The sequence below is a fragment of the Sphingobium wenxiniae genome (assembly GCF_007830065.1).
Classification (GTDB): Bacteria; Pseudomonadota; Alphaproteobacteria; order Sphingomonadales; family Sphingomonadaceae; genus Sphingobium; species Sphingobium wenxiniae.
Map to the genome: position 1 here is coordinate 165,970 of NZ_VLKK01000003.1, position 56,765 is coordinate 222,734.

Annotated in this window: 56 protein-coding genes and 1 riboswitch (1 of these 57 running past the window's edge); of the genes, 16 read left to right on the forward strand and 40 right to left on the reverse strand. The window is 62.5% G+C overall.

The features are described 5' to 3' along the window. Positions 1-80: 80 nt before the first annotated feature. The 15 genes from IQ35_RS21400 to IQ35_RS05205 all read right to left on the reverse strand — a co-directional run bounded on the left by IQ35_RS21400 (position 81) and on the right by IQ35_RS05205 (position 12,727). Positions 81-308 carry a hypothetical protein gene (locus tag IQ35_RS21400; protein WP_221442035.1) on the reverse strand — a complete coding sequence of 76 codons (228 nt, stop codon included), beginning with the start codon at positions 306-308 and terminating at the stop codon, positions 81-83. Positions 309-404: 96 nt separating this feature from the next. After that, a complete protein-coding gene (locus tag IQ35_RS05140) occupies positions 405-1,073 on the reverse strand; it encodes a tetratricopeptide repeat protein (protein WP_221442034.1) in 669 nt (222 codons plus the stop codon). A gap of 170 nt (positions 1,074-1,243) precedes the next feature. Then, positions 1,244-1,861, reverse strand: coding sequence for an NAD(P)H-dependent flavin oxidoreductase (locus tag IQ35_RS05145; RefSeq protein WP_145072164.1), 618 nt, complete (start codon positions 1,859-1,861; stop codon positions 1,244-1,246). Then, entirely contained in the window at positions 1,854-2,885 is a 1,032-nt protein-coding gene (gene dmpG / locus IQ35_RS05150) for a 4-hydroxy-2-oxovalerate aldolase (RefSeq protein WP_021246921.1), read from the reverse strand. Before dmpG ends, IQ35_RS05145 begins: the two co-directional genes overlap by 8 nt. Then, the gene (locus tag IQ35_RS05155; protein ID WP_145072165.1) at positions 2,885-3,823 is read right to left on the reverse strand and encodes an acetaldehyde dehydrogenase (acetylating); all 939 of its coding nucleotides are present in this window, start codon (positions 3,821-3,823) and stop codon (positions 2,885-2,887) included. Before IQ35_RS05155 ends, dmpG begins: the two co-directional genes overlap by 1 nt. Then, positions 3,823-4,605 carry a 2-keto-4-pentenoate hydratase gene (locus IQ35_RS05160; RefSeq protein ID WP_145072166.1) on the reverse strand — a complete coding sequence of 261 codons (783 nt, stop codon included), beginning with the start codon at positions 4,603-4,605 and terminating at the stop codon, positions 3,823-3,825. Before IQ35_RS05160 ends, IQ35_RS05155 begins: the two co-directional genes overlap by 1 nt. A gap of 1 nt (position 4,606) precedes the next feature. Then, the gene (locus IQ35_RS05165) at positions 4,607-5,512 is read right to left on the reverse strand and encodes a VOC family protein (RefSeq protein WP_145072167.1); all 906 of its coding nucleotides are present in this window, start codon (positions 5,510-5,512) and stop codon (positions 4,607-4,609) included. After that, entirely contained in the window at positions 5,509-6,348 is an 840-nt protein-coding gene (locus tag IQ35_RS05170) for an alpha/beta fold hydrolase (RefSeq protein ID WP_021246925.1), read from the reverse strand. Before IQ35_RS05170 ends, IQ35_RS05165 begins: the two co-directional genes overlap by 4 nt. Positions 6,349-6,834: 486 nt before the next feature. Continuing rightward, on the reverse strand, positions 6,835-7,581 hold the full coding sequence (locus tag IQ35_RS05175; RefSeq protein ID WP_236614829.1) for an SDR family oxidoreductase: 747 nt from the start codon (positions 7,579-7,581) through the stop codon (positions 6,835-6,837). Positions 7,582-7,610: 29 nt separating this feature from the next. Then, the gene (locus tag IQ35_RS05180) at positions 7,611-8,228 is read right to left on the reverse strand and encodes a 3-phenylpropionate/cinnamic acid dioxygenase subunit beta (RefSeq protein WP_021246928.1); all 618 of its coding nucleotides are present in this window, start codon (positions 8,226-8,228) and stop codon (positions 7,611-7,613) included. Next, positions 8,225-9,457, reverse strand: coding sequence for an aromatic ring-hydroxylating dioxygenase subunit alpha (locus IQ35_RS05185; protein ID WP_236614830.1), 1,233 nt, complete (start codon positions 9,455-9,457; stop codon positions 8,225-8,227). The genes IQ35_RS05180 and IQ35_RS05185 overlap by 4 nt, the downstream gene beginning before the upstream one ends. Positions 9,458-9,815: 358 nt before the next feature. After that, positions 9,816-10,103: a 2Fe-2S iron-sulfur cluster-binding family protein gene (locus IQ35_RS21405; RefSeq protein ID WP_051187263.1), complete on the reverse strand. Its 288-nt coding sequence runs from the start codon at positions 10,101-10,103 to the stop codon at positions 9,816-9,818. Next, positions 10,096-10,941 (reverse strand): S-formylglutathione hydrolase, encoded by an 846-nt coding sequence (gene fghA / locus IQ35_RS05195; RefSeq protein ID WP_145072295.1) that lies wholly within the window; start codon positions 10,939-10,941, stop codon positions 10,096-10,098. Before fghA ends, IQ35_RS21405 begins: the two co-directional genes overlap by 8 nt. 5 nt (positions 10,942-10,946) lie before the next feature. After that, complete coding sequence (gfa, locus tag IQ35_RS05200) at positions 10,947-11,513, reverse strand: S-(hydroxymethyl)glutathione synthase (protein WP_145072169.1); 567 nt, start codon at positions 11,511-11,513, stop codon at positions 10,947-10,949. A 101-nt stretch (positions 11,514-11,614) separates the two neighbouring features. Further along, positions 11,615-12,727 carry an S-(hydroxymethyl)glutathione dehydrogenase/class III alcohol dehydrogenase gene (locus tag IQ35_RS05205; RefSeq protein ID WP_145072170.1) on the reverse strand — a complete coding sequence of 371 codons (1,113 nt, stop codon included), beginning with the start codon at positions 12,725-12,727 and terminating at the stop codon, positions 11,615-11,617. A 99-nt stretch (positions 12,728-12,826) separates the two neighbouring features. Between IQ35_RS05205 and IQ35_RS05210 the strand changes: the two genes are divergently transcribed. After that, complete coding sequence (locus IQ35_RS05210) at positions 12,827-13,714, forward strand: LysR family transcriptional regulator (protein ID WP_145072171.1); 888 nt, start codon at positions 12,827-12,829, stop codon at positions 13,712-13,714. 78 nt (positions 13,715-13,792) lie between these two features. Here the strand turns inward: IQ35_RS05210 and IQ35_RS05215 are convergent, their stop codons facing one another. The 7 genes from IQ35_RS05215 to IQ35_RS05245 form a co-directional block, all read right to left on the reverse strand. Then, positions 13,793-14,824: an MDR family NADP-dependent oxidoreductase gene (locus IQ35_RS05215; RefSeq protein ID WP_021246935.1), complete on the reverse strand. Its 1,032-nt coding sequence runs from the start codon at positions 14,822-14,824 to the stop codon at positions 13,793-13,795. Next, positions 14,821-15,861, reverse strand: coding sequence for an aromatic ring-hydroxylating oxygenase subunit alpha (locus IQ35_RS05220; protein WP_158636588.1), 1,041 nt, complete (start codon positions 15,859-15,861; stop codon positions 14,821-14,823). The genes IQ35_RS05215 and IQ35_RS05220 overlap by 4 nt, the downstream gene beginning before the upstream one ends. 39 nt (positions 15,862-15,900) lie before the next feature. After that, positions 15,901-16,869 (reverse strand): MBL fold metallo-hydrolase, encoded by a 969-nt coding sequence (locus IQ35_RS05225; protein WP_158636589.1) that lies wholly within the window; start codon positions 16,867-16,869, stop codon positions 15,901-15,903. Between the two features lie 197 nt (positions 16,870-17,066). After that, entirely contained in the window at positions 17,067-19,301 is a 2,235-nt protein-coding gene (locus IQ35_RS05230) for a TonB-dependent receptor (protein ID WP_277872623.1), read from the reverse strand. A 124-nt stretch (positions 19,302-19,425) separates the two neighbouring features. Then, positions 19,426-20,901 (reverse strand): bifunctional 3-(3-hydroxy-phenyl)propionate/3-hydroxycinnamic acid hydroxylase, encoded by a 1,476-nt coding sequence (locus IQ35_RS05235; RefSeq protein WP_158636590.1) that lies wholly within the window; start codon positions 20,899-20,901, stop codon positions 19,426-19,428. Further along, positions 20,898-21,854 (reverse strand): VOC family protein, encoded by a 957-nt coding sequence (locus IQ35_RS05240; RefSeq protein ID WP_145072176.1) that lies wholly within the window; start codon positions 21,852-21,854, stop codon positions 20,898-20,900. The genes IQ35_RS05235 and IQ35_RS05240 overlap by 4 nt, the downstream gene beginning before the upstream one ends. After that, complete coding sequence (locus IQ35_RS05245; protein WP_145072177.1) at positions 21,851-22,501, reverse strand: TetR/AcrR family transcriptional regulator; 651 nt, start codon at positions 22,499-22,501, stop codon at positions 21,851-21,853. The genes IQ35_RS05240 and IQ35_RS05245 overlap by 4 nt, the downstream gene beginning before the upstream one ends. Positions 22,502-22,598: 97 nt before the next feature. On the opposite strand from IQ35_RS05245, the gene kce reads away from it, so the two are divergent. The 4 genes from kce to IQ35_RS05265 all read left to right on the forward strand — a co-directional run bounded on the left by kce (position 22,599) and on the right by IQ35_RS05265 (position 26,424). After that, a complete protein-coding gene (gene kce, locus IQ35_RS05250) occupies positions 22,599-23,528 on the forward strand; it encodes a 3,5-dioxohexanoate:acetyl-CoA acetone transferase (RefSeq protein ID WP_021246942.1) in 930 nt (309 codons plus the stop codon). Between the two features lie 45 nt (positions 23,529-23,573). Continuing rightward, positions 23,574-24,752 carry a cytochrome P450 gene (locus IQ35_RS05255; protein WP_145072178.1) on the forward strand — a complete coding sequence of 393 codons (1,179 nt, stop codon included), beginning with the start codon at positions 23,574-23,576 and terminating at the stop codon, positions 24,750-24,752. A gap of 26 nt (positions 24,753-24,778) precedes the next feature. Next, entirely contained in the window at positions 24,779-25,627 is an 849-nt protein-coding gene (locus tag IQ35_RS05260) for a fumarylacetoacetate hydrolase family protein (protein WP_021246944.1), read from the forward strand. 74 nt (positions 25,628-25,701) lie between these two features. After that, positions 25,702-26,424 carry a GntR family transcriptional regulator gene (locus IQ35_RS05265; RefSeq protein WP_021246945.1) on the forward strand — a complete coding sequence of 241 codons (723 nt, stop codon included), beginning with the start codon at positions 25,702-25,704 and terminating at the stop codon, positions 26,422-26,424. A 15-nt stretch (positions 26,425-26,439) separates the two neighbouring features. Here IQ35_RS05265 and IQ35_RS05270 read toward each other — a convergent pair whose 3' ends face one another. The 4 genes from IQ35_RS05270 to IQ35_RS05285 all read right to left on the reverse strand — a co-directional run bounded on the left by IQ35_RS05270 (position 26,440) and on the right by IQ35_RS05285 (position 29,951). Then, positions 26,440-27,381: an alpha/beta fold hydrolase gene (locus tag IQ35_RS05270; protein ID WP_021246946.1), complete on the reverse strand. Its 942-nt coding sequence runs from the start codon at positions 27,379-27,381 to the stop codon at positions 26,440-26,442. 17 nt (positions 27,382-27,398) lie between these two features. After that, positions 27,399-28,058 (reverse strand): glutathione S-transferase family protein, encoded by a 660-nt coding sequence (locus IQ35_RS05275; RefSeq protein WP_148648529.1) that lies wholly within the window; start codon positions 28,056-28,058, stop codon positions 27,399-27,401. Positions 28,059-28,342: 284 nt separating this feature from the next. After that, positions 28,343-28,933, reverse strand: a complete 591-nt coding sequence (locus IQ35_RS05280; protein WP_145072179.1) for a TetR/AcrR family transcriptional regulator — start codon at positions 28,931-28,933, stop codon at positions 28,343-28,345. Positions 28,934-29,024: 91 nt separating this feature from the next. Then, positions 29,025-29,951 (reverse strand): helix-turn-helix domain-containing protein, encoded by a 927-nt coding sequence (locus tag IQ35_RS05285; RefSeq protein ID WP_145072180.1) that lies wholly within the window; start codon positions 29,949-29,951, stop codon positions 29,025-29,027. A 78-nt stretch (positions 29,952-30,029) separates the two neighbouring features. Between IQ35_RS05285 and IQ35_RS05290 the strand changes: the two genes are divergently transcribed. After that, complete coding sequence (locus tag IQ35_RS05290; RefSeq protein ID WP_145072181.1) at positions 30,030-31,844, forward strand: FAD-dependent monooxygenase; 1,815 nt, start codon at positions 30,030-30,032, stop codon at positions 31,842-31,844. Between the two features lie 112 nt (positions 31,845-31,956). Here IQ35_RS05290 and IQ35_RS05295 read toward each other — a convergent pair whose 3' ends face one another. From IQ35_RS05295 to IQ35_RS05315, 5 genes are all read right to left on the reverse strand, one after another. Next, a complete protein-coding gene (locus IQ35_RS05295) occupies positions 31,957-32,640 on the reverse strand; it encodes a hypothetical protein (protein WP_145072182.1) in 684 nt (227 codons plus the stop codon). Between the two features lie 158 nt (positions 32,641-32,798). Continuing rightward, positions 32,799-34,427, reverse strand: a complete 1,629-nt coding sequence (locus tag IQ35_RS05300; protein ID WP_145072183.1) for a Na+/H+ antiporter — start codon at positions 34,425-34,427, stop codon at positions 32,799-32,801. Between the two features lie 182 nt (positions 34,428-34,609). Next, positions 34,610-35,023 (reverse strand): (R)-mandelonitrile lyase, encoded by a 414-nt coding sequence (locus IQ35_RS05305; RefSeq protein WP_145072184.1) that lies wholly within the window; start codon positions 35,021-35,023, stop codon positions 34,610-34,612. Positions 35,024-35,033: 10 nt separating this feature from the next. Continuing rightward, complete coding sequence (locus IQ35_RS21420; protein WP_021246954.1) at positions 35,034-35,174, reverse strand: hypothetical protein; 141 nt, start codon at positions 35,172-35,174, stop codon at positions 35,034-35,036. Between the two features lie 57 nt (positions 35,175-35,231). Beyond that, positions 35,232-36,305 carry an NAD(P)-dependent alcohol dehydrogenase gene (locus tag IQ35_RS05315; protein WP_021246955.1) on the reverse strand — a complete coding sequence of 358 codons (1,074 nt, stop codon included), beginning with the start codon at positions 36,303-36,305 and terminating at the stop codon, positions 35,232-35,234. A gap of 200 nt (positions 36,306-36,505) precedes the next feature. Here IQ35_RS05315 and IQ35_RS05320 point away from each other — a divergent pair, with 200 nt between their 5' ends. Further along, positions 36,506-36,949, forward strand: coding sequence for a DUF2721 domain-containing protein (locus IQ35_RS05320; protein ID WP_021246956.1), 444 nt, complete (start codon positions 36,506-36,508; stop codon positions 36,947-36,949). A gap of 49 nt (positions 36,950-36,998) precedes the next feature. After that, positions 36,999-37,421 carry a GNAT family N-acetyltransferase gene (locus IQ35_RS05325; RefSeq protein WP_145072185.1) on the forward strand — a complete coding sequence of 141 codons (423 nt, stop codon included), beginning with the start codon at positions 36,999-37,001 and terminating at the stop codon, positions 37,419-37,421. Between the two features lie 294 nt (positions 37,422-37,715). Here IQ35_RS05325 and IQ35_RS05330 read toward each other — a convergent pair whose 3' ends face one another. Continuing rightward, a complete protein-coding gene (locus tag IQ35_RS05330; RefSeq protein WP_021246959.1) occupies positions 37,716-38,204 on the reverse strand; it encodes a GFA family protein in 489 nt (162 codons plus the stop codon). Positions 38,205-38,350: 146 nt separating this feature from the next. Here IQ35_RS05330 and IQ35_RS05335 point away from each other — a divergent pair, with 146 nt between their 5' ends. Beyond that, a complete protein-coding gene (locus tag IQ35_RS05335; RefSeq protein ID WP_021246960.1) occupies positions 38,351-38,899 on the forward strand; it encodes a sugar O-acetyltransferase in 549 nt (182 codons plus the stop codon). 586 nt (positions 38,900-39,485) lie between these two features. After that, a complete protein-coding gene (locus IQ35_RS05340; RefSeq protein WP_021246961.1) occupies positions 39,486-39,941 on the forward strand; it encodes a YaiI/YqxD family protein in 456 nt (151 codons plus the stop codon). 103 nt (positions 39,942-40,044) lie between these two features. Here the strand turns inward: IQ35_RS05340 and metE are convergent, their stop codons facing one another. From metE to IQ35_RS05365, 5 genes are all read right to left on the reverse strand, one after another. Continuing rightward, a complete protein-coding gene (metE, locus tag IQ35_RS05345; RefSeq protein ID WP_021246962.1) occupies positions 40,045-42,369 on the reverse strand; it encodes a 5-methyltetrahydropteroyltriglutamate--homocysteine S-methyltransferase in 2,325 nt (774 codons plus the stop codon). 249 nt (positions 42,370-42,618) lie between these two features. Then, positions 42,619-42,838, reverse strand: a riboswitch (cobalamin riboswitch). A 125-nt stretch (positions 42,839-42,963) separates the two neighbouring features. Beyond that, the gene (gene prpB, locus IQ35_RS05350; RefSeq protein WP_145072186.1) at positions 42,964-43,884 is read right to left on the reverse strand and encodes a methylisocitrate lyase; all 921 of its coding nucleotides are present in this window, start codon (positions 43,882-43,884) and stop codon (positions 42,964-42,966) included. Then, positions 43,872-45,053 (reverse strand): bifunctional 2-methylcitrate synthase/citrate synthase, encoded by a 1,182-nt coding sequence (gene prpC / locus IQ35_RS05355; RefSeq protein ID WP_031292284.1) that lies wholly within the window; start codon positions 45,051-45,053, stop codon positions 43,872-43,874. The genes prpB and prpC overlap by 13 nt, the downstream gene beginning before the upstream one ends. A gap of 13 nt (positions 45,054-45,066) precedes the next feature. Next, the gene (locus IQ35_RS05360; RefSeq protein WP_145072187.1) at positions 45,067-46,581 is read right to left on the reverse strand and encodes an MmgE/PrpD family protein; all 1,515 of its coding nucleotides are present in this window, start codon (positions 46,579-46,581) and stop codon (positions 45,067-45,069) included. Further along, positions 46,578-46,883 carry a hypothetical protein gene (locus IQ35_RS05365; protein WP_021246966.1) on the reverse strand — a complete coding sequence of 102 codons (306 nt, stop codon included), beginning with the start codon at positions 46,881-46,883 and terminating at the stop codon, positions 46,578-46,580. The genes IQ35_RS05360 and IQ35_RS05365 overlap by 4 nt, the downstream gene beginning before the upstream one ends. A 201-nt stretch (positions 46,884-47,084) precedes the next feature. On the opposite strand from IQ35_RS05365, the gene IQ35_RS05370 reads away from it, so the two are divergent. The 4 genes from IQ35_RS05370 to IQ35_RS05385 all read left to right on the forward strand — a co-directional run bounded on the left by IQ35_RS05370 (position 47,085) and on the right by IQ35_RS05385 (position 50,570). Further along, complete coding sequence (locus IQ35_RS05370; protein ID WP_031292287.1) at positions 47,085-48,491, forward strand: short-chain fatty acyl-CoA regulator family protein; 1,407 nt, start codon at positions 47,085-47,087, stop codon at positions 48,489-48,491. 143 nt (positions 48,492-48,634) lie between these two features. After that, complete coding sequence (locus IQ35_RS05375) at positions 48,635-48,931, forward strand: hypothetical protein (RefSeq protein WP_021246968.1); 297 nt, start codon at positions 48,635-48,637, stop codon at positions 48,929-48,931. A gap of 40 nt (positions 48,932-48,971) precedes the next feature. Then, on the forward strand, positions 48,972-49,343 hold the full coding sequence (locus IQ35_RS05380; protein ID WP_021246969.1) for a hypothetical protein: 372 nt from the start codon (positions 48,972-48,974) through the stop codon (positions 49,341-49,343). A gap of 51 nt (positions 49,344-49,394) precedes the next feature. Beyond that, on the forward strand, positions 49,395-50,570 hold the full coding sequence (locus tag IQ35_RS05385) for a vWA domain-containing protein (protein ID WP_021246970.1): 1,176 nt from the start codon (positions 49,395-49,397) through the stop codon (positions 50,568-50,570). A gap of 216 nt (positions 50,571-50,786) precedes the next feature. On the opposite strand, the gene IQ35_RS05390 is transcribed toward IQ35_RS05385, so the two are convergent. Further along, a complete protein-coding gene (locus IQ35_RS05390) occupies positions 50,787-51,875 on the reverse strand; it encodes an anhydro-N-acetylmuramic acid kinase (protein WP_145072188.1) in 1,089 nt (362 codons plus the stop codon). A 75-nt stretch (positions 51,876-51,950) separates the two neighbouring features. On the opposite strand from IQ35_RS05390, the gene tyrS reads away from it, so the two are divergent. Continuing rightward, positions 51,951-53,168 carry a tyrosine--tRNA ligase gene (gene tyrS / locus IQ35_RS05395; protein ID WP_021246972.1) on the forward strand — a complete coding sequence of 406 codons (1,218 nt, stop codon included), beginning with the start codon at positions 51,951-51,953 and terminating at the stop codon, positions 53,166-53,168. On the opposite strand, the gene IQ35_RS05400 is transcribed toward tyrS, so the two are convergent. Together IQ35_RS05400 and recG are read right to left on the reverse strand one after the other, a co-directional pair. Then, positions 53,165-54,244: a mechanosensitive ion channel family protein gene (locus IQ35_RS05400; RefSeq protein ID WP_145072189.1), complete on the reverse strand. Its 1,080-nt coding sequence runs from the start codon at positions 54,242-54,244 to the stop codon at positions 53,165-53,167. The genes tyrS and IQ35_RS05400 overlap by 4 nt on opposite strands. Before the next feature lie 61 nt (positions 54,245-54,305). Continuing rightward, positions 54,306-56,369, reverse strand: a complete 2,064-nt coding sequence (recG, locus tag IQ35_RS05405) for an ATP-dependent DNA helicase RecG (protein ID WP_145072190.1) — start codon at positions 56,367-56,369, stop codon at positions 54,306-54,308. A 143-nt stretch (positions 56,370-56,512) separates the two neighbouring features. On the opposite strand from recG, the gene IQ35_RS05410 reads away from it, so the two are divergent. Next, on the forward strand, positions 56,513-56,765 hold the 5' portion of the coding sequence (locus IQ35_RS05410) for an FAD assembly factor SdhE (protein WP_021246975.1). 11 nt of this gene lie beyond the right edge of the window; 253 of the gene's 264 nt are visible here — the first part of the coding sequence; its start codon is at positions 56,513-56,515; its stop codon lies off the right edge, out of view.

Below are 56,765 nucleotides of genomic sequence, written 5' to 3' on the forward strand. Positions count from 1 at the left end.
CCTCGATCCCGTCCGACACCGGCCACCCCGCTCAAAGAGCGGCAATCAACCCGTCGGACCCTGAATGCGCAAGGCGGCCGTCAGACCTCGCTTACAAAACGCGCGCTGAAGGCGCGATCGAGGCTGGCGCTTACCGTGAAGGTGTCTGCCGTTTGCAGGCTGTTACGTTTGTTGGTGACGTGCGCAGCGCTGCCTTCCAGAGACATCTGGCTTCTTTTGCCCGTGGGATGTTGCCAGTTCGCCGTGCCGCTCAGGCCGACACTATAGGGCTGCTGGCCATACCAGCGCCAGACGGGGCCTGTGGACAACGTGATGCGGTCTTTGCCCGATGTGTATTGCGGTCCCACTTGCAGGCTCGCGGAGATGTCGTTGAAACTGGTGTCGCCATAAAAGCTGCCGCCAACTCATCCGCGCACCAGCAAGTCGGCGTCATGCTCCAGCCTGTTGCGCCAGTAGGCCTGACCACGCAGTTCAAGTCCAATCCCGGACTTCGCTTTGGCGTTTTTGTCGAGTGTGAAGTCCCCAATCACTGTGCCGAGCGTGTCCGAGCGCGTTGCACGGTTGATATTGCTATCCGGCGCGAGCGCCACTTCGACCGACCCGCCGAAGGTTTTTCGCGCGTTCAGAGCATTGGCGAAGAAGCGGACCATGCGCTCGACTTCAGGAGGCAGGCCAGCGGCCTCGGCTGCGCGAAACTCGCGTTCCGCGCTACCAAGATGGCCCATCAGGGCCAGTACGCGCGCCAGTTCCAGCCGTACCCGTGCTGCTTTGGGTTGGTCGTCAAGGATGTGACGAAACTCGATTGCCGCGTCGCTATAACGGCGCAGATCGTCAGCCAGCATCATCCCGAGACGGAAACGCGCCTCTGTTCGAATCTCAAGATCAGGGTCGGACTGGAGCGCGCGATAGGCCGTCTCGGCTGCCGCGAAATCGCCACCGGCGCGCGCGGCATCCGCCAACGTGAATACTTGCGCGGCCGATAGCCGCATAGGCACGTCCGTGGGTACTCGTTCCTGTTTAGATTTAGGGGCAACGTCACCAGCCAACGTCATGACGGCCAGAACCCCAATCATAAAACGCCTCCCCCCGAGGTCAGTTTTATAGAGAGAAATTTATCATGAAAAGAGACAAATATGCAAATTGCAGAACGCGATTCCGGCGGTATCCGCCGGCGGCTACATAGGGCATACGGGCCGGACTGTGCCGGTCTCGCACGCAGTTCGTTGCAGCTCATTTTCCCTTGCTATATTTGACTTATAGACATGAATGGCAATGGTTTGGCTGCCAAAATACATGCTTCCTCGGCCAGTTCGTCAACTATATCGGCGACGCACTGGATTCTACGCGTCGAACCGACGCCATGCCCCGCTCCCCATATGGTCTTCCACGCTTTGGTGTCTCCGTGAAGGTTCGAAAAATCGATCTTCTTCTTCACCTCGATCATCTCGGGCGTGAAGCCGGCAGCATCAAGGCTCTCGCGTATCCAGTTGGATGGCACGCCCGTTACCGCGGCGGTCGTGACGATATCCTCCATCCGGGCGCGAACGAGCATTGACCGGTTATCATCAGAAACCATGCTCTCGGGCGTCGAAATGAATCGCGTGCCCATGTAGGCGAAATCCGCCATGTTGATCGCCCACATGCCATCGCCGCCCATGGCGGCGGTTTCCGACGCAATTCGCGGCAGCCAGAGCGCGAGTTCTTCGATCGTGCGGGCATTAGGCGCCGGAATGGCGCCCATGATGCCGGCCCTGGCTGCGGCGATCACGAGTTCTGGACTCGAGATCAGGAACATCGGGGCGACGATAACGGGAATTTTGAACCGCCCGTAAAGCTCATCGACTAGCTGGCGGTCAGCCATTATGAGCTTGCGCCAGGTCGAGGGCGACATCCACGATCATATCCTCCTGACCGCCGACCATATGGCGACGTCCGAGTTCGACGAGAATCTCCCGGGTATCGATTCCATAGTCGGCCGATGCCTTCTCGGCATGGCGCAGGAATGAGGAGTAAACACCCGCATAACCTAGGCTGAGCGTCTCGCGGTCGACGCGCACGGGACGGTCCTGGAGCGGGCGTACCAGTTCCTCGGCCGCATCCATCAGTTTGTAGAGGTCCGTGCCGTGGTTCCATCCCTTTCGTTCGGCCGCGGCGATGAACACCTCAAGCGGCGCGTTGCCCGCGCCGGCTCCCATACCGGCAAGGCTCGCGTCGACACGGATTGCGCCGGCCTGCACGCCCACGATCGAATTGGCCACGCCCAGCGAGAGATTATGATGCGCGTGGATGCCGCGCTGCGTCTCGGGCTTGAGCACGCGGTCATATGCCTCGCAGCGCGCCCGATAATCGTCCATATCCATCGCGCCCCCGCTATCGGTGACATATACGCAGGTCGCGCCATAGCTCTCCATGAGCTTCGCTTGCTGCGCGAGCGCCTCAGGCTCGGCCATGTGGCTCATCATCAGGAAGCCGATCGTGTCCATGCCAAGGTCGCGCGCCGCGGCGATATGCTGCTTGGAGATATCCGCCTCGGTGCAATGCGTCGCGATCCGCACCGAACGCACGCCCAGCTTATAGGCGTGCCTCAGTTCCTCAATCGTGCCGATGCCGGGGAGGAGCAGGGTCGTCAGCACCGAATGCTCGACCACATCGGCCACCGCCTCGATCCATTCCCAGTCGGTGTGCCGGCCGAAGCCATAGTTGAAAGACGAGCCGTTCAGTCCGTCGCCATGGGCGACCTCGATCGCATCGACTCTGGCCTCGTCCAGCGCGCGGGCGATCTTCTGCACATGCTCGATGCCATATTGGTGACGGATCGCGTGCATTCCGTCGCGCAGCGTCACGTCCTGAATGTAAAGCTTGGTCTGGGTGGGATCGAACGCCATCACGCGGTCTCCTGCTGCAACCGCCGCGCGGCGATCTTTTCGGCTGTCCTGAGACCCGCCGATGTCATGATATCGAGATTGCCGGCATAAGCCGGAAGATAGTGCGCGGCGCCTTCAACCTCGAGGAATATGCTGGTCTTGATTCCCTCGAAGCTGCCGAGTCCGGGTATCTTCACCGGGTTGTTCGAACCGAAGCGTTCGAACTGCACCTTCTGCTTGAGGCGATAACCGGGAACATAAGCGTTTACCTTCGCCACCATCGCCTCGATCGATGCCTCGATCTCCGCCTCGCTCGCGCCCGACGACAGTGTGAACACGGTGTCGCGCATCAGCATTGGCGGTTCGGCGGGGTTGAGGATGATGATCGCCTTGCCCTTGGCGGCACCTCCGACCTCCTCGATGCCACGGCTGGTCGTCTCGGTGAACTCGTCGATATTGGCCCGCGTGCCTGGTCCCGCCGACTTGGACGCAATCGACGCGACAATCTCGGCATAATGGACGGTCGCGACCTGGCTCACAGCCGCGACGATCGGGATCGTCGCTTGACCACCGCAGGTCACCATGTTGACGTTCGGCGCATCGAGGTGCGCGTCGCCATTTACGACCGGTATTACATAAGGCCCGATCGCGGCTGGTGTAAGGTCGATCATCACCTTGCCGGCACCGGTCACAATCGCACTGTGCTTTTGATGGGCGCCCGCCGATGTCGCGTCGAACACCACGCCAATTTCGGGCCAGACGTCGAGTCTTTGCAGGCCCTCGACCCCTTCATGCGTTGTCGCCACGCCCAGACGCTGCGCACGCTTCAGGCCGTCGGACTCCGGATCGATGCCGACGAACGCACCCATTTCGAGCACGTCGGAGTGGCGCATGATCTTGATCATGAGATCGGTGCCGATATTGCCCGAACCGATGATCGCGGCCTTCACCTTGGCCATTATTTCTTCTCCTCGAAACGGAAACCGACCGAACCCAGCCCGCCAACGATCGCCTTCACCTCGTCGCCGGGATTGAGCGCGACCATGGGACCGAGCGCGCCGGTCAGAACCACATCGCCGGCGCGCAGCGGCTCGCCGAGGGCCGCCAATGTTCGGGCGAGCCAGGCGGCGGCGTTGAGCGGATGGCCAAGACAGGCCGCCCCCGCACCAAGCGAAGCCACTTGGCCGTTCACCTCCAGCACCATCCCGCAGCTGTAGAGATCGAGGCCGTTGAGCGGCTTCGCGTCACCCAGCACATAGAAGGCGGATGAGCCATTGTCCGCTACCGTGTCGGCAAAGCTGATCTTCCAGTCCGCGATCCGGCTGTCGACGATCTCGATCGCTGCAAAGGCGCGGTCGGTTGCCGCGGCGATCGTCTCTGCGGTCGCGCCTGGGTCCATCACATCGTTGCCGAGAATCAGCGCGATCTCTGCTTCGGCCTTGGGCTGCAGCACCTTGCCGAACGGGAGAACCCCGCCATTGGCAATCTCCATGTCCGCGAACAGCACGCCGAAATCGGGCTGATCGACCCCGAGCTGCGTCTGCACCGCCTGGGCGGTCAGGCCGATCTTGCGCCCCACGATGCGGCGCCCCTCGCTCTGCCATACCTGCGTGTTGATTGCCTGCACGGCATAGGCCCCGGACGCGTCCGTCGGCTCAAGACCATCGCGGAGAGGCGCGACCGCGCCAGCGTCATAAGCGGCGCGCAGCCGGTCGGCGAGTTCCCGGTGAGAAACGGGCATGTCAGTCTCCGATCTTCGCTGGCCGGGGTGGACGCTGGAAGACGTGCCCCCAGGCAGAATTGCTGTCGTGCGTGAGGACGTGCCAGGTGTCGTCGTCAACCTCGAGGCCGCCCCAACCATATTCGATGTCGAAGCCTGAAGGACTCAGCGGGTAAAAGGACAACATGTCGTCATTGGAATGTCGTCCGAGCGTGAAGGAGAGATGCACGCCTTCCGCGAGACAGCGATGCATCGCCCTGCCGACGTCATCGACCGACAGCACCTCGAACATCAGATGCACGATCTTCTTCTTGATCGGCACAGGCGCAAGCGCCAGCGAATGGTGCCGCCCATTGCAGCGCAGGAAGCTGATCGCCAGAGGCCGGCCCGGCACTACCTCCGTATGGATGTGATCCGATAGCCGGAAGCCGAGCAGATCGATGAAGAATGTCATCATCGCGGGCTTGTCGCCGCAACTCAGGACGAGATGGCCCAGCCCCTGTCGTCCGGTCTTGAAGCGGACCCCTCGGGGACTGACGAACGGCTCGTTCGTCTTCTGCAAGGGACCATAGAAAGCTTCGTGGCCATTACCTTCCGGGTCCGTAAACCGGACGAGTGCTGCGACCCGGCGTTCCGCGGCTAGTGCAGCGTCGCCACGGCTGACGCTTACGCCGGCGGCTTCAAGCTTCACCGCCAAGCTTTCGAGCGCCGCTTCATCGCGCACTTCCCATCCGGCGTAGAGCAGATCGTCGCGAGGGCCTTCCGTGACTCGAATGCGCGAAGCATAATTGTCCATGCGCAGGTCGAAACCGCCATGCGCATTGTCGAACGCCTGCAACCCCAATGTATCGCAGGCAAAATGGCGCCAGCGCTCCGGATCGGAGACTTCTATGCCGATATAGCCCAGCGCTTCGATCTCGGCGCTCACGCCCGCCTCTCCAGATGACGCCGCGTGAGCGCGATGAAGTCGTCAAAGCGCTCCGCCTGCACCCAGTGGCCGCATTTGCCGAACATATGGAACTGCGCGTTGGGCATTGCGCGGCCCAGTCGCAGTCCCATCTCGACCGGGATGACCCTGTCCTCCCGGCCGTGAAGCACCAGGGTCGGATGCCCGATGCTCGCGACGACGCTCTCCGGCATTCCCGAAAGCGGGGTATCGCCCTCTTCATTGGGCTGGATAAGCAGTTTGCGCAGCCCTTCCTGCGCTCCTGGAATGAGACTCGCCCGATAGCGGTCTTCCACCAGCTCGTCCGTGATGAACGAGGGATCGTAGGGAAAATGCGCCATGGTCTCGCGCATCGTTTCGGGACTGGGCGTATAATACCAGCCAGCGCGCAGACCCGGCGTCATCACGAACTTGTCGCACGGCGTCCCCATCAGCACCAACCGCTCGAACCGGTCGCCGAAACGCGCGGCGGCGGCGAGCGCCAGCGAACCACCGAAGCTGTTCCCGACCAGACTCACCTTGTCGAGCCCCAGGGCATCGAGGATGCCGATAAGGTGCTTCACCCAGAGCTTGATATCATAATGCAGGTCGGGATTGCGCTCGGTGTAGCCGAACCCGGCCATGTCGGGAGCGATGACCCGGAAATCCGTAGCGAGCGCCGGCATGACCCGCTTCCAGTTGGTCCAGGCCGAGACGCCCGGCCCCGAACCGTGCAGCAGCAGCACCGGCGGACCGTCTCCGCCGGTATCATGGTAATTGGTATCGAGCTCGAAGGCTTTGACGCTTTTACCGCGCCCTGGCTGAAGATCCTGTTGCACTGAAATCCTCTTGAACAGTTTGTGGCCATCTGGGCGAGACCAACGGCAAATGTCAATACGCTACCGTATGTTTTGAGGCTTCGCCATCCTCGTCGACCAACGACTTGAGCGATATGTCGGCATCGGTTCGACCAGAACCAGGGCACGGCAGCATACGCCTCCGCATCACCTGGATGGCCTTGATCAAAGTGACCTGAAGGCCGCGCTTCCTGAGGTCCATCACGATATATGGTCCTCTCGGTGAGCGCGCGGGGGCGGGATCGCTCCATCATCGAGCGCGCTGCTTGATCGATAACTCATCGCCCTCTGCGAGATGGCGCACCTCGCCTGCCCGCGAATGCGAGTGAGAAGCCAAGCTTGCGGGGTTCCGAACCGAGCACCAGGCACCGTCGTCGCGCGAGGAAAGCTCGGCCACTGGAATCCATCGGCGCAGGCCGCCGGGGCATTTCGCAACTGTCGATGTCTCGGTCCGGTCCCATCCGGACGTCACACGGAAATAGTCAATCCGCCATCGGACAACAGCATGGCGCCAGTGACGTAGGGCGCCTCGTCGCGCGCGGCGAGAAGGACGTAGAGCGAGGTGTGATCCTCGGGACGGGAGACACGGCCAAGCAGCATATGCTGCGCCATCACCTCCATCCGCGAAGGATCCGCGTTCATTTCGCGCTCGCGTTGCCCAAAGGCGGCCGGTCCCGAAATTCCGGTATCGGTCGCACCGGGCGCGACGCCGTTGACGCGGACGTCCGGCGCAAATTCCTTGGCGAGCTGCATGACAAGGCCGCGCAGTGCGAATTTCGAGCTGGTGTACAATGCGCCGCCCCCGCCGGCGAGGAAACAGGCATTGGATCCGGTAACGATCAAACTACCAAGGCTCTCGCGGAGCGCCGCGATCGATGCCCGGGCGCCATAGGCCGCGCCAAGAAAATTGACGCCGAATATCTCGTTGAAGGCCGCCTCGATCTCTTGCGGCGTCTGCTTTTCGAGACGCTTATGAAAATCCCACAGCCCGGCATTGGCGATATAGCAGTCGAGACCGCCAAAACGCGCAGTAGCTTCGGCGACCGCTCGTTCCGCCGTTTCATAACGGCTGACGTCGCCCACGACGACCGCCGCCCCATCGGCCTCGAGCGCAGGCACATCGGCATCCTTGCGCACGACCGCAACGACCTTTGCCCCTTCCGAGACGAAGCGCCGGACGATAGCGCGACCGATCCCCGAACCGGCACCGGTCACGACTGCCCGCCTTCCATCGAGCCGCGCCATCAGAAGAACACCGACAGGTTTTTCGTCAACAGCACGGATTGCGGCAGCAGGATGAGGCGGCGGACGATCTGAAAGCCATCGTCTACGGCGCGGATCAGATCGCGACGCCGGCCGAACAAAGTCGCCTCGTCATGCTCGGACCGATTGCGGTATTGGGTGAAGACATGATGCGTCTCGAACTCACCATCGACCCCGGTTTCGAAGGCCTCGACATTCGAAACGATGTAGACGTGACGCGTGGGAGGATCTTCGGTCCAGACCAGGTTGGATTTGAGCCGTCCGATCCGCACCGCGATGTCGGCCTTGGACTCGTCGAAGAAAGCCATCGAGTCCGGGTCCAGCTCGCTCCGCGAGTCACGCCTGAACCGATTTTCCCGCAGCGGCATCCAGTAAAAAAGGTCGTCCGCGAGAAGATCATACCAGTCCTCGTAACGCTCTTCGTCCAGAATTCGGGCTTCCTGACGATAGAAGCGCTCGATCCGGCCAAGCATCTGTCCTTCGACGGGCGCTCCTGCGCCTTTCATCGCCAACAGATCGGCCGCGGCCGCCCTCGCCTCCTCCAGGCTGAGGCGCGGGAAGGCCGAATAATCGGGCTTGCGATCAAGAGCCGTGCTCATTCCGCGGCCTCGCTATACCGTGCGTCAGAACCGGCGGTGGGGATATCCGCCCAGCTTTCAGCGTCCATCATCTCGGCCCAGCGCTTGTAGAAGAGGCGCTGATTGGCGTCGGAAAGCTGCCCGGCCGTAACCTCGCCGGGAAGATCGTCGCGTTCGACTTCACCGGCCGGCGCCATGGCGTAACACAGCTTCTGGTTCCGGGTGACCCAGCCCGCATTGGCGCTGGTTGAATGTTCCCAGTTCTCGCCGTCATCCATTTCAAGGATGCCGCTCGGGGAAAAGGTGCGCATCGATCCGCGCCGGAAGCGATCCTTTATATCATCCGGCATGTTCTTGGGCACGAGCGTCCAGGCATGGATCTCCGTCGTTGTCGGTCCTTTGGGCTGGAAGGTCCGAAACGTGAAATACCCTGGCAGGAAGGAGAAGTTCGGGAAGATCGTGGCGGAGGCGACTGATCCCCACATTTTCGAGCGGAAATCACCGAGACGGGCCGTGATTGCCTCCTGTCTCGAGCGCATATAACGGAGAAGCTCGCGATCGCCCATCGTCGCGGCGTTCCCGAAGAAACTGTCATTGAATTCCCAGCCATGCCCGTTCACGGACACCTGGTAGCTTCCTTCATTCTCGACGATGACACCGCCGTGCCGGCCGAGCGTCGGCTCTGCGCCGCCCAGATGGGTCCACAGAGCATGATAGATATCCCCCACGAAGTTGTCTGCGGGAAATTTCCAGTTGCAGCGCATCACCGACCGGGTCGCCCCGCCTGGAAGGAACTCCGTTCCGCCGTCTTCGACGTCAAGGACAGCATCAAGATACCAGCGGAAGTCGCCCAGCCATTGCTCAAGCGACGGTGCCTCCTCGCAGAAGGTCGCGAAGACCAAACCCTTGTAAGACGCGACGCGTGCGCGCCTCAGCCCCCAGTCCTCCATTCGAAAGCCCGGCGTGGATTTATAAAGACCCATTTTCGGCATTTTCTTGAGCGCGCCATCCAGGCCGAACGCCCAGCCATGATAATTGCAGGTGAAGGCGCGACCCTTGCCGCTATCAGCAAAGCAGACGCGATTCCCGCGATGGGGACAACTGTTGAGGAAGACGTTGATCGCGCCGTCGTCAGCCCGTGCGACAATCACCGAATCCTGCGCCATATAGGTCGTAACGAACGCGCCGGGTTCCTCGATCTGGCTTTCATGCGCCACGAACAGCCAGGAGCGGGCAAATACGCGCTCCAACTCGAGTTCATAGATTGCCGGATCCCAAAAGATACGGCGGCCAATGGTCCCAAAGGACGAGTCAACCAAGTCTGCGGCCTTCATTTGAACGATTCCCAAGCATTGAACATACTGCACCGTATGTTATTCTACATGAGAATGGAAGCCTCAATCTCCGGCGTGATCGCAAGGCGGGTTCCGGCCGGATGATAGGTGGAACGGTGCCTCGCACAAAACGGTAGCGCTCGTCCCGTGCGGCAAGGAATGTTGTGCTGGCAAGCTATGCCGCGGCCCACCACGCGTTCCCGCGCCATCCGCATCGCGATGCGCTGACGGGAGACGCCCGCCCGCCTGCCCTCGCGCCGCCGGATACCGGCCGTCAGTCCTCCGGAGCAATCGTTACGCGCAGTCCATCCAATCCGGCATTCAGGCCGATCTGGCAGGCCAGGCGCGAACGGTCGTTGCGATGGTCGCTGCTATCGAGCAGATCGTTCTCATCCTCGCCCGGCGCGGGAAGGCTCTCGATGAATTCGGGATCAATAAAAACATGACAGGTCGCGCAGGAACAGCAGCCGCCGCACAAGGCGAGCAATTCGTCAAAGCCGTTGTCGCGGCCTGTCGCTCTTCGCCAGATCGGTCGGTCACGGTTATCCTGATCATCAACAATATTCCTCCAGGCGAGCCGCGTGCCATAGCAAATGCTCGTCCATGAACGTCGAAATGAAATAATAGCTATGGTCATAGCCCGCGCGAAGACGCAGCGTTAGCGGTTGACCCGCTGCTCTGCACGCGGCTTCGAAAAGATCGGGGCGCAATTGCTCGGCAAGAAACGCATCGGCATCACCCTGGTCGATGAGGAGATCGGCCGCGCGCGCACCGTCCTCGATCAAGGCGACCGCGTCATGGCGGCGCCAGAGCGCCCGATCGTCACCCAGATAACCAGCGAGCGCCTTGCGGCCCCAGGGGACCTGCGACGGTGCGACGATCGGTGAGAAGGCGGATATGGCCTTGAACCGCCCTGGAAAAGTCAGGCCGATGGTGAGCGCGCCGTGGCCGCCCATGGAATGGCCCATGATCGATTGCCGGCTCATGTCCGCTGGAAAGTTGGCTCCGACAATATCGGGCAATTCCATCGTGACATAGCTCCACATCCGGTAATGCCGCGCAAAAGGTTCCTGCGTCGCGTCGACATAAAACCCCGCCCCGCTGCCGAAATCATAGGCGCCCGCCGGGTCGTCCGGCACCCCGTCGCCGCGCGGCGAGGTATCGGGCGCGACGAAAATCAGCCCCCGTTCGGCGCAGACCCGCCGAAACTCCCCCTTCTCGGTAACATTTACGTGCGTGCAGGTAAGCCCCGACAGATACCACACAACAGGCAATCTGGCGCCATCGTCAAACGGAGGAACAAAGACGGAAAAGGTCATCTCCATCCCTGTCTCCTTCGATTTGTGCCTGTAGACGCCCTGGATCCCTCCGTAGCTCTTGTTGCTCGACACAGTTTCGATGGTCATCAGGCCACATGCTTCTGCTTGTAAGCGTGCGCGGCGATTGCATCCATCAGCGGCGGGTTCAGGCAGTCATAGGGTTCGAGCCCAAGTTCCTTCAGGCGGGCGCGTACGCCTTCCATTTCCGCAGGATCGACGCCGCTCTCGATAATCGAGGACACGAAGGCAGCGAATCCAGGCGCGGCCGCGCCATCTTCCTCAAACAGCTCCGTGTGGATGAAATCGAGGCCATGGAAGGGATGACCCTCATTTTCGATCCGGCCATAGAGACGGACCCCGCATTCCTTGCAGGCGTGGCGCTGGATAGCCGCATTCACGTCCACGACCGCCAGCTTGTCGTTCTGCTCGCTGACCGACAGGCTCGCGCGCGGAACGACACCTACAACGGAAAAGGTCGCCCCATCAGGCTTCCAGCATTTGGTGCAACCGCACGCATGGTTGTGCGCGACGTCTCCCGTCACAGAGACCTTCACCGGCCGGTCAGCGCAGTGGCAGACCAGCGTGCCGCCGGCGAAGTTGCCCGAGCCCGGCGTCACGCCAGCATTTATCGAGGGATGAAGAGAGATTGTCATAAGCCTCCGGTTCTGGTGAGGATCGTTAATACAAGCCACCGCCGCTCCGCCTGGTGAATGCGCACAGCATCGATGGTCCCTGTTTGCACCTCGCGCTTCCCTCAGTAGACCACGACGGAGCGGATGCTTTCGCCAGCGTGCATCAGATCGAAGCCCTTGTTGATTTCCTCAAGGGTCAGAACATGGGTGATCATAGGATCGATCGCGATCTTGCCATTCATGTACCAGTCGACGATCTTGGGGACGTCGGTGCGGCCTTTTGCGCCGCCAAAGGCGGTGCCGCGCCAGTTGCGGCCGGTAACGAGCTGGAACGGGCGGGTCGCGATCTCCCTGCCCGCCTCGGCCACGCCGATGATAATCGAGGTGCCCCAGCCGCGGTGGCAGGCCTCGAGCGCGGTGCGCATCACCTCGGTGTTGCCGGTTGCATCGAAAGTATAATCGGCGCCGCCATCGGTCATCTCGAGAATCTTCGCGATCGTCTCCTCGCGCGACAACCCGCGCGAGTTGAGGAAATCGGTCATGCCGAACCTGCGGCCCCATTCCTCGCGATCCGGGTTGATGTCCACGCCGATGATCTTGCCGGCGCCCGCCAGCCGCGCGCCCTGCAGCACGTTGAGGCCGATGCCGCCGAGACCGAACACCACGACATTGTCGCCGACCTGTACCTTGGCAGTGTTCACCACCGCGCCAACGCCGGTGGTCACGCCGCAGCCGATGTAGCAGCTGGTCTGGAAAGGTGCGTCCTCGCGGATCTTCGCCACCGCGATCTCCGGCAGCACGGTGAAATTGGAGAAGGTCGAGCAGCCCATATAATGGAAGATCGGCTGCCCCTTATAGCTGAACCGCGTGGTGCCGTCAGGCATCAGGCCCTTGCCCTGCGTGGCGCGAATCGCGGTGCACAGGTTGGTCTTGCCTGACAGGCAGGACTTACACTGGCGACATTCGGGTGTGTAGAGCGGGATGACGTGGTCGCCCGGCGCGACCGACGTTACGCCCGCGCCCACCTCACGCACGATCCCCGCTCCTTCGTGGCCGAGAATCGACGGGAAGATCCCTTCGCTGTCGAGCCCGTCGAGCGTGTAGGCGTCGGTATGGCAGATGCCCGTCGCCATGATCTCGACCAGCACCTCGCCCGCCTTGGGGCCTTCCAGATCGAGCTCAACGAGCTCCAGCGGCTTCTTCGCCTCGAACGCAACGGCGGCGCGTGTCTTCATGAACGACCTCAGCTTTCTGTACCGGGTCCAGCATAGTATTATTCCGCCAATGCGTTAATACGTCATTTTGTAAATAGACTATGCCAGATAAGGGATAATATGTCCAAATGGGACGGGATCGACGAATTCATCGCGGTAGCCTCCGCCGGTTCATTCACGCGGGGCGCCAAGGCAATGGGCATGTCTCCCACCCATGTCAGTCGGTCGATCATGGCGCTGGAGCAGCGCATCCAGGCACAGCTTTTTCATCGCACGACCAGGACGGTTCGCCTGACCGACACCGGCAAGGTCTTTCTTGAGCGTTGCGAAAGAATCGCGCAGGAGACGGACGAAGCCATTGCGCTGATCGGCGAGCAAGGCGAGCCCCAGGGCGAACTGCGGGTGACATGTTCAACCGCGATGGGTGAGCGTTTCATTGCCCCGATCATCCGCGGATTTGCGATGCAACATCCGCGATTGAGCGTGACGATCGACTTGACCAATCGGGTCGTCGACCTGGTCGGCGAAGGCTTCGATCTCGCCATCCGGACAGGCAGCGTTTCCGATCCGCGCCTGATAGCGACCAAAGTCGCCTCCCGGACGCTCTACACCTGCGCCGCCCCGATCTATCTGGAGCGCGCCGGAACGCCTGTCACGCTGGAAGACCTTGAAGCTCATGAACGTCTTGTCGGCACAAGCTCGATCTGGCGCTTCGAACGCAACGGGCAGGAAATGATCCATCGTCCGAAAGGTCGTTTCCGCTGCAACAGCGGTCATGCCGTGATGGATGCCTGCATGGCCGGACTGGGCATATGCCAATTGCCGGATTTCTACATCCTGCCGCATCTCAAGCGGGGCGTCGCCATCTCTCTGCTCGAAGATATCCGTGCAAGCGACGAACCGATCTGGGCGGTCTATCCCCAGCGTCGTCACCTCCTGCCCAAGGTGAGTGCCGTCATCGACTGCCTCCAGAATGAGCTTGGTCCGGCAATGGGCAGATCGGATTGAAGCGCACTGGCCAACGCTCTGCGGAACCAGGAAAAGGCGAGTTCTGCTTGCCTGGGCCAGGTCAGCCACATCCACGCCTTACAGGCCAACGTCGATCATCAGTCGTCCATTATTAGTTCCGTCGTACAAACGACCGAGCGCGCCCGGCGCCATGTCCAGGCCGCGCAAAACATCATGGCGTGCCGTCAGCACACCGCTCCGGTAGAGATCCTTCAGATCGGCGAACGCTTCCTCGAACCGCGCCATATGATCGAAGACCACGAGGCCGTGCCATGACAGCCGCTTCACGAGGATATCGCGTTCGCGGCGCGGACCTGTCGGCAGCGTGGTCCAGTCCGGCACCGCGACCGTTCCACATTGAACGATGCGCGCGCCACCGTTGAGCACCGGAAAGACAGCGTCGGCTATAGGGCCCGCGGTATTGTCGAAGAAGATGTCAACGCCATCGGGAAGCAGGCGCGTCAGTTCCCGTCCCAGATCGCCCGCCGCCGCTTTGTAGTCGACCGCCACGTGAAACCCCAATCGGGTCCTGGCGAGCTCCGTCTTGGAAGCGCCCCCTGCAATCCCCACGGCCCGCAGGCCGCGATGTGCCGCAAGTTGCCCTACCAGCCCGCCGACCCCGCCCGCAGCCGCGCTCACGACTATCGTTTCGCCTCGCACCGGACGACCCAGCAGATTCAGTCCTATCCATGCCGTCAATCCGTTGAGACCGAGGACACTGAGCCACACCGGCGCCGGTGCGACCGTTTCGTCAACAGGCCATAAGAGCGCCGATGACGCGACGGCTGCATAGCGTTGCCAACCAAGCCAACCATAGGCCAGATCTCCGGGGACCCAGCGCTCGTCCTGGCTTTCCAACACGCGTCCCACGCCGTGCGCGCGCATCACTTCGCCGTCCGAAACGGTCATGTAGTTGCGTTCCTCGCTCAACCAGCCCCGCATGGCCGGATCGACGGCCGCGCAAAGCGTCTCAAGCAGGACGCCGCCTGCGGGACATTGCGGAACCGGGCTGTCGACGATCTGGAAGCAATCCGGCGTCGGCACGCCCTTGGCGCGGCGAACGACCATCACCTGCCGGTTCACCCCAGCCTTGCTGCCTGGTCCCGTCATGCGACCACGGTTTCCGCCTTCATCAATTTCCCGAGCACGCGGCGTGCCTGGACTCCCGCAACATCCGTCCTGAGAATTGCCGGCCGCAGGCTCATGAGATCCGATGTCCCCATCAAGTCCTGACAAGCGCGGATCATCGGTTCGTCCTCTTCCTCGAAGGCGATCCGCGCGAAATGCGCCATCAGCCGTGTCTGTTCGTCGTCGTCGATCATGACGTTGCGACCGATAGCAAAGAAATAATGCGTCGCGCCATCTCCCGTCGGAGTAAGATAGTGCAGTGTGGGGACGTGGACGCCGGCTTTCTTGTCCTCGCCCGGTTCGGTCATGAAGATATCGAGTTCCATCGAGGATGCTGGCTGCCAGCGCATTTCGGCATAGAAGTCGCCCGGACGTTCTCCCCAAAGCGGCAGGAGTTGTGGCGTCGGGCGCGGCATGTTGCGGACCCGGTAATTGGAGTGAATGACGTTGCCGTCCGTCGTTTCGAATGAATGTTCCATCACCTGGCCGATACTGTCCTCCGGCCGCCCGCCGACGGTTCCGGGATGAAGATATGGCGCATGCGTGAGATCGAGCAGGTTGTCCGTGACCAGCTGATAGTCCGCGTTTACGAGGAGATAGCCGGTCGCGGTCGCGTAGGCATCGCTCACCAGCCAGTCGGTGCTCGGCAACAGATCGACGTCCGCCTTCTCCGGATCGCCCGGCCACACCCAAAGGGCACCGGCTCGCTCTTGGACAGGATAGCTCTCGACGCGGGCGTTGGGTGGGATCATACCATCGCCATGGGGATTATGCACGCAGGCGCCGGTTCGGTCGAATAGCAAGCCATGATAGGGACATTGCAAGCGGTCGCCGACCACCACACCTTTGGCGAGCGGCGCAAAGCGATGCGGACACCGGCCGTCCAGCGCGACGACGCTTCCCGCCGGATCACGGTAAATGGCCAGGGTCTTCCCGCATATCGTGATACCCGAGGGCTTATCCATCAGATCTTTCGACCATCCGGCACAATACCAGGAATTAAGATAATAGGGCGCCATCAATCCACTCCTCATATGGTGACACGTTCCACAGCACTCTCAAAAGGTATCGAGATCGCGGGCGAAACGGATTGTTCCTTGATATTCTCTTGCAATGCCGGGCCGCATCAGTTCTTCAGTCCTGTCAGGTGAGATCGGGTTATGGGTTAGCACCAGCTCGCCGACACCTGCGCGCGCTGCAAGCTCCCCCACCTGTTCGGCTGTCAAATGTTCGCGCTCGAAATGAACCCGCACCTCTGCCAAAACAGAAGGTTCAAGTTCGGGCCTAGCCTTCTTCACCGCAGCAAGTGCTACATCCGGATCGAAAATTTCGCTGACCAACAGATCGGCGCGGTGAGCAAGTTTCTCCACTTTGGCGCTCGGTCCGGTATCGCCAGTGTATGCGATAGATCGCCCGGGTGCATCAAATCTATAAGACAGGGACACATGGGCGGCCCCACCCGGAGTCGCATCATAATGCGAGTTGGCGGCCGCCGTAACCCTGACAGCACCGACGTCGAATGTATCGCCGTCCCTGACTTCGATGACCCTGACCGTTTGGGCCGGATTCCCCTGTCCGCGCGGCCCGGACGGAGGCGACGAGGTCATGCCCGCGATCAAACCGTCGACCGTGGCCCTGGTCCCGGCTGGGCCGTAGATTGTCAAGACGCCCGGCGCGAGCATCTGAAGCCGTTCTCCAAGGATGGCAAACAGTCCGCCGGTGTGGTCGAAATGCAGATGGCTGATGATGATCGTATGCAGTGCGGTGAGCGGCACGCCAGCTCGAACCAACTGCACCGATGCGCCATCGCCGGCATCAACCAGAATGGATTGGTCCCCTGCGCGAAGGAGGTTGGCGGGTTCGAAACGATCCGAGCTGGGAATTGGTCCCGAATTCGTGCCCAGGGTCGTCCATGTTGCTTGCACAGGTGAGTTGGCACGCACGATCCCTGGAACTGACAACGCGAGCGCCGCAGTCCCGATCATAATTGAGAAGATGCGGGCCTCGCGGGGCGTCACTGCTGTCATGGACCTCATCACCGTTCCTCTCCTTCGATGCGGGCGCCGGGCGAATTGATACCGACCCTCCGGTCTGGCGAGGCGCTCCGGATCAATCCTCAAATGCCCGCGGCGTCGCTTGCACCGCAATCTTCGTTCTAGTGTCGTAACGATCAGGATCGGTCACGCGCCGCGATAGCCGATCCTGACCATACACCTCCCAGTTATCAAAAGTTGAACGTCACCCGGCCGCCAAAGGTGCGCGGCGCCTTCAATATGACAACCGGCATTCCGAGGACCGGCTGCACGAATGCGAACGCCTTCACCGTACTATCCTCAATATTGTCGATGTACGCACTGATCGTGAACCGGCTTCCGTCCGGTCGATAGGTCAGGCTCGCATTGGACACAGTCGACGCCTTTTGCCGCTCGCCAGGGAGATATTCGATCCCGGTCCAGTAACCGCTCTGTATCTGGGTTCCGACCTGAGCCTCCAGTTCCGATCCATTGGCAAGCGGGAACCGGTGCGAATAGGACAGATTGGCCGTCCATTTGGGCGACAACATAACCGGGTTGCCGCTGCAATTCACCACGACTTCCGGCTGTCCGGCCACAGGTGTCGTAGGACAGACAGTCGCCGGCGGACCGGCAAGGGTCGTCTGCGTATAGTGAAGGTCGGTATATTTGGTATTCAGATACTGCACGTTGGCATGAAACATATCCCGCGCCGACGGACTCCAGATGAGGTCGGCCTCCGCGCCATAGAGTCGTGACTTGCCGGCATTCTCGGTGATGACCGTAAACCCTATCGGCTGAACCGGTCCCACATGGGTGATCTGTTGATCCTTATAATCCCAATAGAAAACCTCGAGATTGAACTGCAGCTTATTGTCGAAAAATCTATTCTTGGCGCCAAACGTATAGGCGGTCAGCTTCTCCGGCCGGAAAGTGTTGGGCGCTTGCGAGCCGTAAAACCCTCCCGCCTTGAAACCCGTCGAGACGTTGGCGTAGAGCAGCGAGTTCGGGCCCGCGTCGTACTCCAGGCCCGCCTTGTAGGTTAGTCTTGACGCATTCAGCTCCCCATTGAGGGGAAAAGTGCAGAACGATGTCGCACTATCGAATGCCCCGCATGCTCCGGCCCCCTCCGGCGGTATGACGAAGCCAAATGAACCTCCCTGCGACTTTTCCTCGCGGGTAAAGCGCAGGCCGCCCGTGGCCCGCAAATTGCTGGTAAGGGAATAGGTGAGTTGCCCGAACGCCGCATAGCTCTTCGTGACGAGGTCTGGCGAGGTGTTGGAGACGGAAACGCCATTGTTCGCGTCCAGGTCGAAATCGACATGCTCCCGGAAGAAATAGCCTCCCAGAAGCCAGGTCAAAGGTCCTGATCCGTTGGAGGCGAGGCGGGCTTCAACCGACGTCGCCTTGGACCGTTCATTCGAGCTGACGGGGAACCCGGCATTGTACATGAGGTATTTGTTCTTGCTATCGCGATAGGCTGGAATGATCGTCAGCTTGGCAGGCCCGAGATCGTAATCGATCGTGGCGCTGACACCCCAATTCCTCTGATTGACATGCCCGTCATCGAGAATCGGCGGAATGAAATTCGGATTCGTACCGCCAGTCAAAGCGAGCGAAACCGCCTGAAACAGTTCATTCGTGCCATCGCGCGAAGCGCCCCGGAACGGATGGCTCGGATCCAGATAGGGCGAAAGCACGCCATTGGGCCCCTTCCCGCCAGTATGGGCATAGTCGGCACTCAGCAGGATTTCGAGCCTACTGGTCGGTTCCAGCTTCAACTGGAGCCGTCCGCCCTCCGTCTTGTCATCGGAATAGCCGTCATCAAAATAGCCATCGCGACGCGAGATGGTCCCGGAGGCACGCATCGCCGCCCCTTCCCCCAGCGGGACATTGACTGCCAGCACACCGCGGTAGAAGTTGTAATTGCCGCCCTCGATCGAACCCTCGACCCCGAAGCTGTCTGTCGGCTTTTTCGCGATAATATTGATCGCGCCCGCCGTGGCGTTACGGCCATAGAGCGTTCCCTGCGGTCCCTTGAGCACCTCGACACGCTCGAGATCGTAGAAGAGGCCGTTCGGGCCCCCGGATCGGGCGAGATAGACGCCATCGAGATTCACCGCCACACCAGGTTCGGCATAAGGATTGCCCGGAAAAGTGCCGACACCGCGAATGGTGACGACCGTCCCCGACCCCCCGATGGCTGCCAGCTTCAGCGCCGGCACGACCTTGGTCAGATCCTGCGGCTGCACGACACCGGCGCGAAGGAGCGCGTCTCCGCTGACGGCCGACACGGCCAGGGCGGTGCGCTGCAGATTCTCGGATCGGCGCTGCGCTGTGACGACGATATCCGCGACGCCAGCGTCGGCGGTCGGCGCAGCGGGCTGCGTTGAGCGTGCCTGGGCGTCCCCTTGAGCCGGGTCGCTCGACTGCGCGAACGCCGGCAAAGAACCGGCGCACACTGATATACACGCGACACCACACAAATAGCGTTTCGACAATTTTGCCATATCGGCTCCCCTCCTTGGGCTATGATGTTATCGACTTCTTGTTTTTGGACTCCCGATGGAGTCAGGCGGCCACCGGCGTCTTGAGAGCATGTTCCCAGTCGGCCAAAAGCTGCTCGGCTTCGCCAACGCCGAAGACATGGCGATCCGGACGGACCATCACGCTCGATGCGCCCTGTTCGCGGAGCCATGCCCGCAAGGCATCAGCGTAAGGCGCGAGCCGATCGTCGCCGAGATCCAGGCGAATGATCGGTGCGGGAACGTCGCCTGGCAGATCGTCACCGATCAATGCGGGCGAATTTCCCAGCAAAATATCGAAGCGGCGCCCATTCACGACCGGCTGCGGGAAGAGGCTTCCGGCCGCAGCGCTATTCGAGAAGAGAGCACCGGAAAGGTCAGGATAGGCGATGGACACGTCCTGGGCGCCAGTTGCCCTTCGTGCCAGCATCTCGGCATCGCGCGCCGCCGCCGCCTTGGCGTCCAACACACAGACCACGCGTCCCATCGCGATGGCTGTCTCGATCACGACCCGCGCATGCGGCTCGCGCTCCTCCTGATAACTGTCCAGAATCTGACCTTCGGCCTCGCCCCGAACGACCGCTGCGATCTTCCAGGCGAGATTGACGGCATCCCTGATGCCCGCGCACATACCTTGCCCGGCAAAGGGCGGTGTCTGGTGCGCGGCATCGCCGGCAAGGAACACGCGCCCGACCCGCCAACGATCGGCAACCAGCCCATGGAAGCGGTAGACGGCCTTGCGATCGATCCGCATGTGCTCGACCGCGCCCCAAGGCGCCAGCAACTCCCGGATCCGGTCGTCGCGGCTGATTTCGTCAGGCGCTTCTCCTGGAAGGATCATGAACTCCCAGCGGAAACGATCGCCGGCCATCGCCAGATGGGTGATCGGCCGTGCGGCATCGCAGATTTGCTGTGCAACGACCGGCGGCGCATGCTTGGACGGAATTTCCGCGTCGATGACCAGCCACGGCTCGTCGAAGTCATAATCCGAAAGCCCCACGCCTAGCGTCGACCGGATCAGACTGGACGCACCGTCGCACCCTGTCACATAGCGCGCCCGGACGGTTTGCGCGCCATCCGCCCCCTCAAGCGTGACTTCAACGCCATCGTCGGTTTGGCGCAGGCCCGTCGCGGCGACTCCGAGACGGACGTCGACGCCAAGCGCCCCGATCCGCTTACGCAGGATCGATTCCAGCGCCGGTTGGTGAAACGCATAGGAGTCGGCCCAGCCATAGGGACCAGTCTGCGCCAGCGGGAAGTCGAGGAGGATTTCGCGGTTTGCGGTAAGAAACTGATATCGGTCTCCTATCCGCGTATACGGACCCAGCTCGTCCTCGATGCCGAGCATCTGAAAGACGCGCATGATCTCGCCGTCGAAAACCGCCGCGCGTGGCAGGGGATAAATGGCCTGCGACTTGTCAATCGCTATTACTGAGAGGCCCTGCAGCCGAGCCAGGCCGGCCACCACATCGCCCACCGGTCCAAGTCCGACGACGAGCAGGTCACAATCGAAGTGGCTCATCGAGCGTCCTCCAGCTTCGTCACGGGCTGGGGTAGCGGCGGCATCTCCATGCCCCATTGGACGCCGAGCAGGTCAGGCAGCGTGGCTACGCCGCTGCCGTCCCGCGTGACCAGCTGGTCGCCATCGGTCCAATGCTCGACCTCGTTCCCGTAGGGATCGCGCCAATAGTCGAATACTTGGCTTCCCAGCTTGTGGCGCCCGATTCCCCATTGGTGATCCCAGCCCTTTCCGACGAGAAAGTCGTGGCCCGCCATCAGATCGTCCAGGTCGCGCACCTCGAAAGCAGCATGCATGAAGCCCGGCGGGATCGGACGCTCAAGCAGGAAGAGCGTGTGATGGTCGCAAGGTTCTTCTCCACGATCGCAACGCATGAATGCGCCGATGGCGGTTTCCGGAGCAGGCCGGATCTCGTCAGACGTGACGAAGCCGAACCGCTCCTTGTACCATTTTTCCGAGCGGGCGAAGTTCGTCACGCCGAGCACGACATGGCCTAGCCTGCGCACGTGCGACGGTCCTTTTTCCACGCGCCGCCAGACACCCTGACGCGGATAGGTCCCGCCCTGGTTCCACGGCTCCGAAGGCGGCGCCGGAAGAGGTTGCGCGGGTTGTTGGCCGGCAATCGCCTCCACCACGAAGCCATCGGGGTCGCACAGCCGCGCGACCAAACCGCCGCCCGGTCCCTCGAGCGTCTCCACCGTCACGCCTTCAGATGCGGCAAGGCGGCGCAGGTCATCTTCGCTGCGCAGCCAGATGCCAAAACCCAGAAAAGCCGGCTCGGACGCCTGCTCCGAGACATGGGCGAAGGGCGTGCCTTCATAGCCGCGCATGAACAGCCGTCCGTCCTGCCTTTCAGCGACGGCAAAACCGAAATCGAGAAGAAACCGCTCCATCGTATCCATGTCCGGCACGGCGAACCGTACGAACGCGACGTCATAGGCTTTCACGACACTCATTCAGACAACTCCTCAAGGATCGAACGCGCCGCCTCCTTTCCAATCTCGTGAACCTGGTCGAGAGGCGCCCCAAGCGCTCGCAAAATGGCCGCGGAGACATCCGTGGCGAAGGCCACGATGGATCCTTCGAACTCCTCGGACATCGCGTTGACGACAGCCGCCCGGGTCAGCCCAATGACAATCAGGACGCCGGTCGCCACGTCGATATCGCTGAAGCGCGCCTGCTCGATGCCGTGCCTGATGTCGGAGGAAAGACCGGCGTTAAGCGGATGCGCGATCGTCGTCAGACGTGCCGACAGGGTCAGGAGCGACTGAAGCCGGTCAGGGTGCTCCTTCGCATAGCGCAGCACCGAGCAAAACCCGCGGACGGCGCGCATCGCTGGATCGGCGATATCCTGGTTCGCGCGATAGATGTGAAATTCGACATCGCCTTGAACCAGCTCCCAAACCGCATCGGCGAGAGCCTGCTTGTCGGAAAAATGGTTGTAAAAACTGCCTTTTGCGACATCCGCCTGCTCGACGATATCATCGATCGTCACGGCATCGACGGAGCGGGTGGCGAACAGCCGCTGGCCGGCGTCGAGGAGCGCATGGCGCGTTCTCTGCCTCTGTCGGTTCCCCCGCATTGGGGCCTCTCTTGCAGTCATCCCAACCCTCTCCAGTCGGCTCGCATCGTTCTTTGCACTAGACAGTCATCTTTGAACGGTTTAGTCAACAAAAAAATGGATTTTTCTGGAGAGGCCCATGTCCAAGTCAGTGATTATCACCTGCGCCGTGACCGGTTCGCTGCACACGCCCACGATGTCGGACTATCTGCCGATCACGCCCGAGCAGATCGTGACGGAAGCGCTGGGCGCGGCGGAAGCGGGCGCCGCGATCCTTCACCTTCATGCGCGCGATCCGGACGACGGACGACCCACGGCCGATCCAGAGGTGTTCAAGCGCTTCCTCCCGCAGATCAAGCAGGCGACCGACTCCGTCGTGAACATCACCACCGGGGGAGCGCCCGGCATGACTCTCGATCAGCGACTCGCCGCCGCCGAACAGGCAAGCCCCGAGATGACCTCGCTCAACATGGGGACGATCAATATCGGAATTTTTCAGGCCGCGACCCGAATCAAGGAATTCAAATATGATTGGGAAAGACCATTCCTGGAATCGACCAGGGACGGAACCTTCAAAAATACTTTCGCGGACATCCAGGGTATCGTCGAACGGCTAGGCAAGGGTCATGGATGCCGCTTCGAATTCGAATGTTATGACGTCGGCCATCTTTATAACCTCGCCTGGGTTCTCGACCAGAAGCTCTACGATCCACCGCTTTTCATTCAGTTCTGCCTCGGAATCCTGGGCGGGATCGGCGCCGAGGTCGACAATCTGCTGCACATGGTGCGAACCGCGCAGCGGCTGTTCGGCGATGCCTTCGAATTCTCCGTCCTGGCCGCCGGGCGCCACCAGATGCCCATGGCGACGCAGAACGCCCTTCTTGGCGGCAATGTCAGAGTCGGGCTGGAAGACAGCCTGTTTCTTGAGCGCGGGACAATGGCGCAATCCAATGCGCAGCAGGTCGCGAAGATCGTGCGGATTCTCAAGGAACTCGGCCTTGATCCGGCAACGGCCGCCGAAGCGCGCGAGCGCCTGAAGCTCAAAGGGGCCGATCGGACGAATTTCTAGAATGGACGTTCCCGGCGTGGCGCGGCGGCGGAGAGGAAAACCGAAATGACGACGATTCCGCAGTATGAAGCTGACATCTACAGCGACGAGGCGATCCTGGATCCTTATCCGCACTATGCGGCTATGCGAAACCTTGGCGCCCTCCTCTATCTTCCGGCGCATGATATCTACGCCATTCCGCGATATGCTGAAGTCAAGGCGGCGCTGCTCGATCATCGCCATTTCCTTTCGGGCAAGGGCGTCGCCGGGTTCGAATGGCCCGAAGTGTTTCGCGTGGCAAACACCCTTGCGGCCGATGAGCCGGTCCATTCCCGCTTCCGATCCATCATCGGGGCGCCGCTTGCACCGCCGTCTCTCGAACGTTTGAGTGCTGATATCGAATTGGCTGCCGATGATCTCATCGCGCGCCTGATCGAACGGGGATCGTTCGATGGAATGACCGACCTCGCTCAGTTCATTCCTCTCTCGATCGTTTCCTCGCTTGTCGGTCTTCCTGAACACGGAAGACAGCGCATGCTGGAATGGGCGGCAGCCTCTTTCGACCTGCTTGGTGTGGGAAACAAGCGCGCGGCTGGCGCGGCGCAGGTCATCGGTGAGATGATCGCTTATGTGCAGAACGAGTGCCGGCCGGACACCGTGAGGCCAGAAGGCTGGGCGGCTCAGATCTGGCAGGCAGTGGAGCAAGGCAAGATCACACCTGCCGAGGCAGGCACGCTGCACATCGACATCGTCGCTCCGGCGCTCGACACGACCATCTTCGCAACCGGTCATCTGCTTTATCAGCTCGCCAGCAATCCGGGGGAATGGAACAAGCTGAAGGATTATCCCCGCCTCATCCCCGCCGCGATCGACGAAGCCGTCCGCCTCGATTCGCCGATTCGCGCCTTTGGGCGGGTCGTCGAGGGCGATCAGACTATCGACGGAGCGGCAATTCCCAGCGGGTTCCGGGTGTTGATGATGTATGCATCGGCCAACCGAGACGAACGCCGATGGGAGGATCCGGAACGATACTGGATCGAACGCCCGGGCCTGTCGGGGCATCTCGGCTTCGGCCAGGGGCGACATACCTGTGCCGGCATGCATCTGGCCAAATTGGAAATGCGTTCGCTTCTCAAATCGCTGCTCAAACGTGCCCGCCATATCGAGGTCGGCACGCCGAAGTTCCAGATGAACAATGTGCTGCGGGGTTTCGCATCGCTGCCGACGCGGCTCATCCCAGCCTGATCGCAATATTGAAGAAAGGAAGAAGCATGAAGTTATGCAGATTTACGGAAGGTGGCACGACGCGTCTCGGAAAGGTCGGGGATGATCGCGTTATCGACCTTTCGGCCCTTGAAGTTCCGGGCAACTCGATGCGCGTCCTGCTTGACAGCTGGGCCGAACGCAAGACGCAGGCCGAGGAAATTTTCTCTCCGTCCTTTCCCCTCACGGACGTTCGTCTCGAAGCCCCGATCGACGATCCGCGCAAATTCCTGGCGATCGGAATGAACTATCAAAAGCATGCCGATGAAGCGGCGGCCGCCGGTATCCCGGTGCCCACGAGCCAGCTTTGGTTCAACAAGCAGGTGACCTGTATCAATGGCCCGTTTGCCCCGGTAGATCTTCCCACGGTCTCCGACAAGCTCGACTATGAGGCCGAACTGGCCTTCGTGGTCGGTAAGCGCGCCCGTCATGTGTCCGAAGCCGATGCGCTCGGAATCGTCGCCGGCTATCTGGTCTGCAACGATGTGAGCGTGCGAGACTGGCAGGCGCGATCGCCCACTTTCACCCTGGGCAAAAGCTTCGATACCCATGGCCCTATCGGCCCCTGGATCACCACAGCGGACGAAATTGCCGATCCTCATGCGCTCGATATGCGTCTCTATGTCAATGGCGAGTTGCGCCAGGCAAGCTCGACCGGCGACATGATATACAGCATTCCGCAGCAGATCGCCTATCTCTCCACCGTCATGACGCTTGAGCCCGGCGATGTCATCGCCACGGGAACGCCTGCCGGCGTCGGCATCGCGAGCAATCGCTTTCTCCAGGTCGGCGATGTGATGAAGGTGGAGATCGACGGCCTGGGCCATATAGAAAACACCGTCGTGGCCGAAGCCTGATTGACGATGCCTCGGAATGGCGCGGCCAGTCTGCGCCATTCCATCATCGGTCGGTTTTTCCTATGGAAAGAAGCATGTCCACAAAGCCGCCAATTGAAATCCCGGTCGCTGAAAGCAGCCACTCGCTCATTCCCAAGGTTCGTAGCCGATCGCGACAGATATATCTCCGCCTGCGGCAAATGATCATCCTGGGCGAGCTCGTTCCGCTCCAGAAGCTGAAGATCGCGGAACTGGCCGAGGAGCTGGGAGCGAACTCGAGCGCCGTGCGCGAAGCCCTGTCGCGGCTGACAGCGGAACATCTGGTTGAGGCGCGGGACCAGCAGGGCTTCCGCGTCGCTCCCATCTCGATCGCGGAACTGGACGATCTCACGCGCACGCGGTGCGACATCGAAACCCTGGCTCTCAAACGCTCGATCGAACGGGGATCCAAGGCGTGGGCCCAGGCCTTGAAGCTGGCCCATCGCGAAATCAGCAACTATTCCGGCGATCCCCAGGCACCCGAAGGCATGGCGCTGCACGCCCAGTTCCACAAGGCCGTTCTTGCCGGCTGCGAAAGCCCCGCCCTGCTCAGGATCTGGCAGTCGCTTTACGAGATGGCGGAGCGCTATCGCGCGATCGCTGTTCGCCAGGCCGGCCCTTCGCGCCCGGTCGTTGACGAGCATGACCGTATCGCAAAGGCGGCGCTCGACCGGGATGTGGATGCCGCCGCTACTCTGCTGACCAATCATATCGAACGCACCGCGGCGCTGGTGCGGGACGCGATTCTGAAGGCATCGGCGGACGGAGGAAACTGTTAAATAGGAGTTTGGAACTCACACCGGACAGGTGGCAAGAAAGCGCAACAGCGCTTCGTTCACCAGATCGGGCCTTTCCGCCTGAATCCAGTGCCCGGCGCCATCGACGAAGGTTGCGTCGCCCATTTGCTCGGCGGCCGCCCGGAAGCCTGGAAATCCAAGGACGGTGTCCGCATTGCCGCCGATATAGGCTGCGGGAACCGGAAGCCGGGCGCCGCGCCAGGGCGCCGTGATCTCCCAATTCCTTTCGAACACGCGGTAGCCGTTCAGGCCACCCCGAAATCCGGTCCGCCCATATTGCTCGGCATAAGCGTCCAGTTCCTGGTCGCTCATGAACTCCATCGCGCCCGCCGGCGCGGGCAGCGTCTCGACCAGACCGCCGCCCGGCGCGGCCATCATCATGATGGGCGCACCTTCGTATGCGCCGGAGTTTGCGAAAAAGAGCCTGCGAAGCGCTTCGCGCGGATCTGCCTCCAGATCAGCCTCGGCAATGCCAGGCTCCTGAAAATAGATCATGTAGAATGCAGGAGGGACGGCGCCCCGCAACGCCCGGATCAAGCTCATCTCTCCTCGGGGAATATACGGCACCGAAAGGCCGAAAACCCCGCGGATACGATCCGGACGCATCAACGCGGCGTGATAGGCCGTCGTGGTGCCCGCATCGTGACCAACGATCACGGCCCGCTCGATCGCGAGCGCATCCATCGTTGCGATCACGTCGCCCACGGTATGGGCGACGCTATAGTCCTCCACGCTGCCTGGCGCATCGGATTGGCCGTGGCCTCTCATATCGAAGGCAAGCACCCTGTATCCCGCCCCGACGAGTATCGGGATCTGCTTACGCCAGCTTCGCCAATATTCCGGAAAGCCGTGACAAAGAAGGACGGCCGGGCCTGTTCCTTCATCCACCACGTGGATACGGCAACCGTCGACGTCAATGAAATGATGCTGCCTTGGCATGCTGATCTCCGATCGGCTCAGAGAGAGAAGCCAGGGGGCAACTGGATACCCGCATCGGCCAGCGCGGCCCGCTCGCGGGAGCGCGCGCGCCTCGCGCTTTCGCGGCGACCCGCCCTTTCCAGATAGGACTGCACCTCCGGGAAGGAGGCCAGATCGAAGCCTCCCAGGACGGCCAGTCCCAGACACCAGGCCACATAGGCATCGGTGATCGACCAGTCCCTGCCATTCCACCATTCAGGAAAACGGCCGGACGAGGATGCGAGGATATCGCGGAGCTGCTCTATCGCGACGGCTCGCGCGCTTTCGGGGGCGCCCGGCGCGATGCGGTCCGGCATCATGATGGACCGTGCCAGCGGATGGAGCGTATTCGAACACCATATCAGATCGGACCGGTACTGGGCCTTCTGCGCTGCATTGCCGGATGGCAGCAGCCTGGCCTCCGGATATTGCTCATCGATGAAGATCAGGATGCCGGCGCCTTCCGTGATGAGGCACCCATCGAACCGCAAGGCCGGCACCTTCCCCTTCGGGTTGACGGAAAGATAAGACGCAGAGCGTTGCTCGCCGGCAAAGATATTGATCACACGATCCTCATAATCGAGGCCGGCTTCCTCCAGCGCGATCATGGCGACACCGGAGCAGGCGCCGGGCATATGAAAAAGACAGATATCAGGCAATTCGGGTCACTCCGACGTGGCATAGCGCGACAAACATACGGCATCGTATGCATTTGGCAATATGATACGCCAGTAGCATGGCAAATTCCGGCGGCGGATGTGCAACCCGGCACCGATCGAACGCAACCGCCTGAATTGTCGTAATGAACGACAAACCGAAGGCTCTTGCGACTGTCCGGACGAAAGTCTCCTCGCAAGACATACGGCTCCGGCCAATTCATACCTGACATCCGGAATCGGATGTGATCCGCCGCAGCGGCTCTCACCCCGCCTGGCAATACCCGTCAGGCGAGGAGAATATCCTCGCATTGCTGGATCAGATCGGTGGCGTCGCTGGATATCAGCGTTCCCGCAACCCGCTGATAGGAATAGGCGAGAATTGCGCGAGCATGCGCTATCTCCTCGGTCACACCAGCCTGCACAAGCAGCTTCTCAATATATTGGAGACGTAGCTCGTCGACCTCCTCCAGCGCGATGCGAGCCCGTTCATCTCCCCTACCCCACAGGCGTATGGCCAGTTCCGTATCGGCCGCGAGCGCCGCGGTCTGTCCCTTCAGCGGAAGGCGAAGCAACTGCCGCAGCCGTTCCTCCGGCGACGCAACGCCGCTGTCGAGGCGCTCGATCAGCGCCAGCGTCGCGCGTCGTCGCCATCGGGTCAGCATCGTCTCGAGCAAGGCGTCTCTATCCCTGAAATGATAGTAGAAGCTGCCCTTGGTGACGTTCAGACGCTTGGCCAGTACCTCAATCCGGACGCCATCGATCCCATGCGCGCCCAATTCCGCCAGGGCTGCATCCGTCCAGGCATCGGCATCCAGACGCCCGGTGTCGGCCTTTGTCGGCTTGTTAGAGTTCCGGACGGTTCGCTGGTCCAACATCTGCCCTCGTGATAACTGACGATTTGCCTCCACTTACCCATGCCGGGCGCTGACTGGCAAGTAACGCAATCGGAGCGTCGTCGCTGTCGCTTCATCGGGTCTGCAGAGGCGCATTCTCCAGCCGGCAAGAACGGCGCCAGCAACCCGGCGTTTGTCCGAATTGTCTCTTGAACGCCCGGACCAGGGCGGCGGACGAGCCGAAGCCGATTTGCTCGGCGATGACCGATATGGACGCGCTGCTGTCGGCAAGGATTTCCGATGCCTGCAACAGACGAAACCGATTGATCGTAGCCATTGGAGGCGCGCCGAACGCGCATCGGAACCGCTGGGCAAATGCGGCGCGGCTAAGACCCGCTGAAGCCGCCAAATCCGCCACCGTCCATCTTTTCCCCGGCGTCGCCAGGAACGTGGTCATCGCACGCAGCAGATATTCGTCGTGCTGAATCGATCCGAAGGCGAGATTCGCCTTCAACAATCGCTCGCGAGCATATCCGACGATTTGCAGCATGATGATTTCGGCAAGCCGGCGCGCAACTCCGCGCTCGCTGCTACTTCCCTCGTCCAAGCACTCGAGCATTTCCACTGCCTTGGCAATAAGAGACGCATAGGGTTCGGCCCGCGCCGGTATGACTATCGATCCCCACGGCAGTCGCTGAAGCACCGCAACGCTGCGGTCGATGCTGCCTGTAAATATCTCTACGGGCAAAGCCCCGGCGAAATCGGCGTTGCCATGGCGTGCACCTCTTTCAGCAGGATGAAGTTGCGAGGAATCGAGCCATTCGTGGCTCCGGCCCTCGACGCCGACGACACTGCCCGTCGGCAAGAAGATCGCCTTCCCTCCCTGCGCCCGAAACCAGGCCCCGCCCTTTCTGACGAGATAGAAGTTTGCACGGCTTGGATCCGGCTTCGCAAGGCGAAAGGGACGATCGAACCGCAATCGCCCGAATTCGACCCCGACCAACCGCAGGTCGGGCGTGCGTAGCAATGCGGTCCAGTCACCGGACGTTAGATCAATCATTCGAGTTTCTCAATCAATGCGCAACTCCTTCTCACGCCTGAAAAGGGCTTCGGCAAGAACAAAGGAGAGGAATTAACCATGGAAACAACCGACGTGCTCGTTGTCGGCGGCGGCGGATGCGGCCTGTCGCTCGCGATCTTTCTGAGTGACCTCGATGTCGATTTCCTGATGATAGAGCGGCGGGAAGCCACCTCTCATCTTCCCAAGGCCCATTATCTCAACGCACGGACGATGGAGATTTTCCGCCAGTACGATGTCGCTGACGACATTCAGGCAGTCGGCACGCCGCCATATTACCGCTCGCGGACAAAATGGTTCACAAGCTTCGCAGGCGACAGCCCGTTGGACGGCAAGTGCATTTTCGAAACGGGCGGATTGGGCGGCCATGGCTCGGCGCGTGAACCCGACTACCGTGCGGCCAGCCCGGCGGATTCAGCAAATCTCCCGCAAATCCGGCTAGAACCGATTCTGCGCCGTCATGCGGAGAAGCGCGCGGGACAGCGGATACGCTTTCGCCAAGAACTGCTTTCCTACGAGCAGGATATCGATGGCGTGACCGCCCATGTCCGCGACCACTCCGACGGTTCCGAATATGAGGTGCGCGCCAGATATATCGTCGGGGCGGATCGTGGCCGTACCGTCGGGCCGGTAGCCGGGATCGAACTGGAAGGCGAAACGGACCTGATCACCCAGGTGAGCGTGCATTTCCAAGCCGATCTATCGCGCTGGTATCCCGATGATCGGGTGCTGCTCAATTGGCTTCGCAGTCCCTATCGTCCTGGCGTTTCCGTGATCGTGCCGATGGGGCCGGGCAATTGGGGCCGCCATTCCCCGGAATGGTCGATCAGCTTTCCGAAAATGCCTGATGATCCGGAATGGACCGAGGAAAATGTCGTTCCAATGGTCCGGAAGATTCTCGGCATCCCCAAACTGGAGCTTTCCGTGCTTTGCAAGACCGAATGGACGGTCGAGGGCGTACTTGCGAACGCCTATCGCCGCGGACGGGTATTCGTCGCGGGAGACGCGGCGCATCGGCATCCACCGACGACTGGTCTTGGCCTTAATACCGGCATCCAGGATGCCCATAATCTGGCCTGGAAACTGGCGTTGGTTACCAGATACGGTGCCGCCGACAGGCTCCTGGACTCCTATGAAGCGGAGCGACGCCCTGTGGGGGCCTTCAATGTCGAATGGGCGCTCAATGCCTTCTTCAATCATTTGCTGCTCGAGGCGGCGATCGTGGACACGCACCCCAACCATCGTTCGCAAATTCAAAGTTCCGGACATGTTATCGCCGCCTATTCCGCGCTGCTGGCGGATACAGCCAATGGCCGGATGCGCCGCGCTCGGCTGAATCAGATTTTCGATACGCAACACATCGAATTCTACGCGAGAGACGTTGAGCTAGGGTTTGTATATGAACGGGGTGCAATCGTACTTGACGGACTTCCCGCGTCGCCTCGCGATCCGCTAGGACAAGATTATGGTCCGTTTGCCAGACCCGGCCATCGTCTTCCACATATTTGGCTCGACAGGTGTGGAGAGCAGATCTCCAGCCATGACCTTGTCAGCGGCACAAACGGTTTTGTCTTGCTCGCCGGAGCATATTCCAACGAGTGGGAAGCGGCGGTCGATCAAGCCGTCGCAGAAACAGGTATTCCGCTGCAAATGGTCGCCATGGGCCACGATGTGGACGATTCCGAAGGCCAGTGGGAGACTATTACTGGCCTGTCGGAACAAGGCGTCCTATTGATCCGGCCGGACAATATCATAGCGTGGAAAACGGAGAGAACTGACACGCTGATCTTTGCAGAATTTATCGATATTCTCAAAAATATCTGCCAGACAGAAGGTGGAAGGCGCAGTCGTTCGGATGAGTCCGTCAGGCCGTGATGGCTACCGCACATCGGTCGATTTTCGAATGAAACCGGCTCGATCCAATGGTCTGGCCCGGAACACCGCTGGTCGGCTTCCGAGCCTTCCGTCCCCGTCCCCCGGAACAAACTCAGCGTTTGAAGGCGCGCTCGTGAATCCAGCCGTCATTGGTGAGCAGGATGGTGGCGTTGGCGTCGATGGACGATTGGGTGTCGCGTTTGAGCTGCGGAAATGCCGCGAGCATGGCGGGCTGCTTGGCCCATTCGGGCAGTTCCGCGAGGTGATAGCGATAGCTGACCCGCGAGACCTTCACCCCCATGGCGTCGGCCGGTTCGGTAAATTGCACAATTTCGTCGACCGTGGGCTTGCCGTAGCAGAGCCTTTGGTCGGGGCTGGTGAACGCGGTTCGCTCGCCAACCTGCGAGACGGCCTTTCGTCCTTCCGGCGTCAGGTCATAGGCGCGCACAGGCAGATCGGACGATTGGTTGCCCCACAGGCCGGTTCTCACCTTGATGGCGGTTTCGCCGACCTTGAGCAGACCGGCTTCCACAAGGGCGTCGAACGGCGCTCGTTCACGCTGCCGGTTCTGCGCCTGAGGTTCGGACGTTGTCGGGGCGGCCGAGACGTAGCGCGGAAAGTCGGGCGGATTGTCGCCCTCCGGACGCTCGGTGCTCCTGGGAATCGAAAGGCAGGGCGGGTTTTGCGCGATGTACGTGTTGATCGCCGTCTTGAAGTTGCCCTCGCTGGCGGCTTTCGGATCGGAACAAGCCGAAAGGCCAAGGGCCGCCACTCCAAACAAAACCGCATGCCGCATAAGCGCTCTCCCAATTCAACCTAAGGAATAGCTACCAAGCAACCCCGATTGCCATTGGCGTTATCAAAATCCGCCATCGACATGCAGTCCCATGAGAAATGCCGGCGCAATGGCGATTGAGAGGGACGCGATCTACCGGTGCCTGCACCGCCGAACGGCTAACCGGCATAGCGTGCTTCGAGCAGGTCGAGTTCGCGGATCAGCTTGCGCGCGACTTCACTGCCGACCCGACGCTCACGAACCATCTTGAAGATGGCGGTGCGCTCGGCCTTGACAGCCGCGAGCCGCAGATCGCGCTCGATCCGTTCCGACCGGCGTCCTGTGGCATTGTGCTCGATATTGCCCTGCCGGTTCTCGATGCGCTGGCGATAGCCTTCCATGACGCGCCAACCCGCCGAAACATAGAGGTCGGCATCGCCGCGTCCTTCCGCCAGATCATGCTGAACATGCTCGATCCGGGCGATGGCTGCCTGCGCCGCTTCGATCCGCGCCATGTCTTCTTCGGCCTGATATGATGGCTCCGCGGGCATTTCGAGGCCGTTCAACAGCCAGGGCAATCCCACGCTGGCGACAATAAGCGAGACTATGATCACGCCCATGGCGAGGAAGATCGCAAGTTCGCGCCCCGGAAAGGCCGCCCCGTCCGTCATCGTGAGAGGAAGCGTCAACACACCGGCAAGCGTGATCGCGCCCCGCACGCCCGCGAAGGACATGGCCGCGACGATGCGCCAGTTCGGCGTCGTGCGCCGTTCCTCGCTGCGGAACAGGGTGAGCCGGAAGGAGAGCCACACCCACGCAAAACGAAGCGCCGCCAGCGCCAGATTGATCGCCAGCACATAGATGACCAGCCATCCCGGCTCATGATGCCCGGTAAGGCGCACCGTTTCGGCGGCGCCCGCCAAGATCATTGGAAGCTGCTCGCCCAGCAGCACGAAGATGATGCCGTTCGCCGCGAACTGAATGATGTCCCAGACGGTATTCCGGCGAATGCGGGTGGCGGCGAGCGCCTGTCCGCCGCCTTCGACGAATCCCATGGTGAGACCCGCCGCGACGGCGGCGAGGATGCCCGAACAATGGAGGTGCTCCGCGGCGAGATAGGCGCCGAACGGAATGAGCAGGCTGATCAGGATCTGGGAACCGCTGTCTTCGCCCAGCCGTCGGCTGAGCCATGATTTGGTCCGCCCGACCAGCCAGGTCAGCCCGGCGCCGATCGCGATGCCGCCGAACGCCACCCACAGGAAATTGAGCGCGGCCTCCTGGACCGAGAAGGTGCCTGTCAGCGCCGCGGCGATGGCGAAGCGCAGGCAGACCAGTCCGGAAGCATCGTTCAGGAGCGACTCGCCTTCCAGGATGTGCATCATGCGCTTGGGAATGGGCACGCGCTGGGCGATCGCCGACACGGCGATCGGGTCCGTCGGCGAAATCACGGCCGCCAGCGCGAAGGCCACCGGCATCGGCATGGCGGGGACCATCCAGTGGATGAACAGCCCCATGCCCACCACGGTGAAGATCACCAGGCCCAACGCCAGTTCGAGAATGGTCTTGCCGTCCTTGAACAGTTCTTCGCGCGGTATCCGCCAGCCATCGAGGAACAGCAGCGGCGGCAGGAACAGCAGGAAGAATATCTCGGGATCGAGCGTCACCCGCCAGTTCGCCACCAGGCCGATCATGGCGCCCAGCGCGATCTGCACCAGTGGCCTGGGCACGGGAATCGGCAGGAGGCGCGATAGCACGCCGCTCACGACCACGGCGAACAGCAGGATGAGGACAATCGTGATGGTTTCCAAAAGGCAGCTTCCGTTCGGACGTTGGGAATCTGGAATCTATAGCGATTTTGCGCCGGGGAGCCAGTGTGCCGCATCCGTCATCGGGCAAACGCCGCTTGTCATCGCAAGGCTGCGGTCGTCCGTCGCGCGAAGGTATGAAGCTATGAGGTGCGATCACATTCTGCAGCGGACCGGGATTCGCCTCATGCGCTTTTCAATATGCCGGCGAGATAGTCCTCGTCCTTCACCTTCTCCATCCAGACGACGTTCCTGCCGTCGAGCGCTTCCGTCACGGCGATATGGGTCATGGCGGTGGTGGCGGTCGCGCCATGCCAGTGCTTGTGGCCCGGCGGGCACCAGATCACATCCCCTGCCCTGATCTCGACGATGGGCTCGCCCTCGCACTGGGTCCAGCCGCACCCGGCGGTCACGATCAGCGTCTGGCCGAGCGGATGCGTGTGCCAGGCCGATCGCGCGCCCGGCTCGAACGTAACATAGGCGCAAGAAGCGCGGGCGGGCTCCGGCGGCGTGTTCAGCGGGTCGATTCGGACGGTGCCGGTGAAATAGTCTTCCGGTCCCTTCTGGGATGGCTGCGAGCCGGCGCGCATCAGTTTCATGTCGGTTCTCCTATATCGGTCGGCGTTCAGAGGCCGGCTTGCCGCGCGGCGCATATTCCATGGCCGCGGAGCGAAGCTCCTCCTCATTGATATCGGCGAGAACCACGGCGGCACCCGCCTGAGCAAAGGCCTGCGCGGTCGCAAGGCCCATGCCGGAACTAGCGCCGGTGACGAGGGGTCACCTGCCCCGAAAAGTCGTAGGCCGGGTTCATCGTTCGTCTGCTGTCGTTCCGTTGGCCAGCGACGCGCTGTCGATCACGAAGCGGTATTTGACGTCGCTGCGCTGCATCCGGTCATAGGCTTGATCGATCTGCTGGATCGGGATCATCTCGATATCGGCGGTGATCCCGTGCTCGGCGCAGAAATCGAGCATTTCTTGCGTCTCCGCGATGCCGCCGATCAGCGAACCGGCGATCGAACGCCGCCCGAAGATCAGCACGCCGACATTGGGGCTTGGATGCGGATGCTCGGGGACGCCCACCAGCGTCATCGTCCCGTCGAGCTTGAGCAGCGCCGTATAGGCATCGAGATTATGGCTGGCGGCGACCGTGTTCAGGATGAAGTCGAAGCTGTTCGCGTGCGCCGCCATTTCGTCCGCATTGCGCGAATTGACGACCTCATCGGCGCCGAGCGCGCGCGCGTCGTCGCGCTTGCTGTCCGACGTGGTGAAAGCGACGACATGCGCGCCCATCGCGTGCGCCAGCTTCACGCCGACATGGCCGAGACCGCCGATGCCGACGATGCCGACCTTCTTGCCCGGCCCCGCCTGCCAGTGACGCAGCGGCGAGTAGGTTGTGATCCCGGCGCACAGCAAAGGCGCGACCGCGGCAAGCTGCTCTTCGGGATGGCGGATCTTGAGGACGAACCTGTCGTTGACGACGATCCGTTGCGAATAGCCGCCCAGCGTATGTCCCGGCGCATCTGCGGTCGGGCCGTTGTAGGTGCCGACGAAGCCCTCCTTGCAATATTGCTCCAGGTCTGCGTCGCAGGCGTGACAATGCTGACAGCTATCGACCATGCAGCCGACGCCGACAGTCTCGCCGACCGTGAACGCCGTCACCTGATCGCCCACCGCCGCCACATGGCCGACGATCTCATGCCCCGGCACGCAAGGATAGAGCGTGCCCGCCCATTCGCTGCGAACCTGATGCAGGTCGGAATGGCAGACGCCGCAATAGGCGATCTCGATCTGGACATCGTGCGGGCCGGGCGCGCGGCGCTCGATGTCCATCGGTTCGAGCGGCCTGTCGCCCGCAAATGCGCCATAGGCTTTGGTTGTCATCGATAGTGTCCTCCAGCATTGGGTGTGGCGGCCGGCGCCGCCGGCCGCTACCAAGATAGAGGCTATTACCACATGGGACTGGGGCTTCGCCATTGCACACTGCGTTAAGCAGCGCTCATCATCGGCCGACCCGTTCGCATTTTCCCGCCCGCCATGCACTCGGATAGGACGAGGCCGGAAATGCGGTTATAGGCAAAACCATGCCTCAGCCAGACGTCAACATCGCCGCCCATGTGGTCCAGCTCGCGCTGACACCGATCTTTCTGCTGACAGGCGTTGCCTCTCTGCTCAACGTGTTCACGACGCGCCTGGGCAGGATCGCCGATCAGGTGGACAAGCTGTCCAGCGAGCCGGCAAGGCGGCCGATGCAGCTCGCCCGCTTGCGCCTTCGGTCGAAGGCGCTCGATCTGGCGGTACTGCTGGCGGCCGTGGCGGGAGGGCTGACATGCTGCGCCGCCCTCACGCTCTTCCTCAATGCCTTGCGGAGCGGCGCCGCCGGCGTCATCCTGTTCGCGTTGTTCGGCGGCGCGCTGACATGCGCGGTAGCAGCGCTGGCCGCATTTTCGTTCGAGATGATCCTGGCCGGCAGGACCGTGCGGGACAAGGTCGACGAAGATGCCAATGGTCCCGGCGCTGGCGCGTAAAGGCAATAGCAGCCGTTGAAAGCGGATCATTTTGCGGTAGGTTCGCGTGATGGCCCTTCGTCTCACTATTCCTGAAAGCCCATCCGAAACCGATCGGGACGCTGTTATTGCGCCCTTGCGCGCCTACAACATCCGTCAGGCAGGCGATCCCCGCATCAGACCGGTAGCCATCCTTTTAACGGACGAGGGGGGCGACCATGTTGGCGGACTTTGGGGGAAGCTCGTCTATGACTGGCTGTTCGTAGAATTGCTGGCCGTGCCCGAAGAGTATCGTGGGGGAAACTACGGCACCGCCTTGATGCAAGGGGCGGAAAGAATTGCCCGTGCTGATAATTGCGTCGGCATCTGGCTCGATACATATGAGTTTCAGGCTCGTGGCTTTTACGAAAAACTGGGCTTCGAGCTGTTCGGCGCTCTCGATGATCATCCCATAGGGCAGAAGCGGTTCTTTCTCCGCAAACGCTTCCGGTGATGACGGCTTTCCAACATCCGATGCTGTACCGGACACCGTTCCGGCCTTTGCGGCAAGCGGTAGCAAATTCCAGATTTCGGCCGTCAGAGGCCAAGCGGCGCTCGAACTCCCAGACGGGCCAACTCCTGATGGCTTCAACAACCGAAACGGCAATTTCGCGGTGGAGCCGCATCTTGTTCGTGGTCCTGCTGCTGAGTTAGACTTTGCCAAGTGGCTTCTTGTATCTTTGAAGGACTGGCGTACTCGGCCGCACGACATGTTTCGCTGGACTGGTTCGCCCCAACCCTCGCAAAGCTAGTCGATCCAAAGACCGCGCGCCCGATGCCAATCCTCCAGCGTAATGTCCGGATACTCATCGAAACACTTATCGTCCGGGCCGATCTCGGGTTCGACCCAGGCGGCCTTGGACGAAAGCATCATATGGACGAGCGACGGGGCCTTCGGCAGTTCGCTATCGATGGCCGACGCGAAGGGATGGAAGAGTTCGGGATATTCCGGGCTGAACACCCACAGCGCGCTGGCGCATGCGGCGCAGAAATGCCGCTCGCCCGTGCTGACGCGGCACCCGCCCCGGCCATCGTCAAGCCCGGCGTGAAACACGGCCGTCTTGCCCTCGACCTTGAGCGTCTGCTTGTCGGCGTGAAGGTTGATTGCGTATCCGCCGCCGCCCGCGGTCTTCCGGCATATCGAACAATAGCACCGCATAAACGGCACTGGTGCGTGGCTGTCGGCGGAGAAGCGAATCCTGCCGCAACGGCACGACCCGTCGAGCTTCAGGGGCATGGCCAGTTCCTTTCGCACGGGTGAACTGCCAAGCGGTGGGCCGGTTCCGACCTTTTGCGGATGTTGATGAGCCGATTTGCGATTCCCATCCGCGGCGGCATCCCTTTGCGCATTCATGCGTCTCCATCCGGAAGGAGTGCCGCGTCATGGATGCCCTTACCGAAAAGCAGAGGATGCTCGCCGGCCAGCCCTATCGGGCGAACGATCCCGAAATCGTTGCGGATCAGCTATCGGCGGCGGACTGGATGCAGCGCTTCAACTGCTCGTTGCCGCCGGAAAGAGAGGCGCTGCTGCGCCAGCGCCTGGGTTCGCTCGGGGATGCGTCCGCGATACGGCCGCCATTCCACTGCGACTATGGATATAATATCCATCTGGGCAGCGGCGTGTTTCTGAACTTCAACTGCGTGATCCTCGATGTGGTCCGGGTGACCATAGGGGATGCAACGCAGATCGGACCCGGCGTTCAGATTCTGGCGGCCGATCATCCGCGTGATGCTGCCGAGCGCGCGGCGGGTTTGGAATGGGGACGATCCATCTCCATCGGCCGCAACGTCTGGATCGGGGGCGGTGCGATCATCCTTCCGGGCGTGACCATCGGCGATAACGCGATCGTGGGCGCGGGCAGTATCGTGACCCGGGATGTAGCCCCCGGCAGCGGGGTTGCCGGCAACCCCGCTCGCCCGCTTGCAAGATGAACCAGCGAACCAGCACGAGGGAAGACGTCGCCAAAGAGAGACAACGGCGCGCCAGACTGTTCCGTCACGCAGGAGACCGGCGAGGCAATTCGCTTGAGCGATGCGCCGTAGAGGCGTATGCTGCTGTTAGCAACCGAACGTGAGTCGATCGTCATGATCGGCAAAATGGATCGGATGTAGCAACGCCGCCGCTCAATTCCGGGACAAGCTTTCGTAGCAAAATCCTGCTGAACTGGGCGGCGACGCCATTTTCACCGCATTATATTCCGCCTTCTCAGGCATGACATATGCCAATCCAACAGCAATGAGATTGGCCAGTTTCAATAAGTAACTTGCAAACCCGCGCTGAATATCGGGTTTGGATGGTTGGCGGGCATTCCCCCGCCGTCATGCCATCGAACGCTGGCATCTCTCTTTCTCAGGGCGCGATCAAGCCTAAGGGAAATCCCTGCTTTCGCTGGGATGACGGATGGCGAACGGCAAAAATGGCCGCAATCGGCCATCGCAGGATTTGGGTGTGCAAACTCCATAACCGCCCTGGAAGAAGGGTCTCCCCTTCTCAGGCAATCCCTTCTACATCTCCCCAATGCCCCAAATCCTCATCGATGCCGATGCCTGCCCGGTAAAGGACGAAACCTACAAGGTCGGCTGGCGGTACAACGTGCCCGTCATCGTCGTCAGCAACAGTCCCATCCGGGTGCCGGCGCATCCGCTCATCTCGCGCGTGGTGGTGAGCGACGGGTTCGATGCGGCGGATGACTGGATCGTGGACCATGTGGAGGCGGGCTCCATCGTCGTGACCGCCGACATATTGCTGGCCGACCGATGCCTGAAGTCCGGATGCGGGGCGGTGATCGCTCCGACGGGGAAGCCCTTTACCAACGCCTCCATCGGCAATGCCGTTGCGGTACGGGCCATCATGGCGGATTTGCGCGCGGGGGCGGTCGGCGACGGGATTGGCGGGCCAGCTCCGTTTGGGAAGGCGGACCGGTCACGCTTTCTCTCGGCGCTGGATGAGGCGGTGGGGCGGCTCCGGCGGTAAGTTGCGGCACGGCTGTCCTTATTCCGACGCTCCCGGCGGCAGCCGTTCATTCGGTTTGCTGGAATAAGGCAGGGACGATCCGATCGCCCCTGCCCTTTTGCTCTCAGATCAGGAACGCGCGCGCAGATTTGGCGGCTTCGACCATATGCACGAGCGCGGGTTTCACATCCTCCCATTTGCGGGTCTTCAGGCCGCAATCGGGGTTCACCCAGAGTTGGCCTGTCGAAAGCCGCTCACCCGCCTTGATCAACAAATCCACCATCTCCTCGCGCGCCGGCACGCGCGGCGAGTGGATGTCGTATACGCCCGGTCCGATCTCGTTGGGATATCGATAGTCGGCAAACGCATCGAGCAGTTCCATCTTGGACCGCGCCGTCTCGATCGAGATGACGTCGGCATCCATCGCGCCGATCGCCACGATGATGTCGTTGAACTCCGAATAGCACATATGGGTGTGGATCTGCGTCTGCGGCTGCACCCCCGAAGCGGAGATGCGGAACGCTTCGACGGCCCAATCGAGATAGGCCTGCCAATCCGCCCGGCGCAGGGGCAGACCCTCGCGCAGGGCGGCCTCGTCGATCTGGATGATCCTGGCGCCGGCGCGTTCCAGGTCGACCACTTCGTCGCGGATGGCGAGCGCAATCTGCCGGCAGGTGTCGCTGCGGGGCTGGTCGTCGCGCACGAACGACCATTGGAGGATCGTCACCGGCCCGGTCAGCATACCCTTCATCGGCCTGTCGGTCAGGCTTTGGGCATAGGCCCACCATTCCACCGTCATCGGCCGGGGCCGGGAAACGTCGCCATAAATGATCGGCGGACGGACGCAACGCGAGCCATAGCTTTGCACCCAGCCGGCCCTGGTAAAGGCGAAACCGGCAAGCTGTTCGCCGAAATACTGCACCATGTCGTTGCGCTCGAACTCGCCATGGACCAGCACGTCGATGCCGATTTCCTCCTGCCAGCGGACCGCGCGCTCGGTCTCCTCGCGCAGGAACCGCGTATAGGAGGCATCATCCAGTTCCCCCTTTCCATGGGCGGCGCGGGCCTTGCGCACTTCGGCGGTCTGGGGAAAGGAGCCGATCGTGGTCGTCGGCAATGGCGGCAGGCCCAGCAAGGCTCTTTGCTGGACGATGCGCTCGGCAAAGGGCGTCACGCGGCGGGTCCAGTTGGCGGTCAGCGCCTCCATTCGCGAACGCACCCGAGGATCGTGCACAAGCGGAGAGGCCCGGCGGCCGGCAACGGCGCGCGCATTGTCGGCAAGGGCGGCGGCAACGCTCGACCGGCCCTGGTTGAGCGCCTTGGCGAGGACCGACAGTTCCTCGATCTTCTGGACCGCAAAGGCCATCCAGTTCTTCACCTGGGGGTCGAGCCGGGTTTCCAGCGCGAGATCGATGGGCGTATGGAGCAGCGAGCAGGAGGGGGCGATAGCAAGGACGCGCCGGCTGCGCGCGATCGGCTCGATCCGGTCCAATATGGCCGTGAGATCGGATTTCCAGATATTGCGGCCATCGACCACGCCTAAGGACAGCAGCATGTCGGCGGGCGCCTTCGCGGCAACATCGTCCAACTGCTCGGGCGCGCGCACGAGATCGACATGCAGGCCCGCGACCGGCAGGCCCATCGCTATGTCGAGATTGTCGCCCAGCGCGCCAAAATAGGTGGCGATCAGGATTCGCAGTCCAGGGATTTCCTGCGCAAGGCTGGCATAGGCGGTGCCGAACGCCGCCTTCGCCTCCGCGTCAAGGTCCAGCACCAGCGCCGGTTCGTCGATCTGCACCCATTCGGCCCCCGCCGCCTGCAAACGGCGCAGCACTTCGATATAGACGGGCAGCAGGGCCGGCAGCAGCGACAGGGGCCGGGTCCGGCCGTCGGTCGATTTGGCCAGCAGCAGCCAGCTTACCGGCCCAAGCAGAACCGGGCGGCTCTCATGACCCAGCGCCTTTGCTTCCCTATATTCATCGATGACCTTGGTGGACGACAGGATGAAGTGCTGGGTCGCGCCAACTTCGGGCACCATATAATGATAATTGGTGTCGAACCATTTGGTCATTTCCTGTGCCGGCACGTCGGTCGATCGGCCGTGGCCGTGGCCGCAGCCTTCCTCGCTCGCCCCGGGCTGATGCCCCCGCGCCATCGCGAAATAGACGTCGAGCGAGCCGGCCGCGCCCAGCGGGCGGTAGATGGCGGGGATCGCCCCGACCATGATGCTGGTGTCGAGCACCTGATCATAGAGGGAGAAGTCGCCGGACGGCACGATATCGAGGCCGAGCGCCTTCTGCCGATCCCATGTCGCGGCGCGCAGCACCCGCGCGGTGTCGAGCAGCGCGGGCGCATCGGACTTGCCGGCCCAATAGGCTTCGAGCGCGGTCTTGAGTTCACGGCGCGGGCCGATGCGCGGAAAGCCGAGATTGGTGGTGATAACGGACATGCAGGGGTCTCCATCGGCAAAGCGGATCGCTCGCCGTCAATCATGAGAAGAGGGGGGAAGGAATGCGACGCGATCAGGCGATCGCAGTCAGCCGGGCGGGCCTATGGCCTGGTGCAATATGGGAAATGACATCGATCATTCGCCTCTGGTTGCGAATGGAGCCGTCCGGGGGGCCGCGCGGGAAACCGGGCGGGCGCGCAGGAACGCACCGCCGCTCAAGCGCGATCCGCCGGAACCACCCCGTCCGAGGAATCCTATCACGACGAGGCAGGTCTCCTGGCTTTACGGGTCAACACGTTAGTCCGGGCCTTCCCGGCGCCGCGCGGGCGCCAGTGGCACATGGTGGACTACCGCTCGCCGCTCACAGTTGCGGGGGCAGCGCCGGACTCCGCCCTTTCAAGCGTCACCGGCTTCCCGTCTTAGCTCCACATCACGCCTGATATGGAGAACCTCGACAGCCTGTTTAGACACCCACCGCGCACAAACGTCAAGTGCAATATAAAGAAATCTTTATATAGTGGTGGGAAAGACGGGTCATGGAGGCTCCTCAACCCCCATGACCCGCAAACATCCGGCGTGCATCGGATGCGGCCGTCAGGCTCCGGCGATCGTATCGGGAACGATCGTCTTCACGATCGAGGCGTCGAGGGCCTCATAATCGTGGAGCCCGATGGTTTCGTAAAGCTCGGCGCGGGTCTGCATTTCACCCACCATATTCTGTGCGCCGCCGTCGCGGCGGATCGCCGCGTAAAGCTTCGCCTGCGCCCTGTTCGCCACCCGCAGCGACGAAACCGGCCAGATCACCATGCGATAGCCCATCGCCTCGAACTCGCCGGCGGTGAAGAAGGGTGTCTTTCCGAACTCGGTCATGTTGGCGAGCAGCTTCACGCCGGGCATCGCCTTCGCGAACGCCTCGAACATGGCACGGGTGTTGAGCGCTTCGGGGAAGATCGCGTCCGCCCCGGCCGCGACATAGAGCTTCGCGCGGTCGACGGCGGCCTCGAAACCCTCCACTCCTGCGGCGTCGGTGCGCGCAACGATGACGAGATCGCGGGCCGCCCTGCGCGCCGCCGCCACCTTGGCCGCCATATCATGGGCGTCGGCCAGCTTCTTGCCGTTCAGATGCCCGCATTTCTTGGGCAGGATCTGGTCTTCGAGATGCACCGCCCCTGCCCCCGCCTCCTCGAACGCGCGGATCATGTGCATGACGTTGAGCGCCTCGCCATAGCCCGTGTCGCCGTCGACCAGCAGCGGCAGGCCCGAAGAACGGACGATCTGCCGGATGAAGAAGGCGACCTCGTCAACGGTGATGATGCCAAGGTCGGGCAGGCCCATCGATGCCGTCATCGCCGCGCCGGACAGATAAAGGCCCTCGAACCCGGCCGCCTTCGCCTGAAGGGCGGCCTGGCCATTATGCGCGCCGGGCAGTTGCAGGATCTGCGGCCGATCGAGCAGGGCGCGGAAGCGCCGGCCGGCGCTCTCATCGGGACGGTCGTCTGCAATCAGGTACGGCAAGCGTCTTCTCCCTGGACCGCGATCGTTTCGCTGCGTTCACCCAGCGGCACGAATGTAAGATTTTCCGGGCCGGTATAATTGGCGGACGGACGGATGATCTTGTTGTCCTGACGTTGCTCTATCACATGCGCCGCCCAGCCCGACGTCCGCGCGATCACGAACAGCGGCGTGAACATCGCCGTCGGCACACCCATCAGATTGTAGGATACCGCGCTGAACCAGTCGAGATTGGGGAACATCGACTTGGCGTCCCACATGACCTGTTCGATCCGTTCGGCCACCGCATATTGCCGCCCGGCCCCGGCCTCGTCGGCCAGGGCCCTGGCCACGCGCTTGATGACGACATTGCGCGGGTCGGACACGGTATAGACCGGATGCCCGAAACCGATCACCACCTCCTTCGCCTCGACCCGGCGGCGGATGTCGGCTTCTGCCTCGTCCGGCGTTGCGTAACGCTTCTGGATCTCGAAGGCGACTTCGTTGGCGCCGCCGTGTCTGGGACCGCGCAGCGCGCCGATCGCACCCGCAATGCAGCTGTACATGTCCGACCCCGTCCCGGCGATCACCCGCGCGGTGAAGGTCGAGGCGTTGAACTCATGCTCGGCATAAAGGATCAGCGACGTGTGCATCGCCCGCTCGAAACTGCCGGACGGCGCCTTGCCATGCAGCAGGTGCAGGAAATGTCCGCCGATGCTCTCGTCATCGGTTTCCACCTCGATCCGCCGCCCATGATGGGCGAAATGATACCAGTAAAGCAGGATCGAGCCGAGTGATGCCATGAGCCGGTCGGCAATGTCGCGCGCATCCGGCAGGTTATGGTCATGCGTCTCGGGCAGCACGCAGCCGAGCGCGGAGACGCCCGATCGCATCACATCCATCGGATGCGCGGCGGCGGGGATCGCCTCCAGCGCTTCCTTCACCGACCGGGGCAGGCCCCGCAGCCCCTTGAGCTTCGCCTTGTAGGCCGCGAGTTGCGGACGCGTCGGCAAATGGCCGTGGACGAGGAGGTGGGCGATCTCCTCGAACTCGCTCGTCTCCGCGATGTCGAGGATGTCATAACCCCGATAATGAAGATCGTTACCGGTCCTGCCGACGGTGCAAAGCGCGGTGTTGCCCGCGGTGACGCCCGAGAGCGCCACCGACTTCTTGAGTTTGAAAGCGGCTCCCATCATGCCTCTCCGATCAAAAGATGCCGGCCGGGGCGTCCGGCCCCAGTCTGTCGGCGGGGACGACGAAGTTCAGCCGGGCGACTTCCGCGCCGCTGAGCGTGGGCAGGCGTTCCACGAGGGCCAGAAAGCGGTCCTGCTCGGCCTTCTCGACGATATCCTGGGCGAGCGTGCGGAACTTCTCGACATAGTTGGCGCGGGCGAAGGGACGCGCGCCGGCCGGATGGGCGTCGGCGACTCCCAGCTCATCGACGATCGAGCGGCCGTCCTTCAGCTTGATGACGACCTTGCCGCCGAAAGCCTTGTCCGATCCCTGGGCATGGTATCGCGCCGTCCAGGCGGGGTCCTCCTGCGTCGTGATCTTGTGCCACAGCGCGACCGTATCGGGACGTTGCGCCCGCTCGGGCGCGTAGCTCTTCACATGGTGCCAGCCGCCATCCTGGAGCGCGACCGCGAAAATATACATGATCGAATGGTCGAGCGTCTCGCGGCTCGCCCTGGGGTCCATCTTCTGCGGATCGTTGGCGCCGGTCCCGATCACATAATGCGTGTGATGGCTGGTCTTGATGAGAATGCTCTCGACCTGGGCGAAGTCGCCCACCTTGGGGCCCATCCGCTTGGCGAGGTCGATCAGCGCCTGGCTCTGATATTCGGCCGAATATTCCTTGGTATAGGTGTCGAGGATGGCGCGCTTGGGCTGGCCGGGTGCGGGCAGCGGCACCTGATAGACATGGGCGGGGCCGGACAACAGCCAGGCGATAAAGCCGTCCTCGCCCTCATAGGCCGGGGATGGCGCCCCTTCCCCGCGCATGGCGCGGTCGACCGCCTCGATCGCCATCTTGCCGGCAAAAGCCGGGGCATAGGCTTTCCAGGTGGAAATCTCGCCCTTGCGCGACTGGCGCGTGGTGGTCGTGGTATGAAGCGCCTGCTGGATCGCCTGGAAGGCAATCTCGGTCGGGAGGCCCAGAAGCGCGCCGATGCCGCCGGCCGCGCTCGGCCCCAGATGGGCGATATGGTCGATCTTGTGCTCGTGCAGGCAGATGCCCTTCACCAGATCGACCTGAAGCTCATAGCCGGCGGCCAGGCCCCGGACCAGCGCCGCGCCGTCCAGGCCCTTTGCCTGCGCGACGGCCAGGATCGGCGGAATATTGTCGCCCGGATGACTATAGTCCGCAGCCAGGAAGGTGTCATGGAAATCGAGTTCGCGGACTGCCACGCCATTGGCCCAGGCGGCCCATTCGGGACTCACTGACATATCCGGAGACAGGCCGAAAATCGGCGCGCCGCGGTTCGCGCCACCGGGCGCCGCCTTGTGCCCCAGCGCCTGCGCGCGGGCCGACCGGATCGGCCCGCGCGCGATCGAGGCGGCGGCAACGGCCGCATTGTCGATGATGCGGTTGCCAATCATCTCGATCACGTCGTCGTCGACCGGCACCGGATCGGTTGCGACGGCCGCCAGCTTCCATGCGAGCTGATCCTCACGAGCCAGCGGCTCGGCGGATTTATAGGTGCGAACGTCATGCAGATTCATGGGCGATACTCTCTCGTCTGGTGGGAAGATGTGGCGAAGGTAAAGCGGCCGCTGGCCGCGAGGCGGGCACCGCCGCCCGCCGGATGGACGGTTGCGAACACGGACAAGGTGATGGCCCGCTCGTCCTGCCGGACCGGCCAGATCTCCAGCGTGGCGACGCCCTCGCCGATATCGCGGATGTCGAGGCGATCGCAGGCCGCCAGATGGACGGGCCGGGCGATGTGGACGGCCGCGCGGGCGGCCGCCGCATCGGCCATGCGCGCCAGCATCGTCAGGCCGTCAGGGGAGCGATTGGATGACATGCACCCGCTATCCGCCCATTTCGCGAGCGCGGGAATGACTGAAAAGGCGAAGATTTGCGGATCGAATCCAGCAAATCAGCGAATTTTGTTAATTTCTCCGCACTCCGGAATTTAGCTTTACGCCGCTATATTTCGCTGCCTATGCAGAAGATGCGGATAAAAATTCGCATCGTTGCGAATGACTTTATGGCGGATTAGCTGATGCGGAAAGCCTTCATGGGCGTGAGGCTGCGGCGCCTGCGCGAAGAGAAAAAACTGAAACAGGTCGAGCTGGCCCAGGCGCTCGGCATTTCGGCCAGCTATCTCAACCAGCTCGAACAGAATCAGCGCCCCTTGACGGTGCCGGTGCTGCTCAAGCTCAACGCCGTGTTCGACATCGACGTGCAGCTCTTCTCCGAAGAAGACGAGGCGCGGCTGATCACCGAACTGCGCGAAGCGCTCTCGGAAGGCGGGCAGGATGAAAGCGTGTCAATCGCGGAGATCCGCGAACTCGCCGCCAACATGCCCGCCGTGGGACGGACGCTTGTGTCGCTGCACCGGCGCTATCGCGAGGCGACGGAGCGCGGTGACGCGCTGGCGGCCCAATTGGGTGACGACTGGATCACCGGCGGCCCGGCGCGGATGCCGTTCGAACAGGTGCGCGACTTCTTCTATGCGCGGCACAATCATGTCGAGATTCTCGATGAAGCGGCCGAGCGCCTCTATCGTGACGCCGTCCTCGGCCCCCGCTCGGTGCACAATGGGCTGATCGCATATCTGAAGCATCGGCACGATGTCCGGGTCGACCTGACCGGCGCGGAAGCGAGCCAGCGCCGCTTCGATCCCGCACAACGCGCGCTCCACATATCGGCCGATCTGAAGCCGGGGCAGCAGGCGTTCCAGATGGCGACCCAGCTCGCCTTTCTCGAACTGGGCGATGTGATCGACAGGCTGGCGGACAATGGCGGCCTGACGGGCGAGGAAGCCCGGCGTCTCGCAAGGATAGGCCTCGCCAATTATTTCGCTGGGGCACTGATCCTGCCCTATGGGGATTTCCTCGCCGCCGCGAAGGCCAGCGCCTATGATATCGAGGCGCTGGGGCGGCGCTACGGAGTCGGATTCGAGACGATCAGCCACCGGCTTTCGACTCTCCAACGGCCCGAGGCGCGCGGCGTTCCCTTCTTCTTCGTGCGGGTGGACCGCGCCGGCAATATCTCCAAGCGCCAGTCCGCAACCGATTTCCACTTTTCGCGCGTGGGCGGTTCATGCCCCCTCTGGAACGTCTACGAGGCCTTCGCCCAGCCGGGCAAGGTGCTGACGCAGATCGCCCGGATGCCCGATGGGCGCACCTATCTCTGGATCGCGCGCACGGTCGGGCGCGGCAATGCGGCTTATGGCGTTCCGGGCAAGACTTTCGCCGTCGGGCTTGGCTGCGACATCCGCCATGCGTCCCAACTGGTCTATTCGCGCGGCATCGATCTCACCCGCCCGGATGCCGCCACGCCGATCGGCGCGGGCTGCAAGGTCTGCGATCGCCCGGCCTGCCCCCAACGGGCCTTCCCGCCGATCGGGCGCGCTATCGCCGTCGACCAGAATCGAAGCCCGCTCACGCCCTATCCGGTCGCCTGAGCGGGTTCCGGCGCCGGTCCGGCCGGAAAGGCTCACACCTCTTGCGCAACCCGGCCTTTTGGATTTTGCGGCGAAAGGAAGAAGCAAAATGCGGCTTCGCTCGTTTGACAGGGCGCGGGGAACGAGCCGACAGGAGAGATGTCATGCCCCAGGGCGACAAATCGAGCTATACCGACAAGCAGAAGCGCAAGGCCGAGCATATCGAGGAAGGCTATGAACATCGTGGCGTCAGCCACGACGAAGCCGAACGCCGCGCCTGGGCCACGGTGAACAAGGAGTCCGGAGGCGGCAAGAAATCCGGCTCGGGCCGAGGCAAGAAGGAAAATCACGCCTCTTCCCGCAAGGGCGGACGCATAGGCGGCGCCAGCCAGAGCCATGAGAAGCGCTCCGCCGCCGCCAAAAAGGGCTGGGAAACCCGGCGCAAGCGGGCGCACGGCTGAGGTCAAACCGCGCTGCCGATGATCCGATAGGAGCCTGCCGATGCCGGTGAGCGGCTGGAAAATCGACGAAGCGGAACGGGCGGCCCTGCTGGAACGCTTTCCACCCGCATGGCCCCATGCCGTTGCCGATCATATCACGCTCGACGCACATGCCCGGGCAGACGATCCGCTGCCTGCTGCCCGGGCAGCCAGGATCGTCGGAAGCATTGATGACGGCGAGGGCCTGCAAGCGATGGTCGTGGCGATAGACGGCACGACCGATCGGCCTGACGGCAGCACCTATCATATCACCTGGTCGCTTGATCGGGCGCGTGGGCGAAAGCCGATCGAGAGCAACGATGTCATCGCGCGGCTTGGCTGGAGGCCGTTTGACGACCCTTTGCCGATCCCGATCATTCCGGCGCGCTTTTAGCCATCTGCAATCTCGCTTGCATCGCCGCCCGCTCTGTCGGACAAGCGCGCCATGCTGCTCAATTTTCTCGACGCGCTGCGCGCCGCCGGCATCCCCGCCAGCATCAAGGAGCATCTGCTGCTTCTGGAGGCGCTGGACCGCGACGTCATCGAACGCCGTCCCGAAGACTTCTACTATCTCGCCCGCGCGACCTATGTGAAAGACGAGGGGCTGATCGACCGCTTCGATCAGGTTTTCGCCCAGGTGTTCAAGGGCGTGCTGAATGCCGAGGGCGTCGAAGCGGAAATCCCGGAGGAATGGCTGCGTCTGGTCGCGGAGAAGTTCCTGACGCCGGAGGAAATGGAAAAGATCAAGTCGCTGGGCGACTGGGACGAGATCATGGAGACGCTGAAAAAGCGGCTCGAAGAACAGCAGGGCCGTCATCAGGGCGGCAACAAGTGGATCGGCACCGGCGGCACGTCCCCCTTCGGCAATGGCGGCTACAATCCGGAGGGCGTCCGCATCGGCGGGGAAAGCCGCCACAAGCGCGCCGTCAAGGTATGGGAAAAGCGCGAGTTCCAGAATCTCGACAACAGCAAGGAACTGGGCACCCGCAACATCAAGGTGGCGCTGCGCCGCCTGCGCCGTTTCGCCCGCGAAGGCGCAGCGGATGAGCTGGACCTCGACGAAACCATCCGCGGCACGGCGCGGCAGGGCTGGCTCGACATCCGGATGCGTCCCGAACGCCACAATGCGGTGAAGCTGCTGCTGTTCCTCGACATAGGCGGGTCGATGGACCCCTATATCAAGCTGTGCGAGGAGCTTTTCTCCGCTGCCACCGGCGAATTCAAGAACATGGAATTCTTCTACTTCCACAACTGCCTCTACGAAGCGGTATGGAAGAACAACAACCGCCGTTTTTCGGAGCGCACGTCGACCTGGGACATTCTCCACAAATATGGCCATGACTATAAGGTGATCTTCGTCGGCGACGCGGCGATGAGTCCCTATGAGATCATGCATCCGGGCGGTTCGGTCGAACATATGAACCCCGAAGCGGGCGCGGTCTGGATGCAGCGCATCACCCACACCTATCCCGCCGCCGTCTGGCTCAATCCCGCGCATCGCGACCATTGGGACTATAGCCAGTCGACGAAGATCATGCGCCAGTTGATGAACGACCGCATGTATCCCCTGACGATCGAGGGCATTGACGAAGCGATGCGGGAACTCACCCGCAAGCGGTAGGATGCGGCGCATGGCCTACGCGGTTCGGGCCTGATTATTTTGTCTGCAAACAGCCTCCACCTAACAGCCGCTTACCGCCAGTTGCTGTCATTTAATGTCCGTTATTCCAGCGTTGCTTACGCCGCCCTTCGGGTCGCTGGGATGACGGATAAGTGGCGGGAATCCACCCATAACCATCATCGGAAACGCCCACGCAAATGCCGGGCAATCCCCTCTTCAAGCTGGGCGGAACAACCTTCCGCCTGTCATCGGCTCCGGCGCTCCGGTGGTTCCGGGGAAGCTGATCGGCAGGCCCTTGACCGAGCGCACCGCCATATAGGCGAAGCCCTGCGCCTCCAGCGCGTCGCCGTCCCAGCCTAGCTCGTCCACGGGCCGCACCTCCGCGCCCGTCCGCTGCACCAGCATCGTCATCAGCGTGGCATTATGCCGCCCGCCGCCCGCCACATAGATGCGCTCCGGCCGCGCGCCGAGATGCTCCACGCCCCGCGCCACGGCGGCGGCGGAAAAGGCGGTCAAGGTCGCCGCGCCGTCCTCCAGTTCCAATCCACGCACCGCCGCGATGGAAAAGGCTTCCCGGTCGATGCTCTTGGGCGGCGGCGCGGCAAACCAGGGATCGGCCAGCATCTCCGCCAGTCGCGCTTCATCCACCCGTCCCTTTGCCGCCACGGCCCCACCCGCGTCATAGGCCGCCGCGCCATGGGTCTGCATCCAGTTGTCGATCAGCCCGCTTGCCATGCCGGTGTCGAAAGCGACCAGTTCCCCGTCCGGTCCGATCGCGGTGATATTGGCCACCCCGCCCAGATTGAGCACCGCCACCGGCTTTGCCAGTTCATGCGCCAGCGCCCGGTGATAGATGGGCAGCAGCGGCGCACCCTGCCCGCCAGCTTCCACATCCGCGCTCCGCAGGTCCGCGACCACATCGATGCCGAACGCTCCTGCCAGCGCCGCCCCGTCGCCGATCTGCCACGTCCAGCGCCGCTCGGGCCGATGCGCCACCGTATGCCCGTGAAAGCCGATGACGCCCACGTCCCCCACCACATGGCCGCTGCGCCCCAGCAGGTCCGCCACCGCCTCGACATGCAGTTCGGTCAGTTCCTCCTCGACCGATCGGATCAGCGGTTCGAACCCCGGCGCGTCCATCGCCATCGCCCGCTGACACGCCTCGGCCAGCCGCAGCCGGAAGCCCTCGCCATAGGGCATGGCGTGGAAAGCCAGCGGCCGCACCGCTCCTTCGCCGTCCGTCTCGATCAGCGCCGCGTCGATGCCGTCGCGCGACGTGCCCGACATCAATCCGATTGCAAGCATGCTACCCAAGCGCCCTTCCCCATGTTATGCGCGCCCGGATTTCCACAGACCGATCTTTTCCAGACCAGACAGGCCATGACGACCTACACATCCGATCTTCTCCGTCTGCTCGACACGCGCGGCTACATCCACCAGCTCACCGATGCGGAGGGGCTGGACGCCCTTGCCGCGAAATCGGTCGTCCCCGGCTATATCGGCTTCGATCCCACCGCGCCATCGCTGCATGTCGGCAGTCTCGTGCAGATCATGATGCTGCGCCGGATGCAGCAGGCCGGACACAAGCCCATTGTGCTGATGGGCGGCGGCACCGGCAAGATCGGCGACCCGTCCCTGCGCGATGAGGCCCGTTCGCTCCTGACGGTCGAGCGGATTCAGGAAAATGTCGCCAGCATCAAGCGCGTGTTCGAACGCTTTTTGACCTTCGGCGACGGCCCCAGCGACGCGGTGATGGTCGACAATGCCGACTGGCTCGACAAGCTCGAATATATCCCCTTCCTGCGCGACATCGGCCAGCATTTCTCGGTCAACCGGATGCTGAGCTTCGATTCGGTGAAGCTGCGGCTGGACCGCGAGCAGTCGCTCAGCTTCCTCGAATTCAACTATATGATCCTGCAAGCCTACGACTTCCTGGAGCTGTCGCGCCGCGCCGAATGCCGCCTGCAAATGGGCGGATCGGACCAGTGGGGCAATATCGTCAACGGCATCGAACTCGCCCGCCGCGTCGACGGCACGCAGGTTTATGGCCTCACCTCCCCGCTCATCACCACGGCGGACGGCGGCAAGATGGGCAAGACCGCCAAGGGCGCCGTCTGGCTCAACGCCGATGCGCTGGCGCCCTATGATTACTGGCAGTTCTGGCGCAACACGCAGGACGCCGATGTGGGGCGTTTCATGCGTCTGTTCACCGACCTGCCGCTGGACGAGATCGCCCGCCTCGAAAAGCTCGAAGGCGCGGAGATCAACGAAGCGAAGAAGATACTGGCCGAGGCCGCGACCGCCCTCGCCCACGGCGCGGAGGCTGCCGCCGCCGCCGCGCAAACCGCACGCAAAACCTTCGAGGAAGGCGCGTCGGACGCTAATCTTCCGACCGTCAGCCTCGGCACAGAGGGCCTCACCATCGTTCAGGCGAACACGGCGCTAGGCTTCGCGGCTTCCAATAAGGAAACCCGCCGCAAGCTGGACGAAGGCGCGATCCGCGTGAACGGCGAAGTGGTGAAAGACCCGCATCTGGCGCTGAAACCCGGCGACAAGGTCAGCTTCGGCGCAAAGAAGCACGGCCTTATCGTCGCCTAACCTTCCGTGGCGGAGAGCGGGACGAATCCTTCCCCCGCCTCCAGCCGCTGCCGTCCCCGGACCAGCGCGCCGGGCATTTCGGACCGCAGGAAGCCGATCATCGCTTCCCGCACCTCGCAGCGCAGGTCGAACGCGGTCCCGGCGTTGCGCGCACTCAGCAAGCCGCGCAGTTCCAGCGCATCGGCGCGATGATCCGTCACTTGCAGGATGGCGACGCGCTTGTCCCAGCGGCTGTTCCGCGTCACCACCTCCACGAATTTTGTCCTGATCCGCTCGACATCCGCTGTCGGATCGACATAGAGGAACACCGTGCCCAGCAGGTCCGATGTGCGCGTCGTCCAGTTCTGGAACGGCTTTTCGAGAAAGTAGGAAACCGGCACCACCAGGCGGCGGTCGTCCCAGATTCGCACCACCACATAGGTCAGGGTGATGTCCTCGATCCGGCCCCACTCCCCTTCCACGATCACCACGTCATCCAGCCGGATCGGCTCGGAAAAGGCCATCTGGACGCCCGCGATCAGGTTCTTGAGCGCAGGCTGCGCCGCAGCGCCCACCGCAAGGCCCACCAGCCCCGCCGACGCCATCAGCGTCACGCCGACCGACCGGACGCCCGGAATCGCGATCAGCATCAGCGCAATCACGATGAAGCCGATCACCACCTGGGCGATGCGATAGAGGATGCGCAGGCGGGTATGCTGCCGCCGGGCCTTCAGATTATCCTCGACATTCATGTCGCTACGTTGCTCGATCAACGTTCGGAGAGCACGCATCAGCCCGAAAACCGCCCATCCGACGAACAGCACGAACAGCATCTTGGACCCGACCGACCAGATATCGGCCACGCGTTCGCCCAGACGCAGCGTCCGCATCCCCGCGCTCACCGCCAGCAGGATCAGCAGCCATCGCGTAGGATGGAACAAGGCGGGCAGGATGACGGGATGAACGCCGATCCTTCGCACCACGCGGCTCAGCAGCCAATAGCCCGCCCAATGGATGAGGATGGCCACCACCACTGACAGCAGGATCGACAGAAGGACAGCGCCGCTCACATAAGAAAGACTGAGGTCATGGGCCATGCCAAAGCGAACGAGGCAGGCCGCATATTGTTTCGCGCCCGCAGCATTTTCATCGCGCGCGTCACCCGCTCCGCAGCAGCCCCACCGCCGCGTCGCGCTCGAACAGGTAAAGGCAGGTCCGCGCCGCCTGCCCCCGCTCCTGCGCCAGCCCGCCGTCCCGCTCCATCAGCAGGTGCGCGTCGTCCCGCGCCGCATCGATCAGGGCGGACAGATGCTCGGGCGTCGCCAGCTTCAATTGCGCCTCCCCCGACTGCCGCGTGCCCAATATCTCCCCCGCGCCCCGCAGCCGCAAATCCTCTTCCGCGATCCGAAAGCCGTCATTCGTCTCCCGCATCAGCGCCAGCCTTGCCCGCGCCGTTTCGGAAAGCGCGCCTCCCCGCAACAGCAGGCAGACCGAAGCCTTGTCCCCGCGCCCCACGCGCCCGCGCAACTGGTGCAACTGGGCCAGGCCAAAACGATCCGCCCCCTCGATGATGATAAGGCTGGCATTGGGCACGTCCACGCCCACCTCGATCACCGTCGTCGCCACCAATATCTGCGTCCGGTTGGCGGCGAAGGCGTCCATCGCCGCGTCCTTGTCCGTCCCCTTCATCCGCCCGTGGACCAGGCCGACCCGCTCGCCAAAGCGCATCTTCAGCGCCTCCGCCCGCGCTTCGGCCGCGGCCTGATCGCTTGTTTCGCTTTCCTCGACCAGCGGGCACACCCAATAGGCTTGCCCTCCACCTTCGACATGGCGGGCAAGCGCCTCCACCACCTCGTCGATCCGCTGCGATGACATCACCAGCGTCTGGATCGGCTGCCGTCCCGGCGGCATCTCGTCCAGCCGCGACACGTCCATTTCGCCATAATAGGTGAGCGTCAGCGTGCGCGGGATAGGCGTCGCGGTCATCACCAGCAAATGCGGCGTCCGCTCCGCCTTGGCCGCCAGCATCATGCGCTGCGCCACGCCGAAGCGATGCTGCTCGTCGATCACCGCCAGCGCCAGATTGCGATAGCGCACCGCCTCCTGGAAAATCGCATGGGTGCCGACCAATATGTCGATGCTGCCGTCCGCCAGGCCCATCAGCGTGGCCTCGCGCACCTTGCCCTTCTCCCGCCCCGTCAGGATGGCGATCTCCACCGGCAGGCCCGCGACCATCCGCCGCAGCCCCTCATAATGCTGTCGCGCCAATATCTCGGTCGGGGCCAGCAAAGCCCCCTGCGCGCCCGCCTCAACGGCGTTGAGCAGCGCCATCAACGCCACCAGCGTCTTGCCCGACCCCACATCCCCTTGAAGCAGCCGCAGCATCGGCACGCCCTGCGCCATATCGCCCTCAATCTCGCCAAAGGCCCGCCGCTGCGCCCCCGTTGGCGCAAAGGGCAGGTTCAGCATCGCCCGCAAGCGCCCATCCCCGGCAATCGGCACGCCCCGCCGCTTGCGCGAGGATTGCCGCACCAGCATCAGCGCCAGTTGCCCGGCGAATATCTCGTCATAGGCCAGCCGCTCCCGCGCCAGAGCATCGGACGGGTCGGCATGGGCGCGGGTCAGCGCCTCGCGCCAGCCGGGCCATCCCTTGCGCGCCAGCAGGCTCGGTTCGATCCATTCGGGCAATTCCGGCGCGCGGGCCAGCGCCTGCCCCGCCAGATCGCGCATCCGGTTGTTGGTCAGCCCTTCGGACAGCCCATAGACCGCCTCCCGCGCCGGCACAGTCTCCGCTTCTTCCGGCGGCAGCACATAGTCGGGATGCACGATCTGGAGGTTATCGCCATAACTCTCCAGCTTCCCCGATACGAAGCGCGGCTCGTTCAGCGGCAGCAGCTTGCGCGGCCATGCGCTGTTCCGCCCGAAATAGACAAGGGCAACCCCGTTGCCGTGCCGGTCCACCGCCTGCACCCGGAAAGGCGCCCGCGCGCTGCCGCTGGCGCGATAATCAACGGGCGTCAGTTCGATCCCGATCACCCGTCCGGCATCGGCCATGTTGAGTTCGTCGGTCAGCCTGCGGTCGATGAAACTGACCGGCAGATGGAAGGCCACGTCGACCGCGCGCGCCAGCGCCAGCCGCTCCAACGGCTTCGCCAGCGCCGGTCCGACGCCTTTCAGGGCCGATATTTCGGCAAAGAGCGGATTGAGAATATCGGGTCGCATGTCTATCTGACGTCGCTCTAGAGCATTTTCGAGCCGGAGGGTATGTCCGGCGACTCGGAAAATGCCTCCAACAAAACACCAGCCGGGACGGTGGCGCAAACATCCGATCGGCGCATTTGGCTTGCCCGTTAAAGGAACACATCATGAACGACAATCCCCGGATGCGCCGCATCCAATTCCGGGCATGGCATCGCGGCACGCGGGAAGCGGACTATACTGTCGGCGGCTTTTTCGACCGCCATCATGCGACGTGGAACGAAGAGGAAATCGACTGGTTCGAACGCTTCATGGAGGAACAGGACGCCGACATCATAGGCTGGGCGCTCGGCACCATTCCTGTGCCCGACGAATGGAAAGGGTCGATGATGGACCGCTTCCTCAAGCTCGATTTCGTGA

Coding starts and splice junctions, on each gene's coding strand:
- IQ35_RS05140 (WP_221442034.1), bottom strand. CDS start 1,073: ATGATTGGGGTTCTGGCCGTCATGACGTTGGCTGGTGACGTTGCCCCT.
- IQ35_RS05145 (WP_145072164.1), bottom strand. CDS start 1,861: ATGGCTGACCGCCAGCTAGTCGATGAGCTTTACGGGCGGTTCAAAATT.
- dmpG (WP_021246921.1), bottom strand. CDS start 2,885: ATGGCGTTCGATCCCACCCAGACCAAGCTTTACATTCAGGACGTGACG.
- IQ35_RS05155 (WP_145072165.1), bottom strand. CDS start 3,823: ATGGCCAAGGTGAAGGCCGCGATCATCGGTTCGGGCAATATCGGCACC.
- IQ35_RS05160 (WP_145072166.1), bottom strand. CDS start 4,605: ATGCCCGTTTCTCACCGGGAACTCGCCGACCGGCTGCGCGCCGCTTAT.
- IQ35_RS05180 (WP_021246928.1), bottom strand. CDS start 8,228: ATGAGCACGGCTCTTGATCGCAAGCCCGATTATTCGGCCTTCCCGCGC.
- gfa (WP_145072169.1), bottom strand. CDS start 11,513: ATGACAATCTCTCTTCATCCCTCGATAAATGCTGGCGTGACGCCGGGC.
- IQ35_RS05205 (WP_145072170.1), bottom strand. CDS start 12,727: ATGAAGACACGCGCCGCCGTTGCGTTCGAGGCGAAGAAGCCGCTGGAG.
- IQ35_RS05210 (WP_145072171.1), top strand. CDS start 12,827: ATGTCCAAATGGGACGGGATCGACGAATTCATCGCGGTAGCCTCCGCC.
- IQ35_RS05215 (WP_021246935.1), bottom strand. CDS start 14,824: ATGACGGGACCAGGCAGCAAGGCTGGGGTGAACCGGCAGGTGATGGTC.
- IQ35_RS05220 (WP_158636588.1), bottom strand. CDS start 15,861: ATGGCGCCCTATTATCTTAATTCCTGGTATTGTGCCGGATGGTCGAAA.
- IQ35_RS05225 (WP_158636589.1), bottom strand. CDS start 16,869: ATGACAGCAGTGACGCCCCGCGAGGCCCGCATCTTCTCAATTATGATC.
- IQ35_RS05235 (WP_158636590.1), bottom strand. CDS start 20,901: ATGAGCCACTTCGATTGTGACCTGCTCGTCGTCGGACTTGGACCGGTG.
- IQ35_RS05240 (WP_145072176.1), bottom strand. CDS start 21,854: ATGAGTGTCGTGAAAGCCTATGACGTCGCGTTCGTACGGTTCGCCGTG.
- IQ35_RS05245 (WP_145072177.1), bottom strand. CDS start 22,501: ATGACTGCAAGAGAGGCCCCAATGCGGGGGAACCGACAGAGGCAGAGA.
- kce (WP_021246942.1), top strand. CDS start 22,599: ATGTCCAAGTCAGTGATTATCACCTGCGCCGTGACCGGTTCGCTGCAC.
- IQ35_RS05255 (WP_145072178.1), top strand. CDS start 23,574: ATGACGACGATTCCGCAGTATGAAGCTGACATCTACAGCGACGAGGCG.
- IQ35_RS05260 (WP_021246944.1), top strand. CDS start 24,779: ATGAAGTTATGCAGATTTACGGAAGGTGGCACGACGCGTCTCGGAAAG.
- IQ35_RS05265 (WP_021246945.1), top strand. CDS start 25,702: ATGTCCACAAAGCCGCCAATTGAAATCCCGGTCGCTGAAAGCAGCCAC.
- IQ35_RS05270 (WP_021246946.1), bottom strand. CDS start 27,381: ATGCCAAGGCAGCATCATTTCATTGACGTCGACGGTTGCCGTATCCAC.
- IQ35_RS05280 (WP_145072179.1), bottom strand. CDS start 28,933: ATGTTGGACCAGCGAACCGTCCGGAACTCTAACAAGCCGACAAAGGCC.
- IQ35_RS05285 (WP_145072180.1), bottom strand. CDS start 29,951: ATGATTGATCTAACGTCCGGTGACTGGACCGCATTGCTACGCACGCCC.
- IQ35_RS05290 (WP_145072181.1), top strand. CDS start 30,030: ATGGAAACAACCGACGTGCTCGTTGTCGGCGGCGGCGGATGCGGCCTG.
- IQ35_RS05295 (WP_145072182.1), bottom strand. CDS start 32,640: ATGCGGCATGCGGTTTTGTTTGGAGTGGCGGCCCTTGGCCTTTCGGCT.
- IQ35_RS05305 (WP_145072184.1), bottom strand. CDS start 35,023: ATGAAACTGATGCGCGCCGGCTCGCAGCCATCCCAGAAGGGACCGGAA.
- IQ35_RS21420 (WP_021246954.1), bottom strand. CDS start 35,174: ATGGGCCTTGCGACCGCGCAGGCCTTTGCTCAGGCGGGTGCCGCCGTG.
- IQ35_RS05315 (WP_021246955.1), bottom strand. CDS start 36,305: ATGACAACCAAAGCCTATGGCGCATTTGCGGGCGACAGGCCGCTCGAA.
- IQ35_RS05320 (WP_021246956.1), top strand. CDS start 36,506: ATGCCTCAGCCAGACGTCAACATCGCCGCCCATGTGGTCCAGCTCGCG.
- IQ35_RS05325 (WP_145072185.1), top strand. CDS start 36,999: ATGGCCCTTCGTCTCACTATTCCTGAAAGCCCATCCGAAACCGATCGG.
- IQ35_RS05330 (WP_021246959.1), bottom strand. CDS start 38,204: ATGCCCCTGAAGCTCGACGGGTCGTGCCGTTGCGGCAGGATTCGCTTC.
- IQ35_RS05335 (WP_021246960.1), top strand. CDS start 38,351: ATGGATGCCCTTACCGAAAAGCAGAGGATGCTCGCCGGCCAGCCCTAT.
- IQ35_RS05340 (WP_021246961.1), top strand. CDS start 39,486: ATGCCCCAAATCCTCATCGATGCCGATGCCTGCCCGGTAAAGGACGAA.
- metE (WP_021246962.1), bottom strand. CDS start 42,369: ATGTCCGTTATCACCACCAATCTCGGCTTTCCGCGCATCGGCCCGCGC.
- prpC (WP_031292284.1), bottom strand. CDS start 45,053: ATGGGAGCCGCTTTCAAACTCAAGAAGTCGGTGGCGCTCTCGGGCGTC.
- IQ35_RS05360 (WP_145072187.1), bottom strand. CDS start 46,581: ATGAATCTGCATGACGTTCGCACCTATAAATCCGCCGAGCCGCTGGCT.
- IQ35_RS05365 (WP_021246966.1), bottom strand. CDS start 46,883: ATGTCATCCAATCGCTCCCCTGACGGCCTGACGATGCTGGCGCGCATG.
- IQ35_RS05370 (WP_031292287.1), top strand. CDS start 47,085: ATGCGGAAAGCCTTCATGGGCGTGAGGCTGCGGCGCCTGCGCGAAGAG.
- IQ35_RS05375 (WP_021246968.1), top strand. CDS start 48,635: ATGCCCCAGGGCGACAAATCGAGCTATACCGACAAGCAGAAGCGCAAG.
- IQ35_RS05380 (WP_021246969.1), top strand. CDS start 48,972: ATGCCGGTGAGCGGCTGGAAAATCGACGAAGCGGAACGGGCGGCCCTG.
- IQ35_RS05385 (WP_021246970.1), top strand. CDS start 49,395: ATGCTGCTCAATTTTCTCGACGCGCTGCGCGCCGCCGGCATCCCCGCC.
- IQ35_RS05390 (WP_145072188.1), bottom strand. CDS start 51,875: ATGCTTGCAATCGGATTGATGTCGGGCACGTCGCGCGACGGCATCGAC.
- tyrS (WP_021246972.1), top strand. CDS start 51,951: ATGACGACCTACACATCCGATCTTCTCCGTCTGCTCGACACGCGCGGC.
- IQ35_RS05400 (WP_145072189.1), bottom strand. CDS start 54,244: ATGGCCCATGACCTCAGTCTTTCTTATGTGAGCGGCGCTGTCCTTCTG.
- recG (WP_145072190.1), bottom strand. CDS start 56,369: ATGCGACCCGATATTCTCAATCCGCTCTTTGCCGAAATATCGGCCCTG.